The following is a 57,671-nucleotide window of genomic DNA, read 5'->3' on the forward strand; positions in this document are numbered from 1 at the left end:
CGGTGTAGCGCAACGCAGCGTCGTAGTCGTCCTCGATGACCCAGGACCCGGTGGCACGAGCCCATTCCACCAGTTCGAGACGACGTTGTAGCGGGAGAGATGCCCCGGAGGGATATTGGTGACTTGGCGTGACGATCACCGCGTCGAGGTTGTCGGGCAGCCGGGAGGTGACCAGCCCCTGCTGGTCTACCTCCAGCCCGGTCAGTTCAGCTCCGAAACGCGCCGCCAGGTGGTGTAGGGAGGCATACCCCGGGAATTCCACGCCGAGACGGGGCCGGTCTTCCAGGGCAGCCAAAACCAAAAGGAGACCTTCTCGAGCCCCACCACTGATGAACAAACGGTCAGGATCGACAACGGTGGCTCGAGACAACCGCAGATATTCCGCGAGCGCATGGCGCAATCCCGGATCTCCGTGCACGCCGACCGGTGCAGCGTGCGCTGCTTGTCGCCAGGCTTGTATCCAACTACGCCGGTGCGACAGCTCGCTGAGGGTCACGCCGGGAGTCAGCGGCAAGATGTGATGGTGCGTCGGCTGTGAAGGCTGGGTCCCGGCACCAACCTGCCGGGCCGGCATCGGTGGCAAATCCGGATGCACCACCGTGCCGGCCCCTTGCCTGCTCGCGCAGTAGCCTTCCGCAACGAGTTGTTCATAGGCGCTCACGACGCTTCCACGAGAGATGTTCAGATCCCCAGCCAGCTGTCGGGTCGAGGGCAATTTATCGGAGGCGCGAAGCACCCCGGACAGGATGAGATCACGCAGTTGCCGGGTGAGCTGAACTGGGATGGATTCAGCGGTATCGGACGCGATCTGCAGGCTCGGGAAGGCTGTCATCACCACCCAGTCTAAGCGCCTTCCCGCAAACTGGTCCGAAGAATTGACACAAAACTGGACCTACGATTGGTCCGGTAACGGTCCTACAGTAAGGAATCATGACTGACATTAACACCACACAGCACCATGCTCAGACCTTTTCGTCCGCCACTGTCCGCCGAGGCCTGGCTGACCAGTTCATCGGTGGCGTCATCATGGACGTCGTCACCCCCGAACAGGCCACCATCGCCGCCAACGCAGGAGCCAGCTCCGTCATGGCCTTGGAACGCGTCCCGGCCGATATTCGCGCCGAAGGTGGCGTAGCCCGCATGTCGGATCCCGACTTGATTACCGGCATCATCGAAGCCGTCGGCATCCCAGTGATGGCCAAGGCGCGTATCGGTCACCAGGTTGAGGCTCAGGTTCTGGAGTATTTAGGAATCGACTTCATTGACGAGTCCGAGGTCCTCAGCCCCGCTGACTACTCCCACCACATTGATAAACACCAGTTCAAGACCCCGTTCGTCTGCGGTGCCACCAACCTGGGTGAAGCCCTTCGTCGAATCGCTGAGGGAGCAGCGATGATCCGTTCGAAGGGGGAAGCCGGCACCGGTGATGTTTCCGAAGCCACCAAACACATCCGCAAGATCAGCGGAGAAATTGCCCAGGTGGCCGCCCTGCCTGAGGTAGAACTCTACGCGGCAGCCAAGGACCTGCAGGCTCCGTTGAACCTGGTCCAAGAAGTCGCCGCCACCGGAAAATTGCCGGTTCCGCTGTTGGTCGCCGGCGGGGTCTCCACTCCTGCCGATGCTGCCTTCATGATGCAGCTCGGCGCTGACGGCGTCTTCGTCGGATCCGGGATCTTCAAGTCCGGCAACCCTGAGGCTCGCGCCCAAGCGATCGTCAAGGCCGTTCAGAACTACAACGACCCTTCTGTGATTGCTGAAGTCTCTCGCGGACTGGGTGAAGCCATGGTCGGCATTAACGTCGCCGACCTGCCGGCTCCGCACCGTTTAGCCGAACGTGGCTGGTAAAACCCCCCACCACCATTGCACCCTGGCACTGCTCGCATCGGACCGGAGTCGCTAACGGCTCTCCGGTCCGATGTGGCGTGTCAGGTCATCTCACCCGGATCATCCCTGGTGGTGGTGTGGGTGTTCTATGGTGGAAGAACTGGTACCTGGTCAGAGTGAAACAACAACGAGGTGGTTTCACTCACTGAGCACGAGAGGTTGAAGTCTTTCATGGCTGAATCAGCTACATCAACAGCCCGTTCCATGGATGTCGCCGTTTTTGGGGCCGGTCTTATTGGCCTGTGCACCGCCTTTGAGCTCACCCGCGCGGGACATAAGGTCACACTTTTTGATCACGAGACGTTGGGCTCCGGCGCAGCCCGCGGTAACGCCGGTGAAGTCACGCCCCTGCAGGTGTTGCCCATGCCCGAGCCGAAGCAGTTAAAGGAGATCTTCCGGGGCGTGGCATCCAATAGGCACTATTTGTCGATTGACCCCACCGCTCTGCCGTGGTTGTCTGCTTTCGGTCTGGGCTTCATGTCCAACTGCACTCCGGCAGCAGTCCGACGGAACACCCGGGACTTGGACCAGCTGGTCAACGGCATGATCGCCGCGTTCGATTCTATGGCCACAGACGGTATCGACTTAGGCGGTGGTGGCACCGGCTTCCTCAACACCCACAACTCCGTCGACGCACTGCGTGATGCCCGGGATGCCCAGGCGGCACGGGCCCGCCATTTGGGCACGCCCGAGCCAGGCCCGATCATGCTCGATGACGAACTTCACGACTACGAGCCCTTCCTGAAAACCTCGGTGCGTGCCGGATTCGTGGCCGAAACAGAACGGTTCTTGGACCCGGATATCTTTGTCGACTCGTTGATCAACTGGTTGCGCAAGTCGTCGGTCACCATCCACGAACACGCCACCTTGACCACTATCTCGGACGGTACTGCCACCGTATCCTTCGGAGGTGATTCGGCAGGGTCTTCGTCTCAGCGGGAAGAAACCGTGGAGTTCGACCGTGCTGTGGTGGCCATCGGCGCCTGGTCTTCGCTCACCGAGATCCCCGGATTGGACGTCATGAAGTCCGCTCATGTGACCTCCGGTGTGGGCTACTCCTTCCGGGTCGACCCCGAGATCCTGCCGAAGAACCTCGTGTCTTCCCTGGACTACAAAACCATCGGTGTTCCCATGTCTGGCCACCTGCGCGTGGTGGGCTTGATGGATTTCTCCCGCAACACCGTTGAGCTCAAGAACTCGCGGATGAAGCACCTGCACCGAGAGGCCGCCGCCTTCATGCAAGGGGTGGGCAACCTGCCCCGCACCGAAGAGTGGTCCGGGCCTCGTCCGATGACACCGACCGGTCTGCCAATCATCTCAGCTCTGCCGGATGCCCCGCGCGTCATTGTGGCTACCGGCCACAATATGCACGGGTTGTCCCTCGGCCCGGTGACCGGTGAGGTCGTGTCTCAGATCATTGCCGGCCAAGCCCCTGAGGTCGCCGGCAAGACCCTGAATATGCGCCCCTTCGCGCTCTAAACACCTCCCTCGGCCCAGGCCGAACGCCCTCCCGCTCCGTAGATGTAGCAAACGCTGGTCTAAACTAAGGTCAGCGCACCACGCGCTGGAACAGTTGACAACGACACGATACACGAGCGGGAGGGCGATTTTTTCGTGGCCGAGGTGATCTCTGGGTTCACCGTCATTTGGGTGATTATCCTCGTCGGCTACCTGGTAGGGAAAACCAGGGTGCTCGGCCCCCAAGCCCAGCAGGTGCTGTCTCGCACCGCTTTCTTCGTCGCCAACCCCGCGTTGCTATTCAAAACCCTGTCGGAATCCGATATCTCGGTGATTCTCGGCCCCCAACTGTGGGTCGCCGCCATCTCGGCATTCACCATCCTGGTGATCTACCTGGTGATCTCCCGCTTCGTGATTCCCGCCGGCACCTGGTCAGAACGATTCATGGGGGGCATGTCATCCTCCATGGTCAATTCCGCCAACCTCGGCATCCCGATCTCGGCCTACGTGCTGGGCAACCCCGCCTGGTCTGCTCCGGTGATCCTGTTCCAGCTCGCCATCTACACCCCCATCTACGTGCTGGTACTGGACACACTCACTGACCGCGAACAGCGTACCGATCGGTCCTCCACAGCCCCACGCAAGGTACGCCCCACCGGATTTCTCACCGTCATGGCACGGATGCTCGTCAGCATCGTGAAAAACCCGATGATTATTGGTTCGGGCCTGGGTATCATCTCCGCTCTCACTGACATCCACTTCCCCGGCCCGATCGATGAATCCATCACGCTAATCGCCGGGGCCTCCATCCCAGCCATGCTGCTCGCCTTTGGCCTGTCCTTGGTGGGTTCCAAACCCCTCGAGAAAGATAGCCGTCGTCGCAGTGCCGTGTTGATCGGCTCTGCGCTGAAACTGGTGCTCCACCCGGCTTTGGCCTGGGTACTGGCCCAATTTGTCTTTGGCATGGATCCCGTCCACGTCTTCACCGCCGTGGTCCTAGCCTCCTTACCGACCGCCCAGAATGTTTTTGTCGCCGCCAGCCGGTACAACACCGGTATCGTGGTCTCCAGAGACACCGTTTTCATCACCACCATCGCAGCCATCCCGGCCACGATCCTGATTGCGGTGCTACTGGCCTAGTCCTGAACGAGCTTCCGGCCATTACAGCCAGAGACCACAACACCGGCACCTCTACACCTGTCACTTCCTGGAAAGACCATCACTCGTGAGCTCGCACTCCACCGCACCCACACCGTCTAGCCCTCACGCAGGCTACCGTCCTCATTCGAAGCCCTCCCGAGCCGGATGGTGGTGGTTAGCGGCTGCCGGAGCAGTGCTGGTCGCCGGGGCGGTAGCCGTTGTGGCGCTCAACGCCACCGTGTTCTCGGCAGCCCAACCCGTCAAGCAGTACCTGAAGGCGCTCGCCAATGGGGACGGGGCCACGGCAATGGAACTCTCACAGGCGTATCTCACCGATGAAGACGGGGAACCTGTTGATTCCGGAGATAATCCACGAGGTGTTTCCACCGCCCTGTTAGACGGCCAGCCCCTCATCGATACCCAAGCCGGTTTGGGTGAGCCCACCATCGAGGTGGATTCCGACGCCGAGATACCAGCCGAGTTTCGACGCGATGACCTCCACCAAACCGTGGTGCGGCTCAGCTACGACCAGCAACAGGACCCGACTCTTTTCGTCGTGGACCGCCACGGTCGTGACTGGCTGGTTTTTGACCGCTGGCAGATGCACCCGTTGCCCTTGCACGAGGTGCACGTGGCCAGTGACGGGTTCCCCGCTGGTTCCCGGATCGACCACCCCACCGGAACCATCAACTCCGCGGAGGTTCCGCTACTCGGTGAGGCCAGCGAACAGCACCTCTCCACCCCGGTCGCCACCTTCGTTCCGGCTCAGCTGACCGTGGACTATCACGGTACCTATGTGGCCGCTGACCAATCGGTCACCCACACTCTCACCGACAATACCCCGCCGTCTGCCGATCAGACTCAGACACTGGAACTAGATCTGGAACTCACCGAACAGGTCACCGAGAAAGTTCAAGAAGAAGTCTCTCAGGAACTTACCCACTGCACCGACCAACAGGTGCTCCAACCGAGCGGGTGCCCGTTCGGTTACAGCACGGTCAACCGGGTGGATCCGGACAGCATCGAGTGGTCTCTGCTGGAGAGCCCGGAGGTGATGTACACCGACGAACCGGGCTCACCCGGCATCGAGCGCATTGAAGCCATCGCCCAGCTGGAAGTGGATGAAACCGATGTGGGCACCGGCGAGCAGTCCCGGACCGAGTACCAGCAACCGTTCATGCTCGAGGCTAACCTCCGACTCACCCCCGAGCACATCGAGGTGACCCCGCACTGGCAATAACCTGGCTGACAGGTCAGCCTGTCGGTTTAGTTCGCTCCGCGGTTGCCGATGGTCTGGGCCCAGCGTTTGATGGCATCCCAGTCACGAAAGTCCCCGTATTCGGATTCGTCCACGTGTCGTTTTTCGGCCCCAGACAGCACCGAGGGGTCAATTTTGCCACGGAAGTAGCCGAGTTCGCGGGGCCGGTAGCTGGTGAGCACATCAGAGACGTCCTGGGGCAATTGCTCAGCGATGCCGACCGCGGCCACGAACAGCGACTTACGGGCCAGCTCGGCCTGATTGGCCAGGATCACACGGCTGGCAACCTCGGAGAACTTACCCTGGTAAATCGGGGCCAACACCACCAGCGCGTCGATGTTGTCAATGTTGTTGCCAACCTCGTCCAGCTCTGCGAAGACCGCGGCCGAGCCGTTGGTGGTACGCAACACTTCCACAATGTAGTCCGCTATCTCGCGAGTGGAGTGATGCCTGGAATCGCAGGTGACGATGGTGGCCATAGTGGGATACCTCCGGAGGGGATCAGGACTGTCGCTGACAGTCTAGTGAAATACGGGCAATTCGTGCAGGTTTGGTCAGTGCTGAGCAGGCAGGTCAGTGAATCCCGCGCAGGTCCAAATCCAGGCGACGGTGCACCGGTGTTGCGTCATTCTGCCCGGCTTTCTCAGTGCTCGCGACCTCAACGGGGATTCCCCAGTCCTGCTGGTAGAGATGACAGGCGGCCGCATCGGGGATCGGTTCGCCGGGCTGGCCATCACAGGCCGCAGCTCGGGCGGTAATGTGTAGCACCCCGGAGGTGATGTCCGGGTTGATCTGCACTTGTCGCCGTAGCCCGGTCTGGGAGCCGGCGCCCTCCACGAGCAACTCCTCCGGGGAGGAGGAGATCGTCAGCTGGGTGGGATCCCCCCACCGGTCATCGAGTTTCTGCCCGGCCGGGGCGGTGAAGCCCACGGTCAGCTCCAGCTCGCCGGCGGCAATCCGGGTGGTGGGTCGCTGGGTCGTCATCGCCCCCTCATCGACGCTGAGGTATTGTTCGGGCACGGCGATCCGGACCAGCTGGTGGGCGTTGGTCTCGACCACCACAATCGACACCGCCTGCCCCTGATCGTTATATTCCACGAGCACATCGGAGGGCTCGTGGAGATTGCGAGCCACCGTGGCGACCGTGGCCTCGGCGGTGGTTCCATCCGGGTTGGTGTGCTCCGGGGCGTAACGACGCACCGCGTGGTTGTAGGTATCGGCGATCAACACCGAGCCATCCGGTAGTCCGGCCACACCCAATGGGTGCTGTAGTCGAGCCTGACCAGGCGCACCGTCCCGGTACCCGAAGTCAAACAGGCCAAGACCGATGGGGCTAGACACGCTGATCTGGTCAGGGTCGCTGACGTGGAGTTCACGCAACGCCGAGGACTCTGAGTCGGCCACCCACACGGTGCCGGCTCGGCCGGTAGCCAGCCCGGAGGACTGGGCAAACCAAGCGGTACCGGCCGGACCATCGGTCAGACCCTCCAAACCGGTTCCGGCAAACAACCCCAGCACCGCCGTATCGGGGTCGAAGGAGAAGATCTGGTGGGTTCCCGCCATGGCGATCAGCACGGTGTTGAGCTCGTCCACCCACAGCACATCCCACGGCGAGGACAGTGAGGTCTCCGTAGCGTCGGTACTCAGCGCGCCCAGCTGGACGTGGTCGCTGGGCTGTTTGGCGCGTTCGGAGTCGATCAGACGCTGGATGCCGTTACCGGCCAGAGTGCCGACCTCGCCGGTGGTCAGATTCAGACTCCGCAATCGGTGGTTGACGGTATCAGCGACCACCACGTCATACCCCACCCGGGCGGCAAGTTCTGCTGGCAACAACGTGGTGCCACCGGGTTCACTGAACAGAGCGGTGGCCGCATCACCATCGGCGTCCCCGCGCTGGCCCATCAGGTCTCGGTCAGTGGCGTTCAATGGCAGGGGGTCACCGCTCCCGTTTCCACCGTAGACGGCCAGCACGGTGGTCAAATCCCCGGCGAGTTCGACCAGGCGGTGGTGTCCGGAGTCGGAGACCAGAAAAGAGCCCGGTTGGGACCCACGGGTCCCCAGCGCGGTCGCCTTGCCCGGGAACCGGAGCTGACGTGCGGCGGGGGCTGGTGCAACGAATGGACCGTCACCGCGGTGCAGGGTGCCTTTGGCGTCATGGATATCGACGAGTTCTTCCACCAGTGAAAAGAGTCCGTTCACTTGGCCTTCACCGGATAAGTGGCCGACAATATAGCCTTCGGGATCTACCACCACCAGGGTCGGCCAGGCGCGGGCCGAATAGGCTTGCCAGGTGTGTAGCGCCGGGTCGTTGACCACCGGATGGTTAATCTCGTAGCGCTCAATAGCCGCTGCCACCGCGGAGGTCTCCCCTTCGTAATCGAATTTCGGGGAGTGCACCCCGACGGTGACCAGCACGTCGGAGAATTTCTCTTCCAGGGGTCGGAGCTCGTCTAAGACGTGCAAGCAGTTGATACAACAGAAACTCCAGAAATCCAGCAACACAATCTTGCCACGCAGGCTGGCCACATCCAACGGTTCCCCACCGGTATTGAACCACGTTTCACCCATCAGCTCGGAGGCGCGAATGCGCGGGGCCGGAGCTGGTGTAGAACCTGATGCAGAAGCTGAGGTCTCGGGGTGGTCTGGTGTCTGTGAGAAAGAATCTGCCATAGATCTATTCTCCCTGATGACGGAGACGTTCAGCTCGGAGCATTTCACGCTTCGTTATCTCACATAGTGATCACCGGGTGGCGTGTTACTCAAGGCGGTGGCGGGGCCTGGCTACACTTGGGTCGTGACCCAGATAACCTCCGAGTCGAAGGAGTACCCATCCATGTCCGAGAAAGCACCGATGGTCCATTGGGACGGTGAGCTCAACAGTGAGGGCCTGGCGCTGATGCGGGCCGGCGGGAAGGCCATCGTCTCCCCCACCAAAGTTGGTTATATTGTGATGACCTCGGATCTTGGAGGGCTCGAGCGCAAATTCGACCTCAAACAGCGCAAGCGCAATAAGCCGGCCGTGGTGCTGTGCGGTTCGGTCGACCAGATCACGGAATTGGCCGAGCTCAACGACGAGGTGGAGGCCTTCTACCGCACGCACGAAGAACAAGATGTCCTGATGGGCTGCATTCTGCCCTGGAAGCACGAGGCCAAGCGTTATATTCCCGCCGGTGCTGAAGAGCTGGTCATCGACGGTCGTGGCACCTCGTGTTTTGTGATGGCCTTTGGCAAGCCCGGTGAGCAGATTGCCCGGGCCCGGTGGGAAGAAGACGGCGAGCTAGTCTTCGCGTCCTCGGCGAATCCTTCCGGCCAGGGTAACCGTGGCTTGGTGTCGGGGATCGGCGAACGCATCGAACAGGGTGTGGATCTGATCATTGAGGCCGATGATTACGTGGCCTCCATCCAGCCCGATGCCACCGTGGAGACCCGGTGGGAGCAGGGCGTGATGGTGTCCTTCGTCGATGATCAGGGAACCCTGGTGCCCGAGCAGAAGGGCGAGCGCGATGTCACTCCGGCTCCGATGCTCATTCGCAAAGGTGTCTACCTGGACCAGATTTTGCGTAACCTGTCGGATCATTTCCTGTCTTGGGACTTCCGCCAGGGCCATTACTACTAAAGCCGAGACTGGCATACTGAGTAGAAGCTGAGCTTCACGTCATAATTCGCTCACATTCTGCTCGGTCGCTAAGCTATCGGTGACTCATCATTCACAGCACGACGTTGGGCCGTCCGGATATTCCGGGCGGCCTGATGTATGTCTGGAAGGATTTCTAGGAGTTGACCTCACCGTCGATCCCCGACAGGGTCGCCTCCAGGATCTCATCGGCCATGGTGTGGAACTCCTCGGAGGACACCTCGCTGTCACCGGCGAAAGAGACCATCACCGCGTACCCATCGTGTTCGGTGGTCAGCACCAGGGCAGTGACTGCTTCACCGTGTTGTTGGGTTGCTGATCCCCGGGGAACGCGGGACCACAGCAGCCCGCTGCCCTGGTCTGGCTCCACGGCTTCAGAGCGCATCGTATAGGTCAGGGTGGTCTCCCCGGAGGGGATGTCCAAGTCAACCTCGGAGCAGTCCCCGGTGAGCTCCTCGACGGTGGCCTGGTAGGCGTCCAGTTGCTCCTGGGCCTGCGCGCCACCGCCCCGCTCGGCGTCTAGACCGGCGATTTCGATGGTCCCGGCCCCGTTGAAGGTCTCGGTCCCAAAATCCAGGCGGGTGATCTGTTCGGAGTCCGCCAGCAGTGGCGACCAGTCCATCTTCGCGACGGCTTGTTGACACGAGCTGGGACTGACTTGGGTGGCTTCGGCTTGATCTTGTCTCTCGTTGGCTTCGTCGCGGGCGGTGGAGATTTCGTCGTCGGTGGCCACGATTTGACGGTCGAAGCCGAAGGAGGCCGCACGTTGGGCCCCGGCACCGACCCCGTGCTGATCCGGGCGGGCCTGTGGATCCAGTAGCGCTTCCACACCCCTGTGAGCGTCGGTGGCTACTTCGGTTCCCGACGGGTCGGGGTCAGCTGGTTCTGAAGAGCACCCGGTAACGACCATCAGCCCGGCCAGACTAACACCCAGTAGCGTGGGAGCATTGGCATGAGCAATTGGTGTGGTGGCCATCTGGTGATCCCCTTCTCGTGGTCTGGTGAATGGTTTATCGGGCGTACGTGCCGCTATTGGTATCGTGACGAGCTGTCTGCGTAGTACTCATCCTCGGTCGCCATCTGCGCATACATCCGGTTCCAGGCCTGCAATTCAGCATCGCCGTCTCGGTCGGCACGACGATCCCGGCGGGCAGCCACAGCCAGATCATACCGACGCCACTGGACCACGGTAATAATAGCCATAATCACTGTGGGGAATTCACCGATGCCCCACATGATCGCGCCACCGATCTGTTGGTCTGCGATGGCCGAAGGACCCCAGTCGCGTCCAATCGCAGAAAACCATTCGGCTTCCAGCAAGGATTCCGATCCGGTCATCGCCACCCCGATGAAGGCGTGGAAGACCATGGTGGCCAACAGCAACACCAGTCGTAGCGGGTAGTTGGGGCGGTGTGGCAACGGATCAATCCCGACCATCACCGAGGCAAAAATGAACCCGGTGATCAAGAAGTGGAAGTTCATCAGTTCGTGGCCGATGTGCTGGTCCAACGCGAATCCGAAGAATGGCGTGTAGTAGAAGATCAGGATGGAACCGGCAAAGTTGATAGCAGCAAAGATCGGGTGGGTCACCAGCTTCGCCCACCAGGATTGCAACAGCCACAACATCCATTCTCGGGGCCCGCGGGTGCCATCAGCTCGAGCCGGTAGTGAGCGCATGGCTAGGGTGATGGGCGCACCCAACACCATGAAGAGTGGGGCGATCATGGTCAGGGTCATGTGGGCGACCATGTGGGCGGAGAACAAAATCATCCCGTACACTGCCGGGGCCCCGGAAGTGACCCACATCAGCACCACGAGTCCGGCCATGAAGGACACTAGCCGTAACACCGGCCAGTTATCGCCACGACGACGTAGCCGCAGGAAGGCCCTCAGGTACCACAGGGCCAAGAACACGATGATGGCCACCCACAACCAGTTCAGCCGCCATTCGGTGAACCAGCGGTCAAAGGTCAGCTCGGGCGGAAGCTCATAACCGGTCAGCAACCGCGCCGGGGAAGCTTCTGGGGGTTCTTCTTCGGGCTTGGGAGGCTCGGTCCGGGCCAGGATCACTGCCACGGTGGTTATCACGACCATCAGCACCACTTCGACCCCGATCAGTCGCCACAACAGTCGCTTGGCCCCGGGGCCGGGTTCAGCTGAACCGGTTTTCAACTGCGGAATCACGACCTGACGGTGGGCGAACCCAACCAGGGCGAGAAGCACCGTGATGAGGAACTTGGCCACGATCAGCACCCCGTAGGGTAGTGCCAACTCGTTGATGCTGTTCATCCGAATGTCGGCGTTGATCACCCCGGACAGGGCCACGGTCATGATCGACAGGGCGGCCAGCACGGAGAAGCGGGCCAGCACCACGTAGACCAGGGGCTGGTCGGCGACCCCGGAACCGGCGGTCTCGCGGGCGCGGTCCTGGCCGATCAGAGTGGTGGCGCTCAGACCGAGGACAAGTAGCCCTCCCACCCACAGCAACACGCCAAGCAAGTGTAGTCCGATCGAGTTCACGGCAGCGAAGTGGTCATCTCCGGAGGAAGAGTGCCCGATCAGCGCCATAGGGACGATACCGATCAGGGCCAGCACGGCGGTGAAGGCCATCGAGGTGGCACCTCGAAGTCCAAAAATCAGCGAGGTCACCACCGCTGCGATGAGGGTCATGGCGAACCAGGCCCGGCCCACCGCGATCGAGAGCACGAAGTCCACCAGGCCGATGGAGAACTCTGGTGAGGCGTTGAGCGGCATCCCGGCCATGTCGGAGTAGGTGAATACCAACTGGCTCAGCGCGCTCAAGGTCCAGATCACCGAAGAGATGGAGGCGATGAGCATCACGCGGGTATAGGTCGGATGCTCGTTGAGGTTTACTGTCTCTCCCCGGTGCACGGCCCGGCGGATTTGGTAGCTGGGGCCAGCCCAGCGTGGCAGGATGGCGCAGGCGAACACGAGCGCACCAACGGTGGTTGCCCAGGCCAGCGAGTGTATGACTTTGGTGATCGGCAGCCCCCAGCGGGTTAGGCCACCGGGGTCAGAGAGTTGTTGGACTCCGGTGACCCCAGCGGCGAGACCAGCTACCACCACGGTGAGTCCCCCGAGCACGATCGCAACCGGCCATACCCAAGCGGGCATACCGACGCTCGACTGCCGCACCGGGGCGGTGCTCGGAGTTTTCTCGATGGTCTTCACGGTAACCGGTCACTTTCTGCCCACTGGGGGCTGGATCAGCAAGGTGTTAGCGCTTGGTATCGGCCTCGGGCGAGTTGCCACGGCCGGCACGCATAATCAATGCCACGACAATGACAACCACCAAGACCACAGCCGCAACGATCGCCCAGAACACCCAGGAGGTAAAGATGGAGGCTTCCTCGGTGTTCTCGCCGGTTTGGGTGGCCGTGTTGGCTTCTGCCGTTTGGGTGCCTTCCTCGCTGACTTCGCTGGAGGCTTCCTCGGTGGGTTCCTCAGCCGCCCCATCGCAGTCTTTCGCGGGGTCGCCGGACTCCGGGGCGTTGGGATCAGCATTGGTGAAGCTCATGGTGTCTTCGCCGGTGTGCCCATCGGAGTAGATCACCCGGTAGCTGATCTCGTAGTCGCCGGCAGGTAGCCCGGGGCAGACATCGACGGCGATGTCATAGCCTTCGACCGAGACCTCACCGGTCTGCCATTCCTGACCGTCTGCATCCGAGACGGTGATCAGGTTAGCGAGGTTGGCCCCCTCAGTGGGTTGGCCAGAGAAGGTCAGGCGCACCTCATCGGGGGTGGTGCTGGTTTCTTCACCATCGGCCGGAGTGGTCTCGGTGAGGACGTCGTGGGCTTGGGCAGGCGCCGACAGGCTCAGTGCCATACCGAAGCTGAGAATGACGGCCATGAATAGGCCGGTGATCATGGTGGTCATGCGCACGCTATGGCGTGCAAGGGCAAGTGCGGTGTTCACGATACATCATCCTTGTCTGTACACGTTGTGACAACGTTGAAAATTAGTGATTCTGGCCACGCCAAAGAGCCGGCTCGGCCGGTGAGGTGGTTTAGAGACAAGGTTGAGTCGGTGGTCCGCGAGTGTGCCAGGAGAATAAGGCCTCGCAGGGATGGATCCACCAGCGCGGCGCGCTACGAGGTATCCGGGGCTGTAGCTGTGGCACCACGCCCAGCCCGGTATAGGAGAAGATTCGGCGGGGTACGACGACCACCGTGCGGTCGATCATGATCAGACAGATCCGCTGTCCGTGGACGATGAGCGCGGTGGTGAATAGCGCCGCCATCAGGTGGGCCATCAACATCGCGGAGCCCGCCGACGGCACGGCACCGGTCTCGGCGGAGTTGACGATAATACCGGTGACGTGGTGGTCAGGGTGTCCCGGGGCGACCACGCCAGTCACGGTGGTGCCCGCAGCTGCGGTGATCAGGGTGGAGGCGCCGTGAAAAATGATCTGGCCGAAGGTCAGGATCACCGCGGTCGCCCACCCGGAGATGCGCCGACCGGCCAGCAAGGTCGCAATTGGGGCGCAGAGTACGACGGTCAACAGCCAGACCGGTGAGATCAGCAACTGCATCAGGTCGGCGAGGATCCCGTAGCCGGTGGGCCCGTGCGCCAGTCCGTGCGCCATCACGTGGGCCACGGTGGCCACGCTGGCCGAGCCGGCTGCCACCAGCCAGCCACGTGCCAGGCGTGCCGGGCCGTGGTGTCGGGGTGCAGGCACACCACGAGAGCGGAACGGAGCTTCTCCGGTTCCGATCAGAGTGGTCGTGGCTGACACAGTGGGCCCTTACATGCTCGAAGTGTGGTGCGGTCTCTGCCTATTCTGCCACTCCTTGACCCAGAGGGCTGACATCGTGAACTCTAGGCCACCGCACACGATAATGCCCCCGCAGTCCACCACGGATTTGTGACGGCCTGCGGAGGCACCGCGACAGAGCCAGGCCCTGTCGCAACATGCTGAGGAGGATTACTCTCCGGAAGCAGCAGCCTTCAGCTTGGACCCAGCGGACAGCTTCACACCGTGGCCTGCCGGAATCTCGATGGCTTCGCCGGTGCGGGGGTTGCGTCCGGTGCGAGCAGCGCGGTCGGTGCGCTCAACAGAGAACCAGCCAGGGATGGTGATCTTTTCACCCTTGGAAACCTGCGAGGCGAAAACCTCGAAAACGGCGTCCAACACGCCGTTGACGGCGCTGGCAGAGTTTCCGGAACGCTCTGCAACAGCTGCAACGAGTTCACTACGATTCATAGCCATGTGTCCTCCTGGACGTTTGGTTGTTAGGTAAATCCGCCCAGCACCTGACTGGGCTCCCTGACGTGAAACTACCATCATTTCGGCTCCAACACGCAGTTTTCGTCGCGATTACTCGAGTTTCACGCCGAATTTTGCGCGATCTCTCAGCATGTGGACATTTTCTCCACGTGCGAAGTGTCTGCAACCGGTCTTGTACCTCCTTCGGCTATTTGGCCGGCTTGTGGGAAGCCGAACCCGGGGTGTCAGGGCTGAGATCTTGGTACTGGCTCACATCAATATCGGAGCTAGGGATGACCTCAGTGGGGTTATCGCGCGGGTCGATGCGTTTGATGCTGAATCCGGTGTAGGCATAGATCAAGTTGATCACCGGCACGAGCATCGCAAAGAACACGAAGGGAATGAATTCCAGCGGCGAGAGGCCGAAAACGTCGGCTGCAAAGACCGCGGGAACGGACCAGGGCACGAGGTTGATACCGACCGTTCCAGCAGCCTCGGCCACCCGGGTGAGATTGACCGGGGCCAACCCCATCTTCTGGTATGGGCCCAAGAAGGCGCGTGCGGGTAACAGGACGGAAACGTATTGTTCACCGGAGGAGATCGCCACGGTGAATCCGGCACCCATCGAGGTAGCGACCATGGAACCGGGGCGCTTGACTCGGCGCACCACTGTTCCCACCAGCGATTTGAAGGCTCCGGTTTTTTCCAAGATTCCGCCCAAGGCGGTAGCGACCACGACCAGGGCAATGGTGCTCAGCATCTGGGCGACACCACCCCGAGAGAGCAGAGAATCAATAAATTCCACACCAGTTTCGCTGGCGATACCAGCACTCATCGACTGCATGACCTCGGTCAGGGAGCTACCCTGCACGATTAACGCCGTGGCTGCCCCCAAAAGGGCCACCATCAGCAGGGTCAGGAGCGCCGGAACCCGAATTAGCATCAGCCCAATGGCGATCACGGGCACAATCAACAGCAAGGGGTGAATCACGAACTCGGCGTCTAAAGCCGTGAGAAGTTCTGTCACCTCGCCATCACCCACGCTCCCCTCGGCGCCCATCGGCCAGCCGATGAACGCGTAGATGGCCAGCGCAATCACCAGAGCGGGTATGGTATCCCACAGCATATGGCGGATGTGGTCGAAGAGTTTAACCCCGCCCATCGCGGCCGCCAAGTTAGTGGTGTCAGACAGCGGGGAGAGCTTATCGCCGAAGAAGGCCCCGGAGATCACGGCACCGGCCACCAGGGCTGGGTGAAAGCCCATTCCCTGCCCAATCGCGATAAAGGCGATGCCGACGGTAGCGATGGTGGTCAGGGAAGTCCCCAACACCAACGACACGATGGCCGGTACCAGGCATGCCAGCGGAAGGAAAACCACCGGCCAGATGGCCGTCAGACCGTAATAGATGATGGTCGGGATCAGACCACCCTCGATCCACGTACCGATAATCATACCGATGAGAAACAAGATGAACACGGCCGGCAGTGCTCGACTGACGCCGCGGACCATCGACTGCTCCAGCTCTCGCCAGGTATATCCCAGCGCTTTACCGATCACGACAGTGACGATCACGGCTGACATCAACGGGATCACCATGTCGATATCCCACACAGAAATCGACAGCAGGGCCATCACCACCAAAACCGCGATCGGCAGCAGGGCTACTGGCACCGCAGGAAGCTTATGTTCTGTCATCGGTCTCCTTAGACGGGTGGCCGGGGTGACGGCCAGAAATGTCAGGGCGCCAGTTCCTTGGGTCAGGAAACCCACGCTTTGTGTCTTGGCTCACATTAGCGCAGAGATCTACTCAGCACAATCATCCCCGTTATCGTTCTCTATCGAGATAGACAACTCGACAAAAGACAATGACCCGTATGCCACCCACGGGTGTGCATACGGGTCATCGTGCTGGCTGACTGCGAATGAGCGGAACAGCTCGCACTAGCAACTAGCTGGCATGAACTGATGTTTACCAGGAAGACTTGGTGATACCGGGCAACTCCCCTCGGTGTGCCATGTCCCGAAAACGAACGCGGGAGATACCGAACTTCTGGAGGGTACCGCGGGGACGGCCATCGATGGAGTCGCGGTTGCGAACCCGAACTGGCGAAGCATCACGGGGAAGCTTCTGCAGGCCGACGCGAGCTTCTTCACGAGCCTCATCGGAGGCGTTGGGGTCAACCAGTGTGGCTTTCAGCTGCTTGCGCTTCTCGTCGTAACGGGCGGCAATAACTTTACGCTGCTCGTTCTTGGCGATCTTGGATTTCTTAGCCAAACCTCAGCGCTCCTCTCGAAACTCTACGTGCTGACGGACAACGGGATCGTACTTCTTCAACGTAATCCGGTCAGGGTTATTCCGACGGTTCTTCCGGGTCACGTAAGTGAAGCCGGTGCCGGCAGTCGACTTGAGTTTAATAATGGGACGCAGGCCCTTATCTTTTGCCATCTTAGAGCTTCACTCCTTTGGCGATCAGATCGTTGACCACAGCATCGATACCGCGAGCGTCGATCACCTTGATGCCTTTGGTCGAGACATTCAGGGTTACCTTCCGGCCGAGCGAAGGCACGAAGTAGGTCTTTTTTTGGATATTTGGATTGAACCGGCGCTTGGTACGACGGTGCGAGTGGGACACGTGGTACCCAGTACCTGGCCCAGCTCCGGTTACCTGGCAATGTGCTGCCATGATCACTCCTCGATTTAAGTACTAGTAAAAGGACGGGCAGAACCCGAAAGAGGATCCCGCCACCAGTGTGTACACCGCACTCTTACTGCGACTTTCCGAAGGTAAACCAGGCTGGGTGAGAACCAACCGAAGTGCCCTTAATCGCTAGGGTGAAGACGGTGAGTCCCTGTTTTACCAGGGATCCAGTTTAGGGAACGACGCCGTTTTCCGGCACGAGGACACCATGACGCATCTCAACGTACATGATGCGGACTCGCACGACGCGTAACAAACTTCTATTGTAGGAGTTTCGCTACTTGCGGGCAAATTAACCACGGGACGAGCTGATCACATCGGGCGATCAGTCGTCTTCTTCATCCTCGTAGTCCAGCAACCAGTGATCGGGGTCAATTTCTTCCAGTAACTGAGAGAACAGGTCGTCAATCGTTTCCAGATCTTCGTCATCGAACACGGACAACACCCGGCGACGCACCGAATCAGCGTAACGACCCTGAACCTTCTCCACTTCCTTCTCACCCTGTGGAGTCAGCTCAGCCATGGTCACACGCTTATCGCTCGTGGCTGGGGTACGGATAATCACGTCGCGTTCTTCGAGCTTGCGGGCCACGTGAGACAGGCGCGACAACGAGGAATTGCACCGCTCGGCTAATTGCGACATGGTCAACGCACCGTCTGCATCATGCAGAGCAGACAACACTTGGAACTCAAAGAAGCTCAGAGAACCGGCTTTTTGAAGATCCGTCTCGATCATCGGGCCCACGGTCATAACAACCGCTACCGCGCGCCGCCAAATATCTGCTTCCTTCTGGGTCAGCTGCGCTTTTCGTCTTTGTGAGTGGTGTGGAGCCATCTTCCTTGTCTCTCTTGCCTTCCCGAAAGTTCGCCCTTGATGGGTATTTAAAGTGCGAACAAACAATTGTAAACGTAGAACACCTTGTGTTTCACCAATACCTTAGCCGACACTGGTTTTGGCATTGGTTCTGGTAATCTCCGGTCGACTAGGGGAATGAGTTTAGTCAGAGAAATAGTACACCACAGAAGTGGGAAGAAACGCCAGGGTTTCATCAATACTACCGTGAATTCTCTCAGGTACTTATCAGTAATTATTCAGTTCTTTTACTGCCTCGCCAGTCCACGATGGCGACGAACAAAGCAACGAGGCCGAAGACCACTAAAACGAGGATCGAGACATCGAATGCGTTGAGGTATTCTCGGGCAGTTTCTGGTCTGATCTCCTCAACGTCTTTTCCGGCATTCACCGGCAGGTGAGCGGTCATGCTATAAAACACCGCGGTGGCCACGGCCACACCGATGGCATTGCCGACCCGCTGGCCGACCTGATAAAAGGAGCCAGCAACGCCGGCTTGGGGCAACGGCACGTCAATCAAGCTCCTCATCTGGTTAGCTGACATGACGATACCGGGAGCGATACCAGCTACACCCATAATGATTGCCATAATCAGTGGTGTGTATTCAGCAGAGACTATGCGGGCACCCAGCGCCAGAGACAGCAACGCGATGATGAACAGGATGAGACCGGCGAAGACCAGCTGAGGAGCGTAGCGCAACGTATATCGCCCCACCCAGGCTGCGGCGATAGCCGATACCACGGCCCACGGCACGGTGATGAGCCCGACCACGAGCGCCGAGTGACCCAGACCTTGTTGGTTGTAGAGGGTCATCACCAGAAACAGCGGTGGCATCATAGCGAACCAGAGGCTGGTAATGATCACGCCGTAGCGATATGAGCTGTAGCGGAACAGCGCGAAATCGAGCACCGGTGATTTACCCTGGGCCTTATACCGAAACTCCCAGATGACGAATCCGGCACCGGCGATAACTCCGAGGACTAGCAACAACCATCGGGCCGGGATGTCTTGGTCGGTGCCACTGGTCAGCACGAAGGGCAACATCATGAATAACACAGTGGCTGCCAGAAGCCCGACGCCGACCAGGTCAAGTTGTCGGTCGCGCACATCGCGCGGCTGATCCTTGGGAAGTAGCCAGATAGCCAGTGGGAGCACAATGATCACCAGGGGAACATTCATTCCGAATGTCCAGCGCCACCCGAGTTCGGGCCCGAGCGCTCCAATAAATAGACCACCAACCGCTGGGCCAAAGGAGGTTCCCAAACCAATGCTGGCCCCAAAGAATCCGAGTGCTTTACCACGTTCTTGGCCTTGGAATAAGTTTTGAATGATGCCCAGGACCTGGGGCATCAAGGTGCCAGCTGCAATGCCCTGGACAATGCGAGCGGTAACCAGCATGGTCGATGAGATCGACAGCATGGCTACCAGCGAGGCGATGGTGAACGTCACCAGCCCGATCAAAAACATTGATTTGCGGTTCCAGGTGTCTCCCAGCCGTCCGGCGGGAACGAGGGCCACTCCGAAGGCCAACACATATCCGGCGACGATCAGCTGGTTATCGGTCGTGGTTGCGCCCAGGGTTTCTCGAATAGGTGTCAACACCACGTTGACCTTGACCAGATCGAGGATCGTCAAAATCGCGGTGACCGCGCAGACGGTAAAGGCTAACCAGGGGGATTGTCGCGGTGCGGTAGTGCCAGTGGCAGAGGCGGACACCGAAATACGCTCCTTCGTCTCAGGGGGTGTTCGTGACAGATCGTCGCCGATAATAGTGTGATAACCCGATTATCCTACGCCGATTGGATTCATCGTGACCGACGAGCCTACGCCTCCACAACCCGCTCTGCCCGCCTGCCTATGTGGCAGCTTGCGGGTGGCCGAGCAGTGCTGGATACCGTTGTTACGTGGCGAGCGGTATGCGCCCACGGCTGAAGCCTTGATGCGGTCTCGCTACACGGCTTTCGCCGTGGCAGACCGCGACTATGTGATGCGCACCCGGGCCAGTCAGTCTCGCCCCGAGCAGGTGGTTTTGGACCCTCGCCAGCGGTATACCGCATTGCGGATTCGTGACGTGGTTGCTGGTGGGTCTCAGGATGAGACCGGAATCGTGGAATTCATCGCTTTTTCCCGCGATACTCACGCAGGTCGCATCATCCAGCATGAGCGCTCACAATTTATCCGCCAAACTCTTGACGATACCCCCGGGTGTTGGGTGTATCTTGAGGGCGAAATTTTCGAACACTGAATCCCCGACCTTCAGCCAGCTGCGCAGACGAAAGGACCCGTTGTGCCAAGAGTTCATGTCATCGCCACCGGTGGGACCATCGCCTCCCGGACCGAGCACCACAGCATCGGCTCAGTGGCCTCCGATAGCGTCGAGGAGCTCCTGGGAGTCATCACATCCGGTGATCGCGAAGCCCACGAGGATTGGCCGGAGCATCAGGTCAGCGGTGAACAGCTCTTCTCGGTCAATAGTTTCCGACTGACCTTCGCTGATCTTCGCCAGATCGCGTTGGCGGTTGAGCAGGCAGTCGCCGATCCGGAGGTGGTTGGCGTGGTGATTACCCACGGCACCGACACCATCGAAGACACCGCCTTCTTCTTACACTGTGTCTACACCGGTACCGTTCCGGTGGTCATCACCGGGGCCCAGAAGCCTGCCGATGACCCAGCGGGGGATGGCCCGGGAAATTTGCGCGAGGCCATCCTGGCAGCCGGGCACCCGCACATGGCTGACACCGGGGTCACCATTAGCTTTGCCGGACGGATTCATTCGGCTCGCGCCACCCGCAAACACCACACCTTGGCTCCAGAGCCTTTCACCGGGGGCACCGAGATCGCGACGGTGACACACGGAAAACTGGTTCGCCAGGCCACGGCGGCCGCCGGGCCGGGGCTGCCGATGCCAACCGCCGAGATTGGCTCGGTGCAGATCCCGATTCTCGAAGCCGGCCTGGGCAGCTCGGCCCAGTTGGCCCGCCACCTGGTCGAGGACTCCGCCTCATGTGGAATAACCCTGGACGGGCTGGTATTGATGGGCACCGGAGCCGGTAATGCCGCCGACGGATTTGTGACGGTCGTCGACCTCGCCTGTCAGCACCACATCCCGGTCGTGTTGGCTACCCGCACCACATTCGGTCCGGTGGTGGCGATCTACGGTAACGGTGGGGGTGTGGACCTGGTCGCGGCCGGGGCGATGCTGGCCGGTTCGCTCAGCCCCTATCAGGCCCGGATTCTGCTGGCACTGCTGGTGTGCGCAGGTTTCGCAGCAGATCAGCTGGCTAATCGGTTTGCCGAGGTAGCCGGGTAGAGCGGGTTGTGGCCGGCAGTGACCTGCTCAGCAGGGCGCACCGGTTCGGGTGCGGTGCCATCCCCGAAAGGTGTACCGCCCAGTTCCTCACGACGGTGAGCGCTCAACCAGCCGGAGACATTGGGTCCGGCCGGCACGATCTGGGTGGGATTAATATCGGCGTGGACAATGTAGTAGTGCTGTTTGATCTGGACGAAGTCCACGGTGTCACCGAAACCGGGGGTTTGGAATAAGTCCCGGGCGTAACCCCACAGGGCCGGGAATTCGGTGAGTTTCTGGCGGTTGCACTTGAAGTGGCCGTGATATACCGGGTCAAAGCGCACCAAGGTGGTGAACAGGCGCACGTCGGCTTCGGTGATGTGCTCGCCCATGAGGTACCGGCGGGTGGACAGCCGGTCTTCTAACCAGTCCATGGCATCAAATAATCGCGTGTAAGCCCGGTCATAAGCCTGCTGCGACCCCGCGAATCCGGCCCGGTAGACCCCGTTATTCACCTCGGTGAAGATCCGGGTGACCACCTCGTGCATCTCCTCCAGCTGGTCCTCCGGTAACAGGTCAGGGGCTCCAGGCCGGTGAAAAGCACGCCACTGGGTAGAGAAGTCCAGAGTGATCTGCGGATAGTCATTGGTCACCACCGCGCCGGTCGGAATGTCGACGATGGCTGGGACGGTAATACCGCGCGGGTAGTCGGGAAACCTGGCGAGGTAGTTTTCCTGCAACCGGTGGGTGCCAAGCACCGGGTCGTGTTCTGTCTCATCGAGGTCAAAGACCCAGGAGCGTTCGTCATGGGTTGGGCCAGGGGTACCCAAGGAGATCGCGTCTTCCAGCCCCAACAGTCGTCGCACGATCATCGTCCGGTTCGCCCAGGGGCAGGCGCGGGCGGCCACCAGCCGGTAGCGTCCGGACTCCACGGGCCAAGCTTGCGCGTCGTCGGTTAAACCGGCCGAGAGGTCGGTGAGCTGGCCTACCTGGTCATAGGCCACCCGTTCAGCGGCCGTGATCGCTTCCGGGTCGGCGACGATCCGGTCGTTGATGTAATTTGTGTCGCGGTTATATTCTTGACCGCTTGTCACGTAGCCGGTTGCGCCCTGTAATTCCATACACTCAATACTATGGCAGTGGTACAACGCACAACAGCTCATACCGAAGTGGTCCGTTCTGATAATGCCTCGGGGATGACCCTGACCGGCACCAATACCTACCTGATCGCCGCCCCAGAGGCGCAGACGGTGGTGCTGGTGGATCCCGGCGAGGCCGCCTCACAGCGCGAGCACCTGGCGCGGGTACGTCAGGCCCTGCACGGTCGGAGCGTGGAACTGATCGTGATCACCCATCACCACCCGGATCACACCGGCGCGGTCGAATACTTTCACCAGCAGCTCCAGGCCCCGGTCACCGCATTCTCCTCCAGCTGGTGTCGCCATACCCAACCGGTGGCCGACGGAGGGCACATCACCGCGGCCGGTACCACCGTGCAGGTATTGCACTCCCCCGGCCATACCTCTGATTCGATCTGTCTGGTTTTACCGGAAGACCCTGCGGTGATCACTGGGGATACCGTGCTGGGCGCCGGGACCACCATGCTGGATCATCCCGATGGTCGACTGGTGGACTATCTGGCCACGATGGACCGCCTGATCGCCACTGCCGAGGGCCTGACTGATCATCCGGCCACCACCGTTCGTGGTCTGCCGGCCCACGGGGATCCGTTATCAGATCTGGCGCAGGTTGCCCGGCAGCTCTCCGCGCACCGCTTGCAACGCGTCGAACAGCTACGGCAAATGGTGGATCTTGCTGCCTTCCGGGGTCGTGATATCGAGGTCGCTGACCCCGTAGTGCAGTCTTTAGCCACCGAGGTCTACCCCGATGTTCCGCCTGAGGTGCGCGGTCCGGCCGTGCAAACCGTAGCTGCCACACTGCAGTATCTGATCGATCACCGCTGATCCCACGCCCCGTGCTGATTCGAAGGAGTTTCCCGTGAAAAACACGGATGACCGCTCATCGACCTCCTCCTACGAGCAGGCTTCCGACCACGCACCCGTGGCACTGATCACCGGCGCCTCCTCCCAGCTGGGGGCCGCTTTTGCCCGGCATTTGGCCGCTCAAGGGTATCGCTTGGTGTTGACCTCTCGCCACCTTGACGGGCTGGCGGCGGTGGCTGAGGACGTCGAGTCCCGCTACCGGGTGGTGACCGAAACGTTAGTGGCCGATCTGGCGGAGTTTGCCGGGCGCCAACGGGTGATCGACCGGTTGGTGAATCCGCGTTACCCGGTCCAAATGCTGGTTAATAATGCCGGTGTGGGGCTGGCCGAGGACTTTGCTGATAGCGACTGGGAGACTGAGGCCCGGATGATTGAGGTCAACTTCACGGCCCCGATGCATCTGATCCACGGCGCGCTACCAGCATTTCTGCGTCGCGGAGGTCGGATCGTGAATGTCTGCTCGATCGCCGGGTTGTTCCCGGACGGCTCCTATGGGGCCACCAAGGCCGGTCTGGTGGCTTTCTCTCGGTGGGCGCATGCTCGGTACCACGCTGACGGTGTTAATGTCACCGCACTGTGTCCGGGCCTGTTGGACACCGACTTCCATGTCAATTCCGGCGTCGACGTCTCCCATCGGCCCAAGTGGAGTTTCACCGAAGTGGATCAAGTGGCTCTGGAGGGGTTGGCCGCGGTGCATAAAGGCGAGCCGCTGTGCATTCCCGGCCGTGCTGCGAAGTTGCTGGCCCGCTCCGCCAAGGTGTTACCCAACCGACTGGTGGCCTCCATTGCTCGCAAACGGCCGCTAACCGGTAGCTCCGAGCAAGATTAGCCCAGAGACGATAAGCTCAGAAGTGTTCCCTCCGCCGGTTGTTACCGGTGGGATTTCGCCGGCGAAAGGACGACAACGACCATGACCATTCTTGTCGGGTATAAGCCCTCCGCTGAGTCGCGGGCCGCCTTGCGCACTGCCCTGCAGATCGCCGAACGTTCCGGAGAAAACGTCGTGGTCCTCAATGCTGGCCCTGGGGGCGAGCACCGCACTTCGTCGTCGATGACCGAAGAGACCCGGCGGGAGCTGAACTCCATCTTGGCAGCGTCCTCAGCCACCACCGAGTTCCGCGAGTATGCGCGTGGAAACACCACCATGGACGAGTTCAAAACCGTCGCGGCCGAGATTCGCCCCTCGATGATCGTCATCGGCATCCGCCACCGGTCCGGATTCGGCCGGTTGATGATGGGCTCGGTGGGCGATCAGATTCTGCAAGAAATGCACGAGCCGGTGCTGGCGGTCAAGGCCACCCAGGACCAGGACCTCACCTCACCGGATGCCACCCCGGAGATCACCGGGGATGCCGACCCGAAACAGGTGGAATCCTAGATGCTCACACCCCCATCGCCGAGTTCTGCACACGGGTACCCCATCGAGGTCATCACCGGTGATATCACCATCCTCGAGGTCGACGCGGTGGTCAATGCCGCCAATTCCTCCCTGCTCGGTGGTGGTGGCGTCGACGGAGCGATCCACCGCGCCGGCGGTCCCGCCATTCTGGAGGCCTGTCGTGCCCTACGGTCGGACAAGCTACCCGAGGGACTTCCCGCTGGCGAGGCCGTGGCCACCACGGCCGGGCATATGCCCGCTCGCTGGGTGATCCACACGGTCGGGCCGGTGTACTCCGTCAAACAGGACCGCACCGAAACCCTGAGATCCTGTTATCGGAAGTCTTTAGTGCTTGCCGATGAGCTCGGAGCCACTTCGGTGGCTTTCCCGGCGATCTCAGCCGGTGTCTACGGTTGGCCGATGGATGATGCCACCCGGATCGCCGCCCGAAGTTGCGCTGAGACTTTGGACGAGCTCGCTGCCCGCGAGGATGGGGCACCCACGGTGAAACAGGTGGTGTTGGTGGCCTATAACGACCAGGCCGAGGCCGGGTTCCGCGCGGGGGTTTCCAGCCTGGCTTAGTCCGCGTGCTGTGGCCGGTCAGTCTCCAGCCCGGCCAGCACCGTCCGCCACTTATCGGCCAAGGTGTCAACGTTCTCGTGGGCATTGAGCCCCGACGGTTGTGGCACCACCCATAATTGCACCTCATCAGGCCACTGCGCTAGCAACTCATAGGTGGCCCGGTCTGTCGCACTCAACCGCCCCAGCTGGGCCTGAGGTGCGTGATATGCGGTACGAAATGCTGTGATCCCGGCAATCGCCACAGCCACGGGGCGCAACTGCCCCACTCGCCGGATCAACCGTTGGCCACCTTCCCGGAGTTCTGCGGTGCTCAGCTGGTCAGCCCGGACAGTGGCACGTTGCACCAGATTCGTCATCCCGATTCCCGACGAGACCAGCTCATCGGCCAGCTCTGCACTCATTCCGGCACTGACATCGACCGGTTCCTGGAGCATCCCGGCACGGTACAGAGAGGGCCAGAACCGGTTTCCCGGGCGGGCGAACGGAGCGTTGACCGCCGCGGTCCACAACCCCGGGTTGATGCCACAGATCAACAGCCGCAACCGTTCTTCGGGATCGACCGGCAACACATCATCGGTGATCTCTGGATCGGTGGTATCCACCGCGTTCAAATCCTGGCGAGTGGGTTTGGCCCCACCCAGCGGAGATTCCCGTCGCGGCTGGGCCTTAACTCTGGGAACCGTCATCGGCCCCTCCATCAGATTCTTCGGCTTCTTCGGCGCGTTTGCGGGCCTGGTACTGTTTGAGTTCTTCGAGCTCTTCGGTGGTGAGGTTATCGATATCGACCGGCTCGCCGGTGTTCGGATCGATCTCCGGGATCGCCCCGGTGGATTCCGCAGTCCTTCGCGCCCGCTCTGCGTAGGCGTCTTCACCAGGTCCGGCCATATCCCGACCACGTTCCAGCCCAGCAATCGAGGAGGTAAAGACCGAGGAGGCATCCGAGGACCGGGTCAACGGCACCGAACCGGAATCCTGAGTCTCTGGGGTGGACTCAGCATCATCGCTATCGGAGTTCTGTGGCTTCGATGTGCCCGAGGATGCGGACTGTGCCGACTGATCTGCCCCGCGGACGGCCTCGTCCAGGGTCTCACCCGGACGGATCACCGGTAACTGCGAGATCACCGCGGGAGGTTCATTGGTGTCGTACCAGTTCTCCCAGCGGGACTGTTGTTGGTGCTGGTCTTGTGTTGCCTGCTGAGTCGTCTCGGACTCCGTGTTGGGCTTGGTCTGAGACGAGTCTGCACGATCGTTCTTACCCGGTGCCACGTGGGAGGACGATTCCGTCTGATTCAGCGGACCGCTGGGTTCCATGATGCGCATCCGGTAGATCACCTCGGGGTGCTCGGTGCGAATGAAGGTGGCGAGGTCTTCGCGCACCAGGCACCGCAGATCCCACAGTTCACCGTAGTTGCGGGCTGAAACCACGGCCCGAATATGCAACATGCCCGATGCCGCGTCGGTAACCTGCATCGAGGCGTCACGGCCGTCCCACAGGTCGGTGGAGGCAAGCAGGGCGCGCAACCGTTCACGCAGGTTGTCCATAGGCACCTGCCAGTCCACGTCGAATTCCACCACACCCGACAGTGCGGTGCCCACACGGGTGAAGTTTTCATACGGGGTGGTGGTGAAGTGGCTGGAAGGGAACAGAATCCGCCGACCGTCCCAAATCTTGAGCACCACATAGGACAGGGTGATATCTTCCACAGTGCCTTCGTAGTCGTCCATCGCCACCACGTCACCGACACGGATCGCATCGGTGAAGGCCAGCTGGATGCCGGCGAACACGTTGGTCAAGGTGGACTGGACTGCCAGGCCAGCAACCACCGAAATCAAGCCGGCCGAGGCAAGAAGACCTGCGCCCAACGCCCGCACCTGGGGAATCGCCAGCAGAATGGCCGACACCGCAATTACCACGATGACCGCAACCACGATGCGCCGGATGAGTTGCATCTGGGTTTGGATACGACGTTCACGCAAAGAACCAGTTCCGGCCACGTGATATTTATCGGCGATGCGCGACTCAATGAAGTTCACCACGCGCAACCCCAACCAGGCGAAGCTGGCTACCACACACACCAAAAGGATGAAGGCCAAACCCGAATACCAGGCCAAATCTCGGCCAGAGAGTCCCAACGCAATGCGGGCACCCAAAAAGACCAGGGCGAGAACCATCGGGGTATACAGGCGACGCAACTGAGCGTGGAAGGTCTTGCGCCGACGGAAGGCCATGGAGGTAACCACCACAATGATGCCAGCGACGACCAGGCCCACCAGGGCGCCGACAGCCAGATTAAGCACCACGCCCAGGACAGGCCCCAGCGATTCCACGTTGGAGGAGGCCGAATCTTGAACATTTTGGGGTAGCGCGTCTTCTACCTCGGCAAAGCCATCGGAGGTGGAGGGGCTCGGCTCTGCTGATTCAGGGGTCGAGGATGCTAAGAGGGTGAGTCCAGAAAGCATAATCTCCACTGTGCCATGCGGGTCTGAACTCAGGCTGAAAAGACCAAGGGGTTTCGTCACTCGAGAACGACGTAGACTAGCCAGTATGCTCAACATCACTGACCTGCGAGGCCGTCCCTTTGCTCCGGATCGTGATTTGCCCCGGGCAGAGGTCGATGTCACCGCCGCCGTGGAGAAAATTACCCCGATTCTGGCCGATGTGCGCCAACGTGGGGTCGCTGCGGTCTTAGCGGCTGGCGAGCGTTTCGACGGGGTGCGCCCCGACCAGCTACGGGTTCCCGCCAGCGTGCTTGCCCAGGCACTGATCGACTTGGACCCCTCGGTGCGGGTAGCACTGGAAGAATCCATTCGGCGGGCTCGTATGGTCCACCAGTCCCAGCGTGTCGAAGACACCGTGGTGCAACTGGCCGATGGCGCTCGCGTGGAGAACCACTGGGTCCCCATCCAGCGCGTGGGTCTGTACGTGCCCGGCGGGCGGGCTGTTTATCCCTCCTCGGTGGTGATGAACGTGGTCCCGGCCCAAGCGGCCGGAGTCGAGTCTCTGGCGGTGGCCACGCCCCCGCAACGAGAGTTCAACGGCCAGCCACATCCGGTGACCTTGGCCGCCTGTGCCCTGTTGGGCGTCGATGAGGTCTACGCTGCCGGTGGTGCTCAAGCCATTGCCATGTTTGCCTACGGCGTCCGAGAGGCTGAGCGTGCGGAGGACAATACCGCAGAAACCGGTCCGGCCGAGTCTGGGTGGGTGTGCCCGCCGGTGGATCTGATCACGGGGCCCGGAAACGTGTACGTCGCCGCTGCCAAGCGCGCCGTGATGGGAACCGTGGGCATTGATGCCGAGGCCGGTCCCTCCGAGATTGCCGTCATTGCCGATGAGACGGCAAACCCCGCCTGGGTTGCCGCCGATCTGATCAGCCAGTCCGAACATGACCCGATGGCTGCCTCAGTGCTGATCACCCATGCTGAGTCACTGGCCCAGGAGGTCAATGATCAGATCAATCAGCAGGTCCCCGGTTTGCCGTTGGAAGACCAAATCCGGGAGGCGCTAACCGGCCCGCAGTCGGGAATCTTAGTCGTCGAGGACCTGCCGGCTGCCATCACCGTGGCCAACGCTTATGCCACCGAGCACCTGGAGATTCATACTGCCGACCCTGAGGCGGTCGCCGAGCAGATTACCTCTGCCGGAGCAGTGTTTATCGGCGGGTACTCCCCGGTCCCGTTGGGAGACTATTCGGCCGGATCGAATCACGTGTTGCCGACCTCCGGCACGGCCCGACACTCCTCAGGGCTGAACACACTGAGCTTCATGCGCTTACAGCAACGCATCCGGTACTCAGCATCCGGACTGTCTGCAGTCACCCCCGGGATTGTGGCCCTGGCAGAATCGGAAGGCCTTCGCGCTCACGCCGAAGCTGTCTTAGCGCGCCAGCTCACCCCAGGCGCTCACCACAACTAACCCCAGACACCGGCCTCTGCCGGCCCAGAATCTCAGGCGCTGAGCCCGAGCTGACCAGTGACTTTATCGCGGTCTGAATGTTACGATCGCCTCATGACTGCAGAATCCGTGGGCTTTGCCATCGTGCTCCTGGCAGCCTTGTTGCTCTTGGGTAAATACCTTCGCGTGAAGGTCGGCCTCTTTCAGCGACTTTTCCTCCCCAGCGCCATTATCGCCGGCTTCCTCGGCCTGTTGATCGGTCCCGAAGTCCTGGGACGCCTGGGCGAGGCCCTGAACTGGTCTTGGTTGGAAAATGGTGGCCTGTTTACCGACGGAGCCTTTGAGGTGTGGGGCGAACTACCCGGACTGCTGATCTCCGTTGTTTTCGCAACCCTTTTCCTAGGCGAGACCATCCCCTCCCCCAAACGTGCTGCCAAATTAGTCGGGCCTCAACTGTCAATTGGTCTGGCCTACGGTTCTGGACAATACGTCGTCGGCATCCTGCTGGGGGTACTCGTGTTGGCCCCATTATTCGGTGTCGACCCCATTTTCGGTGCCCTCATCGAGGTCTCCTTTGAAGGTGGTCACGGCACGGCGGCCGGTATGCAACCGGCCTTCGAAGATATGGGCATCCCCGAAGCAACCGACCTTGCCTTAGCCATGGCGACCGTGGGTCTGGTGACAGGCATCATCATCGGTATTGCCGTGGTCAACTGGGGTGTGCGCACCGGTCGAACCCGGGTGATTAAGCAGGTCTCTGAGCAGTCTGCCTCCGAGCTGCGCGGTCTCTACAGCGATACCGAACACGTCCGTACCGGCGTGATGACCTCTCGCCCCAGTTCCATCGAGCCGCTCACCCTCCACGTAGCGATCGTGGGTTTGGCCATCATTATCGGCTGGGTATTGCTGGAAGGCCTCGTGTGGGTCGAAGACCAGCTGTGGGGCCAGCCCGACTCTGTCTGGCCCGGAGCTGACGGCGAAGGTCTCACTCTGCTGGGCTATGTCCCCCTGTTCCCTCTGGCGATGATCGGTGGCGTCATCATCCAGTTCGTGCTCGATCGCACCGGTAAGAGTTACCTGGTGGATCAAGAAACCATGAAACGCATTCAGGGTCTCGCCCTGGACATCTTGATCGTGGCCGCTCTGGCCACCATCTCGCTCGAGGTCATCGCGGATTACTGGCAGACCTTCTTAATTCTTTCTCTGGCCGGCGTATTGTTCGGCACGTTCATGTTGCTGTTCTTCACCCCGCGGATTATCCCCTCCTTTTGGCTCGAACGCGGTATCGCGGACTTCGGTCAGTCTATGGGTGTCACCGCCACCGGTCTGGTGCTGTTGCGGGTGGCCGACCCCGAGGACAAGTCTCCGGCCATGGAGGCCTTCGGCTATAAGCAGCTCTTCTTCGAACCCTTCTTCGGTGGCGGTCTGGTCACCGCACTGTCCATCCCGGTCATCTTCGCGACCGGCAACCCCTATTGGATTTTGGTCCCAATGGCGATCCTGTTCATCGTCTCCATCACCGCGGGCATGATCTACAACCGTGGGGTCAAGAAGGGCAGATGGACCGACCCTTCCGAACAGGCCGCCAGCGAAGGCGTCTAGTCGCGCCCCTTCGCACCGTCAATGCACAGGACCCGGTAGCAGGGAGCTCGCCGTACCTGTGATCCGCTGTAGCGCCTCAGGCGGGTGAGAAAAACAACAGCTTCGGCTTGGGGTTAGTCATATGGCGTTTACCTAGCGTTGTCTGGCGAATAACCCAGAGCCCCTAAATTTGTACGGCGTGATTGAGACAGCCCACGCCAAAGTCCCGACCCCACCGGGGGGTGGGACGGAGGTAATTCTCTCCGGGGTGTCTCGACTTTTCAGCGATGGTACGGGTCTCCACCCCGTCGACCTACACTTTCGCCCCGGAGAATTCGTCAGCATTCTCGGACCTTCGGGTTGTGGCAAATCCACACTTCTGCGTTGCCTAGCCGGACTCGAAATTCCCGATGACGGCGCGATCACATTCGGTCAACGCACCGTCTCGGCTCCGGGCCAGAAACCAATCCCGACTAATCGACGTCGGATTGGAATGGTGTTCCAGGACCTCGCTCTGTGGCCACACCTGTCCGTCACAGACAACGTTGCTTTCCCGCTCAGGGTCTCCGCGGCACCTAAGAAGACGATCGCGCCCCGTGTCAACGAAGCACTAGAACGAGTCGGCATGGAAGAGTTCGCTCGTAAAATGCCCCACCAGCTATCCGGAGGCCAGCAACAGCGCGTGGCGATCGCACGCGCTGTTATTTCAGCACCCGAGTTGCTCCTACTGGACGAGCCTTTCTCCGCTCTGGACGCGACATTACGCGCCCAACTCGGGATGGAACTGGTAGAACTCGCCTCTCGGCTGAACCTCACCACCCTTTATGTCACCCACGACCAGCAAGAAGCGATGTCCATGAGCCAGCGCATCGTGGTCATGCGTGCAGGCTCCCTGCAACAGTTCGATACCCCAGAGGCCCTCTACCAAAAACCAGCCAACGAATTCGTAGCCGGATTCGTGGGCAGGTTCAACCGCTTGCCACAGTACGAGTCCCAGATCGAAGGCCACGTTGTGGGCGTCCGCCCAGAGAACGTCACTGTCACCGGGCCCCTTGACCATGATCCGGTCACGGAACCGGTGCACGACTCTGCAGGACTAGATCTGGAGGCTACAACGGTGTCCTGTCTGTACACCGGTGGTGGCTACCTCATTCGTTGCGAGGTCCACGGTAGCGACCCCTGGCAGGTTGACTCCACCGATCCCTACGAGCCGGGCACACCCATTGGTCTCCGTGTCGACTCTGCCCATCTCTTGCACCTTACCTAGCCTCACGCACTATCCGAACATCAACCGAGAGGAGCACCCGTGCGAGTCAGCACTCATCACCCCACCAACCACCTTCACCTGCTTGGAGCCGTGAGCCTGATTGCCACCCTGGGCCTAGCTGGTTGTGGGTCAGTCGAGGACACTAACGGCGACGGAGCAGACAACGGAACGAACAACAACGGTACTACGACGTCCGATACAACTGACAGCGACATTGGCTGGGAAGCACCTGAAGATCTAGACGGTTCAGTTACCCTCTACGCTGCGAACCCTCAGGGGTTGAACGAAGAGCTGGCCGATGAGTTCACAAAAGCCACCGGCGTTGATGTCGAGATCTATGGCGATACCACGGGATCGATCACGGCTCGTTTGGATGCCGAGTGGGACAACCCTCAAGCCGATGTGGTCTACATCGCTTCCTGGGGCCCGGCAGCCGCCTACGCCAAAGATGGTCACGTGGCAGACTACACCCCTGAATTCGCCGACAGCATCCACGAGGACTGGAGGGGCGACGGCTTCTACGGCCGTGACGGTTCTGCCCTGGCACTAACTGTTAATACCAACGCTGCCCCCTCGATGCCTGGCGACTGGGAAGATCTCACCGGCCAAGAGTTCGAGAACCTCGTGTTGATGCCCGATCCCCGCGAATCCGGCACCGCTCGCGACCTCATTGCAGCCATGGTCTCTACATGGGGCAAGGACGAGACATGGGAGCTATTCGACGAACTTTTCGAGAACGGAATGGATGTTCAAGGGGCGAATGGTCCGGCGCTTGATGCGGTCACTGCTGGTTCCTACGCGGTGGTGCTTGGCGGAGTCGATTACTCCGCCTACTCGGCCATTGAAGAAGGCGAGTCGCTCGAAGTCGTGTTCGCCGATTCGGGGACCATGGTCTCCCCGCGCCCCTTCTTCATTTTGGAGGAAGCTCCGAACCGTGAAAATGCCGAAGCACTGGTCGATTTCTTCCTCTCCCACGAGGGCCAGACCATCTCCGCTGAGCACAATATGATCCCCGCACAGCCCGAGGTACCAGCGGAGCACGTGGACTACGACGATGTCGACCTGCTGGACTACGATCTCGACGCTCTTGAAGACGAAGGTGAAGAGTTGCTCGACGAGTTCGTCTCCCGCTACTTGAGCTAAGACGAATCCTTTAATGGCCTTATCTGCACCTGAACGCCACGCTAGGAATGTGGCCACACCACTGCTGATCTTGCTGATCATTGGTGTGGCCGCACCCCTAGTCATGGTGCTCATCCGCGCGCTAACCGGCTATGGTGATCAACCATCCGCGTTACCGGAGCTCACCAATCCCCACCACCTCCGCACCCTCGGCAACACCATCGTGCTAGGTGTCATGGTAGTCGCCATTGCGACCGCCATGGCCGCGCCACTAGCGTTCCTGATGTCCTGGACCCGGATGCGCTCTCACCGGTGGATCGACGTCGTGGTCATGTTGCCCTTTATGACCCCGCCTTATGTCTCCGCCATGGCGTGGATTGACCTTACCCGCTACAACGGACTCGGCGATCAGTTCTTCGGCGCGACTGGAGGTGATCTTCTTCGGTTTATAATCATGAGCCCCTTCGGGATGGCTTTGATCATGGCCAGCGAGGTCTTCACTTTCCTATATCTGATCCTGCGCAACTATCTTGATTCTGTCCCGGCCAGCTCCGATGAGGCCGCTGCAGTCGCTGGCGCGTCCGCCGGACAACGGTTCCGCCTTATCCTCTTGCCCCTGTGTACCCCCACCTACTCGCTTGGGGCACTGATCGTATTCATCCGGGCCGCCGGTGAATTCGGTACCCCGGTGACTCTAGGAAACCAAATCGGTTTCCCTGTGCTGGTATCTGAGATCTACCGCTCTGTGACGATTAATCCGCTCGATTTTCCCACCGCTGCAGCACTGTCCAGCGTGTTGCTGGCCTTGGGGTGTACCGTCTGGGTCATCCAACAGTGGGTCTCTCGGAAAGAACACCCGTTTGGGGGAAGAGCCCAACGCCGAACCACTGTGACGCTCAACCGCAGAACAGCAACAGCTGGTTGGTTCTGGTTTGGTCTCGTCGCTGTCGTGTCGGTGGTGATCCCCTACGTCGGGATCTTTCTGGGTGCCATGACGCTCTTGCGGTCACAACCGATCACCCTGGATAACCTCACCTTCGACTACTTCGGCTTGGTGCTGCAGTCCGCCGGTGGCCAACAGGCTTTGACGAACAGCACCCTACTAGCCCTGATTGCCACGACTCTGGCTACCATGGTCGGGATAGCGACCACGCTAGCTTCGACTCGTTTAAAACACCATCCCCTCGGACGTAGCATCGACTTGCTGGCAGTCGGGCCTGATACCGTGCCGACCATCGTGCTTGCCATCGGTCTTATCTTCTTATGGAACGCCCCGTGGCTACCGGCCACCCCATACAACTCACCCGCAATGCTCGTGCTGGGTTACACGCTGGTGCTTCTGCCGATGATAGTCCAAAACATTAAAACCTCCCGAAGCACGATCGACGAACGTTACCTGGAAGCTGCAATAACCTCCGGGGCGACCGGAGTACAAACGTTTTTCCGGATTACTTTGCCGTTACTGATGCCCGGCATTATTGCCGGGTGGTTGTTAGGGTTACTACTGGCCTTCCGCGAAGTCGTCATTTCATCGCTACTGCGCCCAGCCTCCTACGAATTGCTGTCCCCGTGGATAATGAGTCAATTTGATCAAGGCTTCCGGGCCGAAGCCATGGCTATGACGGTCATCGGCGTCTTGGGCTCCGCCGGTGTTCTCGTTCTGGTGGACACCATGCGTCGCCGGTACTTCGAGAAACGAGACTGACAAACCAATAAAAACTACTCACAGGTAGCTACTAATCACTGACAAATATGACCACACTCGCACTGATCTCAGACTTGCACATCGGGGCACCGGTCAAGGGGGTGGATCTCCCTGCCGAGCAAGCCCAGGCCGATGCTTATCAGGCCATCACCAACATGAAGGTCGCGGTGCTAAATTCTGGGGCGGATGCGGTGTTATGTGCCGGCGATATCTTTGACCGTCACAACCCCAGTCCACAGGCTCTGCAAACCGCTGAGGATCTCTTCGCTTCATTCGCCGACGCCCATCTACCGGCAGCACTCATCGGAGGCAATCACGATGCCGAGTCCCCGCTACCGGCCCGGTTGCGACTTCCAGGCTCGGCCCAATGGATCGGGCAGGGCGAGCTCGGACGGTCGGGGCCAGGGACCCTAGTCTGGGAACAGTTCGGGATAGCGATCCACGGCCAATCAGTCCGCCGGCGGAATGAGACTCAAGATCTCGCCAGCGGATATCCGCGCCCTGTAAAAGGGATGTGGAATTTGGGGCTCCTCCATACCTCATTGACCGGGTACTGGAGTCACCGGGACTGCGCGCCCACAACGTTGGAGACGTTGGAGGCGTCGTGTTACGACTGCTGGGTGTTGGGGCACGTACACCGCCCCATGGTCGTGGAAACCCACCCCTTAATTGCTTACCCGGGGAGCGTACATCTTCACCGGACAGGAGAACCAGGCGGCGAGGGCTTCGCTCTACTCCACCTCACCAACCAGGATGTCCCTCAGGTGGAGTTCTACCATGTGTGGACATCCGATACCTGAGGTGAAGTGAGTCGCGTCCCGGTTCACTCGCTGTCCGCCTTGCCGTGCCCCCGACACGCTCACACAGCGTCAGCGACCATGGCGAAGTCAGCGGACTGTGCACATCTCACCATTGACTGACTATCGGTTGTCCATAAAATTGCAAGTTTGACCTGATCTGGATAAGCTCGTGGTGCGCCGATCAAGGCCAAACACACTGTGTGACAGGGGACGATCATAGACAACGAGGCAGCAATGAGCAGGACGAGCCGTGGTGCTGTTCTAGCTGTCAGTGGCCCCCATCACCCCACGACACATTCCCCTTGCCTGTCCCTTCGGCCCCGCATAACCGGAAAAACCCCGCGCCCTGCTGACCAGCTCATCTGGATCGAGCCGGTCAGCGTCTCTGCGTGTGCCCGCTGTCTTGTTCCTAGCCTTTCTGATCGGCCACCCGCTGTCGGCGGGCCGACCAGCAACGTTATTCCTCCCCAGCACGGTACTGACAGACGATGCCAGGGAATCTCTGGGCCTCGACGGCTCTTCCCCATGCTGGACTCTCCCTAGCGGGGGGAGCAACGATGAGTCAACGCCAACGCACGCATCACTGCACAGCTAACGAGACGAGGAGAAGAGGGACATCACATGTATGACGCAGTCATTATTGGAGCCGGTTTCGGGGGACTCGGACAGGCAGCGACGTTGAAGCATCACGGGATCGACAATTTCGTCATTCTGGAACGGGCCGATGACGTCGGGGGCGTATGGAGGGATAACACCTACCCGGGAGTCGCCTGCGATACCCAATCTGTTATTTACTGCTTCAGCTACGACCTCCACCTCGAAGCGTCTTCGATGTATGCTCCCGGGCACGAGCTACACGCCTATCTCAAGAATTTCACGGGGAAGTTTGGCATCCTGCCACACCTGCGTACGCACGCTGACGTCACTCAGGCGCGCTGGGATTCCGCAACGCGCACCTGGACCGTCTCGCTGAGAAACGGCGAGTCTCTACAGACTCGAGCAGTGATCTCGGCATGTGGCCAACTGGGGACCCCGTATACGCCAAACTTTCCTGGCCTCGATACCTTCGAGGGCGAGCAGTTTCATGCCTCGCGTTGGCGCCACGACATCGATCTCGCGGGAAAACGGGTCGCTTCAATTGGTGCCGCGGCCACGGCTATCCAGTACGTGCCAGAGATTGCACCCGAGGTTGCCCACCTTGATGTCTTCCAGCGCTCGGCCAATTACATTCTTCCGCGAGAAGAACAGCTCTTTGACACCCAAACACGTGAAGCAATGCACACGGATCCGGAGGTCTTTCGCGACGTCCGGGAGTTTATCTATAACGATCGCGAAACCGGTTTCTACCGGACCCTGGAGGGAACCGCTGCTTCCGAAGAAGGCAAACGGCAGGCGCTGGGATTCCTCGAACGCGAAATCACCGACCCTGAGCTACTCGAGAAGTTGACTCCGGATTTCCCCTACGGGTGTAAGCGCACGCTCCGCAGCGACGCGTTCTACCCGACGCTACGTCGAGATAACGTGGACCTGGTGACCGAAGAGATTCGAGAGGTGACCCCGCAAGGAATCATCACTGCGGACGGAGAGCTGCACGAGCTCGATGTCATCATCTTTGCCACCGGTTTCCAGCGTCAGAAGTTCATCGATGATATTGACATCATCGGAACTGATGGCGTCGATCTCGCTCAGCGGTGGGGCATCAGCCCGGAAGCTTATTATGGCATCACAGTTGATGGCTACCCGAACCTCTTCCTCGTCTACGGACCGAACACAAATCTGAACCACAACTCGGTGGTGTCGATGCTGGAAATTCAGCACGACTACATCGCTGATTTCATTAAACGGATCTCCTCCGGTTCGATGCATGCTGTCGAGGTTGATGCCGATGCGCTAGCTCGCGTGAACGAAAAGATCCAGAAAGAGCTCGAGGCTTCGTCCTATTCCGCTGATTGTTCCTCCTGGTTCAAGAACTCCGAAGGGCGCGTCACGAACAATTGGAGTAGCACCGTCGAAGACTACCGGGTTGCCCTCAAGACTCCGCACTTCCAGGACTACACGGTGGTATAGCTATGGCTCACCACGACCGCTACAAAGCACGCTAGGTTTCATCCGAGGCTCGCAAGGTGCTGGGCCCGTTCCGGGAAGGCCGAGCTCAACCCTTTCACTTGCTCGCTATTCCTGAACTTCGTGAGACCTACGAAAAAAACTGTGCGGCCGTCGGTTTTGACCAAGTTCCCGTTGCATCGGTCGACGAATTCCAGGTCAACGGCATCACGGCCCGATACTACGAACCCCGCACCGATGCCTCGGCAGCGAGTCCGGTAGCGCTCTTCGCCCACGGCGGGGGCTGGGTCATGGGTAGCCTCGACACCCACGACGGCTTGCGCCGGCAACTGGCGGTCCGGACCGGTTACCCTGTCATCGCGGTGGATTACCGTCGGGCACCAGAGCACAAATTCCCGGCCGCGTTCAACGATGTGGTGACCGTCTGTGAGTGGGTCCGAGAGGCTGGAGCACTACCTTTTGACCCCGTGGCATCTTCACCGAAGGCCTCCCCCTGGTCGATGACACAATGGACTGGTTTGTCTCCCACTACATCAGCGACCCCGACATCACATCTCATCCACGGCTGAGCCCCCTGCACGCAGAGATTGGGCCCCACTGTTGCCCGGCAGTTATCGTTTCGACTGACTTGGACCCTCTCGTCGCCGATGGCGTCACCTACGCTCACTCTCTGGTCCAGGCTGGGGTCGATGTGCAATTCCGCACCTACACGGGGTCCCCCACGGGATCTTCACCTCCGGGAGCAAATATCCCGTGGCTGATGAAGTGCTGGACGACGCTTGCCTGTTTATCCAGCGGGTGACGCACCCGCTGGAGTGCCAGGAACCGAACCCCGACCACGCATGACATCACGTGACCTATCGAATTGACCCCACAGGCTTCAATGCCTAAGCTAAAGATCATTGAGACAACGTGAATCACGAGTTTCCATCGTTGACAGCCCTGGCTGATGGAACGGCAACCCTCTTCGCGAGTAGTGGGGTGCTCCAGGTGACGATTCGGTCCTGTGGATACCCCACAGTGGCAAGTACCGCGTCCGAGTTTAGCTCATCTTCGGGGAATTCGGGGCGCACACAAAACACAGAGAGTTTGTGATGACCGCGACCAGCTTTGACGTATTTTCGGAGTTACGTGCCGACCTCACTCAGGACATCTCACCTCACAATTTGCGTCACGCCCTGGAACAGTACCCCACCGGCGTCGTGGCGTTAGCCGGATACGCTCAAGGGGTTAAAGAAGGTTTGGTGGCCACCTCCTTCACCGTCGGTGTCTCCGTGGAACCGCCTCTGGTGTCTTTTGCCATTCAGAACCACTCCCGCACCTGGCCCCGGATGCGGGAAGCCGATCACATCGGTGTCTCCATCATGGGGTCACGCCAATCTCACATCTGCGCCCAGCTGGCTTCACGCAGTAAGGACCGGTTTGCCGGATTGGACTTGCGCTATTCCGAACGCGGTTCTATTTTCCTTCAGGGAGCCGCCCAGTGGTTGGACACCTCCGTCTACGCCGAATTGCCAGCTGGCGACCACCACATTGTCCTTCTCGAAGTCCACGGTCTGGCCTCCAGCACCGAGCAAACCTCACCGCTGGTGCGACACCGCCGAGCTTTCCGAGATCTGAAGACTGCCGAAGGCAATGAGTAACTCCACTGCCACTGGTCATCCCTCAGCGGTGCGCATCGACGTCTGGCTCTGGTCGGTGCGGATGTATAAAACTCGTTCGGCAGCCACCGCAGCATGCAAAGGCGGGCACGTGAAAATTGACGGTGAATCCGTCAAACCCTCCCAAAAAGTCCACGTCGGCGATACCGTGAGCTTCCGTCAACCCGGTCGCGAACGCATTCTCGAAGTCACCGGTTTGCTCTCCCGACGCGTTGGGGCCCCGGTGGCCGTCCAGCACTATGTTGACCACTCTCCAGAACCCATACCGCGACACTTACTTGCCGTACCCTATCGCGAACGCGGAACCGGGCGGCCGACCAAGAAAGAACGTCGCCAACTAGATAAGTTACGTGGCTATAGCTCCCGCTAATCACACCAATACTGGCTCACATTCTGGCTAGAATAGTCCCTGAATTGACGTCGTGCAGATCCGTGACGTCTGGAGACAACGCTGCGGCACGCAGCAGGGAGTGAGTACTCGGCCATGCCTCAAGGCACTGTTCGTTGGTTCAACGCCGAAAAGGGCTATGGTTTTATTACCTCCGACCAAAACGATGACGTGTTCGTACACTATAAATTTATTGACCATGAAGGATTCAAGAAACTTCTTGAAGGTCAACGCGTAGAATTTGATCTTGAACCCTCCGACCGAGGGCTTCAAGCACGACAAGTCCGCGCACTATCCGGAATGCCATAAGAACTTAGCCAGCAGACCTACCGGGTCACACCGATTCGAGAGCCCCCAAGGAGTGAGAATGCGCACGGTGAAATCGTCGTGGCGTCTCGTTGCGCTCACGCCACTCTGCCTCGCCTCCCTCGTTGCTCCCCTCACGCTCACGACGCTTCCAGCCACCTCTGCGCCCGCCGAGACACCCGGTGCCACACAGCAACCCAGCACCCCCAGTGGCGAGCCCCATCTGCAGCCCGGGACACGCTCGCCGACCACCGAGCTGGTCGATGACTCTGCCTCACCGACAGAGCAGTCCTCACCCAATGAGCCGTCCTCTCCCACGAGCGAGCAGAGCAGTCGCGACCCCACCGAATCATCCTCAGCTGATCCCGACGACAAGATCACGTGTCAGTCGACCTCGACCACTAAGGCCCCGGTCACGATTACCTTCACCGGACTGGCTAAGGGAGACGAGATCAGCCAAGCTCCACCCACTATCACCGGGACGGTACGGATCACTGAACCCCGTGTGGTCTACTGGCCCAAACGCGGTGACCTCCGCCAGGAAGAGCTCAATCTGCAGGTCACCCGCGACGACGAGGTTATCACCACGTGTTCGGTCACCGTGGGCCCCTTCGATCCGTCCGACAGTCAGTCGCCAAGTGCTACGTCGCCTCCCTCCCCCAGCCAGGACCCTTCCCCCACTTCCAGTCCCGGACCAGGAACCAGGCCGAGTGATTCTGGAGGACAGCAACCTGATGCTCCTAACACCCCGAGACCGGGCCAACCCGACCAACCGGAAGAACCCGCGCAACCGGAACAACCACCACAACCTGGAGAACCGCACCAACCAGGTCAACCCCAGCAACCGGGCGGGCCCCCTCAGCCCGGCGCCGAGCAACCAGACGGCTCGGGTGGGGCCCGCGACACGGGTGGCGGTGAGCCCGACATCAAGCAGACTCCGAGCCCCGAGGACGTCCCGGAGGGGAGGGGTTATGTCGCCTCCGGACCCACCGGAGTCATCCACGATGCCTTTGGCCTCGGATCGGATCAGGGCGCAGCCTTACGACGCCCGCCACAGGGCGCCTATGTCGAGCCCTCTGAGCAACGCTCGACAGCGCCGGCGATGTCCTGGGACGAGATTGAGAACTCCGTCGAAGAACGTGAACAAAAGCAATTGAACGAACAGGCTGAGCAGAGCGAAGAAACAGTCCCGCTGACCCGTCAGAACTCACAGACCTGGGTCTGGATCGTACTGACCCTGGGGCTACTGGTCGTGGCCTCAACGGTGGTCTACTTCGTGATAGCCTCCCGCCACCGCGACCACGGTCCCGGCAATGAAACCCAGGCTACGTAACAGCCTGGAGCACACTCGTTAGTTATTGCGGTCGCATTCATCGGGATCTGGTCCCCATCGCCTCAATCCCAGTCGTTCGGTAGCGGAGACCAGCAAGAGCGCACTGGCGCACCAGATCCCACCGGCCGGACCCCAGGGAGTCGCCACCAGCCCGGCCACCAGCGGGATGAGGACTTGTCCAACACGGTTACCCACCAGCCGCAGGGCCAGGGCCGGCGAGCGCCAGTTGAGTGGTACCGCCTGGGAGATCTGGGTCATGGTCAACGGTTGGCCCAAGCCCAAGAAGACCCCGCCGATACTGATCAGCACGCCCGCGGCTACAATGCCTACCGCAGTATCGTTCAGCACCACCGGCACTAAGGCTACGGCGATCCCGGAGATCCCCACCGCGCCAATCAGCACCGTATTGCGGTAGACGTGACGGGTGACGATGGGCAGGAACACTCGGGAGATCACCGAGGCTAGCCCCCGAGCTGACAACAGCGCCCCGATAACCAGCGGCGAGACGCCGAGGCTTTCGCCGACCAGTGGCATAAACGCCACGAGAATGTCGATCATCGCCAGCATGGCCAGGGCAGCGAACATGTTCGAGGCGATGCCTGGGACCCGAAGAATCCGTAGCGCCGTGGGTTTGGTGCCTGAGATCGGCAGGCTCCCAGTTTGGGTGCGCTGGTCGCCCTCGTTGCGGGGTCTGGCTACGGAGTCCTGGTCGGACGAGGAACCACGTAGGCCGAACAGTAGGGGAACGGCCCCGAAGCATAGCAGGGAGCCGACCCACAGAGCGGTGGTGATCTCGGAGGCTTCAGCCCGAGATCCCAGGATGAGCCCCGACAGGAACGGCCCGAGCATTTGCCCGGCCGAGAAAGCGGCGGTAAACAGTCCGAACCCTAAATCCATGACGGTGGCCGAGGATCGGCGCGAGACCACTGATTGGCCGGCGAGGGTGAACATCAGGTGGCCCACCCCCAGCAATACTGAGCCGGCGAAGACCCCGATCAACTCGGTGGCTGATCCCAGCACGGCCCCGCCGGCGCCCAGCAGCACCGTGCCACAGATCATGATCCAACGGATATCGCCGATAACGCTGGTGGCTCGGCCCAGTGGCATGGCGAGCACGAGGGGCAAGATGGCGTAGACGGCGGTGGTGGCCCCGATCTCGGTTTCACCGTATCCGAAAGAGAGCAGCTGATAGCTGGTCACCGGACGCAACAGTTGCACCCCGGTCTGGGTGAGCACCGCCGCAACGACCAACACCCACAACCAACCGGGAGCGGAGCGTGGCCGGTCAGCGGGGCGGGGGACGGAACGGGGCATGGTGTTTAGTCTAGGACGAAGACTCACAAGGCTCACCCTGTCCGGTGGTGGTGGGGTGAGCGATCATTTGGGTGGGCCTACCAGGACCGTGACGATCAGCGGTATCCACCAGCCGAGTGCGGCGGTTGCTACCACCAGAGCTCGTTCGGAGCCGAGGAAGATCAGCCTCATCTGGGCACAGCCGGACCAGCGGTGAGCCAGCTGTCCTAGATTCCAGCGCCCAGAGCGTAGAGATCCCGTCGTTGCAAAGTGGTGTGAGTTCAAACGCAACCGGGAGGATCGCCCCGTGGTCTTTTAGTCGTTCGATGTGCCGGGGACCGAGGTCGCTGCGGCAGCCTTCGTTTCCGTCGGTTGCGTGGGCGTGGGGCGCTCGGCGGGCGGGGTGGTGGGCCGGGATGTCGGGGTCGACCGGGAGGGCCGGGGAGACGGGGCCGAGGACGAACGACTCGGGGTGCTCTGTGGTCGGCTCGGCGATTGCGAGCGCGAGGGGGCCTGCGTCCGAGACGGTGCCTGTGAACGCGAGGATCCGCGCGAGGGTGCCGAAGACCGAGACGGCGCAGAAGAGCGAGACTCCCGGGGGGTCGAACTCGGTGCGGCGCTCGGTGACGGTGAAGCGGATTCCGATGGGGAGGCGGACTCGCTGGGTTCCTCCGACGGGGAGGCGGACTCAGTGGGTTCGTCCACCTCGTAGAGTCGGCGCAGTTCTTCTTCGGTCATCGCCCGTGGCTGGTTTGGCACGGCCGGCAGGTAGTCGGCCGGATCGACCCAGCGACCGTTGACGATGACTTCGAAGTGCACGTGGGGGCCGGTCGAGTTTCCGGTGGACCCGGCGGCTGCGATCAGTTCACCGCGGGAGACCCGATCGCCGACGCGCACGGCCAGCTGGGAGTTGTGCGAGTAGGCGGTGGCCACACCGTGACCGTGGTCGATTTCCACGCGCATCCCGCCGGTGGGGTGCCAGCCGGCGAAGCGCACCGTACCGTCCGCCGAGGCCCGTACCGGGGTGCCAGACGGCACCGGGTAGTCCTGGCCGATGTGGAATTGGAAGCCGGGGCCGGTGGGGTTCTTCCGCATGCCGAACGGTGAGGAGATGCGGGTGGAGGCCACCGGATGAGAGAGTTTGATATCGCCGGGTAAGGATTTGATGCCACCGGCTCCGGCCTGCTGGATATTGATGCCGGCAGCGCTGAGGGTGGCTTCATCGTAGGCCGGTCCGCCCAGTGGAGATAGCCCCAGTCGCATGGAGGCCAGAGTGGCCCCCATCTCGACCGAAACGTGGGTGGAGGCCAGTGGCAGAGCCGTATCGATCGTTGAGACGGTGCGTTGAGCATCGCCGTCGGCTTTGGCCGAGGTGGCCGGGGGATCGGCGATTACGCTGTAGCTGATCGCCACCGCTGAGGCGAGGGTTGCGGCCACCACCGCTACCGGCCGCGTCCAACGGTTCGTCGCTGCTACCCGTTGTTGACGACGGGCTTCTGCCCGTGTTGTTGGCGCATTTTCCACGACGGCGACCTCGCTGTTGCAATATTCAAAGGTGTGAGTAACCGGTGATGCCTAGCTCAACATACGAGGGTTAGCGTATGAATAACGTGAGGTGTCTTGCCGGTAACGTTGCTCCGTTGCGGTGCGGGTCGCGTCAGTTCTCCCGCACTTCACGACTGCTCAGAGACGATTTTTCGTGCACAAATGGCATCATTTCCAGCCGGGATGCACTCACGACAGGACGGTGCACCAGCGTCACCGGGGCTTCGGCACCGCGGGCGTGCAGGATTGCGCTGGCAAGCTGGTTTCCGTGGGCTTGGGCCTCGGGGGTGGAGTGATCGGTAATCAGGCGAATCCGGGGTTCGGCAGTGATCTGGGGAATCAAACGTCCGCTGGCGGTGGCCCGTTCGGGTGCGGGCTGTTTTTGGAGGCTACGCCGGAAGCTACTGGCGTCTTCGCACCGGTAGGTCACGGTGGAATCCAGGTCCAACAGCTGGCGCAACTGCTCGGGTAGGTCGTGGGGCACTGAGACGGTCATGGTGGCACCGATCGCTAACCCTGCAGCGACCACGCGGAGCAGGTGTTGCAGCGGTCCGGTTTCCCAGCGGATGGTCACCGGTGTGGGTTCGGCCCAGGCTTCGACGATGATCCTGCGCTGTCGTGGGAGCCCGGCCGGGGAGGCTACCTGGTGGGTGCCCAGCAGTGTTTTTAGCTCGCGGGCATCCGAGCGGGCTGCTTCACTGACCCAGTCGCTAGCCACACCATCGGCTTCGGCCGCGGCCAAGAGGCGTTGCACCGCGGTGGGTAGACCTGCCAGTGCGCTGACCAAAGCGGAGGGTTGAGATTGTGGGGTGGTGCGGGCAGCGTCGTGCCACGTCATGAACTGGTTGAGCCAGGAGCGGGCGCCCAGGGCCCCCAACATCCCGGAGGCGGAGTGCTTCACCCCAGTCAGCCCGAGGATTCCAGGGCGGATGCGGTTGATGGGCGCGTTGTAGAAGTGGATGGGAGCATGAATCTTCTCCCGAAAAACCCGTTGAGAGTGCTCATCGGCGGTGTGGATGCCAGCACTGAGACCGTAGGGAGTCATGTTGATGATCTCGATAGCGTCTTCCACAGTGTCGGCCTCCATAATTGACAGTACCGGACCACGGTATTCGCTGATGTGGGCATCCGAGCCCACCCGCACTCCGGCTCGCAGTCCCGGCGAGTAGAGCCGACCGGTGCTGTCCTGCTCGGCTGGGGCCAGCCACCAGGATTCTCCGGGCCCTAATTCGCGCAATCCGCGGTTGAGGGGTGTGGCCGGTGGTTCCACGAGTCGCCCGAGGTGAACCCGCGGATCGGTAGGGTATCCGATTTCGAGGGATTCGGTGGCATCGACCAGCTGGTTTTTGAATCGTGCGGAGCCGGTCATGGAACCAACCAGCACCACGAGCGAACACGACGCTGGAGTCTGTCCGGCGGTGGTGAAGGCCGAGGTGACCACATCGGCCACCGCCTGGTCAATATCGGCGGTGGGGGTAATGATCATGGCGTTTTTCGATGAGAACCCGGAGATCAAGGGCATATCGGGTTTCATGATCCGCAATCGGTGGGCTGCGGTATCGGGCCCGAAGTGCACGACCGTGGCCCACCGCGGGTCGGTACAGAGCACTCGACCCAAAAAGTCCTCGTCGCCGGCCCGGACCACCGCGAAATCGACGAGACGCTCGGCCAGGGTGCGCTGTAGGATGTCCACGCTCACCGCGGTGGTGCGAGCCGTGAGCGGGTCGGGCGAGATGACACAGCCTCCGCCGGTGAGATAGATTGCCGTCACCACGCCGAAGACTTCGACCAGCGGATGGGATCGGCCACTGAGAACCAAGGTCGGGGTGGCCGCAACAGGGCGGGCACCGCGTAGCGCGGGTAACTGTTGGGCAACCGTCTGGTTCCACCGGACCGCATCGATGGCGTCACCGTATTCTTCCACCGCGTCGGTCAGGGTTCGTCCGGTTTCCGAACATAGCACCTCCAGCAATTGATCGCGCTGGGTATCCATGGTCGCGATGAGCTCATCGACAACAGCCACTCGCTCCGAGAGATGGGAGAGGACATCCGGTTCGGGGTGCTGATCTTGCTGATCTGGTCGCTGTGCTGCAACAGCCCGATCCACGACGGCACGCACATCATCTGGCGTATTCAGCGTGTGTGCCGTTACCGATGGTGTCCCGAGCTGAGAGTCGGGCAGGCAGGCAAGGATCTGTCGTCCGGCGCGTAACTGCTGCAGAGAATCCTGATGGGGGTACACCGGCCGGGTCTGGAATCCGAAATAGGGCCCGTTCAAGGGCTGTTGGTCCAGGCCCGCAGCCACGTCACCGTGCAGGAGGCGGTGGTACAGGGCCCGGATAATCAGCCGGGTATCGGTCTGCCACACCAGCAGACCATAGCGCCGTACCCGGTGGTGTTCGGCCTGTAAGTGCTCGACCAGTTCAGCGGGTACACCTCGCATCAGCTCGGTAGTCACCGATCCACCGGGGTGCAGGCGTGCTTCGAGGTCGTAGAGTTCGGCCAGCCGGTGGAGTTGCTGGGTATCCCAGGGGTTGACCACCCGGATCCGCAGATCTGCCCGCTCCATGATCTCAGGGGTCATGACGTGCTGAATCCAAGCTGACCAGAGGGCATATGACTGCTGGGCGCCGCTCAGCGCGCGGTGGTCGGCGGTGTTGAGCCGGATGACTGCCCGGTGGCCGGTGGCGGTATAGACCCGCTGGAGGACCGTGGCGAAGCGCTGGTGTAGCTCGGTCAGCTGTGTCGAGCTGGTGGTATCAAAGGGCGTGGGCAGATCGAGGCCGAGCACTAGTCCGCGCAGCTCTTGGCGTTCGCACAGGTTCAGCACCAGGTGCTCGAGCACCGTGAGCTGAAAGTCGTGCTGGATCTTGAGGAAGACCGCCCGCGGTTCCCAGGTGTCGTCGGGGTGCTCTGAGGCCTCGGCCCGGTTCGTGCTGGCCAGTAACTCCAGCAGTGGTCCCAGCACCGTTTCCAGGTCGCGGATGGTTTCTTTGAACGCCCAGTGCGGGGCCGGAGCTAAGACCTCGGCCAACGGGACGGTAACCGAGCCCCACGCCGGTCGGTCCAGCAGCACCCGCAGACGTTCCACGCGTTTGGCAGCCTGCGACCGGCCGAGCACGCTAGCTTCCATAATCTGCAGGTCGGCACCGGGGGTCGGCTCGGTCTGCGGGGTATCAATGACAGCATCCAGTCCTTCGGCCATCACGTTGATGATCTGGTTGCGAGCATAGCCGGGTGCGCGCCGGGCAAAGCGGGCGGCTGTTTTCAGTGCCGCCTCGACGTTTTCGGGCCACCCCTGGCGTGGGCGAGACCTCAGTTCGGTGATGGCGTCGACGGTTTCACCCGGGTCATCGGGGCGGATCACACGATGGAGGAGTTCGCTAAAAACCTCGCGGTCGGTATCGGTGGCTAAGGTTTGCAGAATCGTCGGCAGGGGCTGTTGGGTGGTTTGCGCCAGGGACTGAGCCCAGGCCTGGACCGACTCGTCCGTGATGGGATCCTGTGATGGGCTCACCTGTGCACCGTCCCTTTCTCACCGTGTGTCTTGTTTCATTCTCAACAACTCCTCGGCAAACCTCAAGATCGCTCGGTACGGCTCAGCCGACGAATTCGATGACCGCGACACCGCTGAGCATCACCACTAAGGTCAACAGTTGTGCGGGCACGAAAGGCTTCTTGGCCGCGTGGAAGAGACCGAAGGAGTCGATGATCAGTGAGCCGATCAACATGCCGGTTTGCAAGAGAATCATCGTAGCCCCAGCACCGAGTAGCGGCACCAGCACCGCGGTGGTGTAGATATAGATGGCCCCGATCAGACCTCCGATCCAGATCCACCAGGGGTTGCCCTTGCCGGTGGGGTCGGTGAGTTGCAGTCGCGGGCGCAAAATGATCAGCAAGATCAACAACCCGACGAATCCGACGGTGAAAGAAATCAGCGCAGATTTCACCGGCGACCCCAGCACCTCACCCAAGGTGCCGTTAACCGCGGCCTGAAAAGCGTAGAGCAACCCGATGCCCAGACCGGCCAACAATAGCAACACCTGTCTGGTGCTCTGACCGGCCATCGGATCGTCATCGGCCATCCGTTGCAGGTTGCGTTGCAACCTCAGACTAGCCCGGTTGCCCAGATATACCGTGGCGATGGCGCCAACCAGTACCAGAACCATTCCCACCACGCGCAGCGGGGTCAGCCGGTGGTGGGGTGCGTTAAAGAGTTGAAAGTGATCAACGAGCGCGGCGGTGAGAATCTGACCCACCAACAGCGAAACCGTGGTGAGCATCGCCCCGAGGTGCGGGATCAACAACACGATAGACGTCATGCCCACCATGCCGAAGGCACCGCCCAGCCAGATCCACCACGGATGTTGAGTTGCTACCCCGACGAGATCGAATCCGATACCGCCATCGGCAATCAATGCCAGGATCGCGAGCCCGGCTGTCCCGACGCCAAAGGAGATCGTCGACATCACCCATGGCGATTGGACCGCAACGCGCAACCTGGCGTTGATGGCGGCCTGTGCTGGCATAATGCATCCCACGAGCAGGCCCAGCAGTATTGTCATTATTCCTCTCTTCTATTGTGACTTCTCTGGTGTTTTCTGTTGTGTGTGGTGTGCCTTATCTCTGGTGCGCGCTGTGAGGTCGAATGATCAGCAACGATTGAGCGTTGCACACTCACCAGGTGTACACGCAGTGAAAGTAGCCCGAGATGACTTAGATTAGCTAGTCTAGAACGGCCGGGTGTCGTGAGATTAGCCCCGAGGTCACGAGACGTGAAACAGCCCCGGCACGGGTGTGAATAAAACCCCGTATGATGGTGGACATCGGGCCATTTTTCGACGGCGACAAGGTGGGTGATGATGCAGTCCGCGCAGCGTACAAGCGCGTGGGAACTTGTTCCTGAATCAGATCCGGTTGAACGCGTCTGGATGGCTTTCCCACCCTTGAACTCCCTGAATGCCACCACCAGCTGGCAATTGTCGTCATCCCGTCGGCTCTGGTCCCGGGTCGCTGAGACAATTCACCGCACCGTTCCGGTGGCGATGTTGGTGGATCCCGCCGACGGGGAGACCGTTGATACGTATCTGCTGCGTGAGATTCCTCGCCTGCACGTGCCACTAAATAACGCACTTTTGGGTCGAACCGGCCCCAGTTTTGTGGTCTCCGATCCCCCCACTCCGCGCCGGTCCGGACGTCCCGGACGCAAACGGGTCACCATGATTGACTGGACCTTCAACGGCTTCGGTCGCGCCCCCGGGGTGGAATACCGGCTCGATGATATTGCTCCGGGCACTATGGCCGAAAAACTTGGACGCAGCGGGAAGAACTTCCCCCGTCAGCTGTCGCTAATGGTCGCCGAAGGTGGCTCCTGGGTTAGTGATGGCGCAGGTACCGCCATCGCCTCCGAACAACTGCTCACCGACCAGCGACGTAACCCCGGTTGGAATCACGACACCGTAGAACGCGAATTGCACCGGCTGGCCGGGATCAACAAAGTCATGTGGATCCCGCAGGGCCTCACCCGCGGTTCTGGCCGGGGGCGTACCGGCGGACATATTGACCACCTGGTGAACTTCATTGAGCCCGGCACCGTGGTGTTGCACCAGCAAAACGACCCCTCCCATCCCGACCACCGCATCAGTGCAGAGACCGAGGCCCTGCTGTCCCAGCAAACTGATGCCTCCGGCCGTCGGCTCTCGATTATCCCCATCTCGGCTCCACAGACCCATTCGGACGCCCTGGGGCCGGTGAACTGGTCTTACTTGGATTTCCGAGTGCTCAACGAGCTCTTGCTGGTTCCGCGTTTCATCGACCCTGCCGACCACGAAGCCTTCGAGATCCTCGGTGAGCTGTTCCCCGAGCGGGCGCTGACCCCGATCATGGCCCAAGAGCTCTTCGACCGACGGGCCAGCCTGCGTGCCATCACCCTCCCCCAGCCTCGGCCCGGCATCGCCCAGACCGTGCGCTAACCGTCGAGCCCCGTCCCCGGAATCCTGAGCAATACCGTGTCCTCAGCACCCTCAATGACGACCACCCAGAAACAACTTCTGGCGGTGGTGATGGTGCCAATGTTTATGTCTCTGCTGGCGGTCTCCAGCATCAACGTTGTCCTCCCCTCCCTGTCGACCACCCTGGATGCCACCACCTCCCAGATTCAGTGGGTACTCTCCGGCTACACGCTGGCCTTTGGTATCACCCTGGTCGCCGGCGGACGGGCCGGCGACATCTACGGACGGGGCAAACTCTTCGTCGCCGGAGTCTCCCTGTTCGGCGTCGGCTCTCTGCTCTCGGCCCTAGCACCGACCGGGCTGGTGCTAGACGCCGCCCGCGTGCTCACCGGAATCGGCTCCGGTCTGCTCAACCCCCAAACCATGGGCTTTATTCAGCAATACTTCCGTGGCCAACAACGCGCCCGAGCTTTTGCGATCTCCGGCAGTCTGATCTCGGTCTCGGTGGCCATTGGCCCGGTCCTGGGCGGCACCCTGATCAGCCTGGCCGGGCCCGAATGGGGCTGGCGCTGGACCTTCCTCGTCAATGTCCCTATCGCCATCTTTGCCGTGATCTTTGCCCGCTGGTGGTTTCCCGCCTCGGCCTGGCAACGGCCCGGCAGCACCGCAGATGTCGCCCCACGCGCCCACCCCGACCTTGACCCGGTCGGGATGATCACCCTAGCAGTTGCGGTGCTGTTGATCATGTTGGCCTTCATCGAACTCACCGAAGGCTGGTGGGTGGTGCTGATCCTGGTCGCCGGTCTGCTGGCCTTCATCGGCTGGCTGGGTTGGGAACACCATTACCGCCGGGCCGGCCATGACCCGATGGTCAACCTCGACCTGTTTCGCATCCGTGGCTATCGCAACGGCGCGTTACTGATCGGACTGTACTTCACCGGCTCCACCTCGATCTTCGTCAGCGTGGCGATGTACCTGCAGGCCGGGATGGATTTCTCCGCGCTGGCTGCCTCACTGATCGGTCTGCCGTCGGCACTGATCGGCGCCTTCTCGGCACAGCTGGGTGGCAAACTCGTGTTGAACGTCGGCCGCAAACTGGTCGCGATCGGGATGGGGATTGTCATGGTCTCGATGGCACTCACTGCCGGTGTGGTCGCCGGTCACCTGGTCTGGGGCCTGAGCCCGTGGTGGATGATGCTGGCGCTGACCATCAGCGGGATGGGACAAGGCCTGGTGGTCTCCCCCAATCAAACCCTGACCCTGATGGATGTGCCGGTCCAGAATTCTGGGGCGGCGGCCGGGGTGATGCAGACCGGCCAACGCATTGGCACCGCGATGGGTACTGCGCTGATCACCACCATCTTGTTTGAGCTCTCCTCAGCAGCCAACTGGGACGTGGCTTTTATGACCGCCCTGGCAGTGATTGTCTTCTGCATGGCCGGCGCCAGTATGGTCGCCCTGCTCGATCATCGCCGGGCACTGCAGGAAAGAGCCCCGGCCGACGACAGCCCCTCACCCCGGTAGCACGCCGAGCTGACAGGCGGTCTCGCTCACATTTTTTGGAGTCTGTCCACCGCACGACGTAGCCTAAAAATGCTGAACCGCTGGGGCATGCGTGCATGCCGTGATTGTCCTCGGAGATCGCTGTGAGCTCGAAGAAGAAAGACCTGAAGAAAAAACTCAAGGCTGCCGAACGCGAGCTGAAACAACAGAAGAAAGCCACCAAAGAATCCCAGCGCGAGCTGAAAGACCAGCTCGCACACGCTGAGGAGACCTCACAGCAGTTGGCACAGCGTCCCCGTGCACAGGCCAAGGTCAAGATCCCACAACGCCACCACCAGATGCGCGCTGAATCTATCACCCCGATCTCGGCGACCCTCATCTCCGTGGTGCTGACCCCGGCAACCGACGACATCCGGCCGGTCAGTGAAGATCTCGTCGAAGAGTACGTGCGTGTTCTCATCCCACCCCATGACGTGGACGGAAGCGTCAAGACCCCCAGCACGGTGCGGGAAACCGACAAGGGCGTCTTGCCGTTCTGGGATGAGGCCAAGCCGGCCTCCCGCAAGTACAGTGTGCGACGGTTTTGGCCCGAGACCGGCGCGATCGAGCTATACGTCACCCGCCACCAACGTGGGCCGGGTACCGAATGGGCCGAGGACCTCCAGCCCGGCGACACCGTGTGGATTCAGGGTGTGAAGTCCGGGCTGAAGATCTCCAACGACTACGACTTCTACCTGATGATCACCGATGACTCCGGGCTGGGCTCCACCTTGCGCTGGATCGATGTGCTCCCGCCCAACGCCCAGGGCGCGCTGTTTGTGCTCACCAGTGGCCCGGATGCAGTGTTCAAACTGGATTTGCCGACCGGTTTCTCCATCACCTGGGCCTACCCGACACACCCGGACGACGCGCTAGAAGCACCCGAAAACAATGAGGCGCTCAACGAGCTGGTCGATAAGGTCACCTCGCTACCCCGCCCACAGGGCTACGTGTTCGGCTGGTTGGTCGGTGAATCCTCACTGGTGCGACCGTTGCGGGAGTTCATCCGCTCCGGCTGGGAGCTGTCCAAGGCCGACAGCTACGTGCACGGATACTGGAAGGCCAAGGGCGAACCGCCTTACCGGCTGGTCGCCGACTACTCCAGGCTGTCCAAGGCGGAGCTCTATGTCTACGCCCAACAGCGTGACCTGCCGCAACGCTCAGCACTGAATAAGGCACAGCTGATCGAGGCGTTGCGGGCAGATCAACGCGGTCAGGATCCGACTGAGGTTCAGCAGGCCGATCCGTCGGATGCAGCCGTGGACGACCACGCGGTCAGTGGCAACTAGCCAATAAACAGATCCGCCAGCTGGTAGATCGCCAATCCGGTGACCACCAGCAAGGTAACAAAGCCCAGGATGTTGGCGACCACACCATTACGGTGAGTGCCCAATGCGCGGGCCTTATTCATGGTGTAAAGCAAGAAACCGGCAATAATCGGCAAGATCAGCCCATTGGCAGCTTGGGCCACAACAATCACCGTCACCGGATTGACCCCGGTGACTGCAATGATGATGCCGATCACGACCACGCCTAGCGCGATCAGCCGAAAGGGCCAGGAGCTCATGTCGGCTTTCCAGCCGACAATCCCGCAAATCGCGTAGGCAGCACCCAGTGGCCCGGCCAGCGCGGAGGTCAAACCGGCAGCGAAGAGCCCAACGACAAATACCCAGTGGGCAGCCGGCCCGAGGAGGGGCTCAAGCTGGGTGGCCATATCGGCAGCTGATTGGGCGCTGACACCGTGCACGAACAGCGTTCCGGCCGAGGTGGCCAGCACGGCCAAGGTGATCAAACCACCAATCGAGATCGACACGGCGTTATCAACTTTGGCTTCTTTCAGCGACTGCTCACGGTCGGGCTCATGACCCCACTTTTCCTGGACCAGTGAGGAGTGGAGGAAGACGTTATAAGGCACCACAGTGGTACCGATCAAGGCAATAGCGGTCAGCGCGGATCCGGCCGGCAAGCTGGGTGCGAAAACGCCCGACAGGAAGGCCCCAAAGTCTGGGCGCACCACGATCACGGTGAGGAAAAAGACCAGTGCCATGATGATCACCAGCACGGTCATCACCCGCTCAACTACCTTGTAGCTACCGGTCAGCAACAACAGGAGCAAGATGCCACCGACAATGGCCGCCAAGACCGGCATCGGGAGCGGAATCAGCTGGTCGATGGCCAGAGCAGTACCGGTGGTGTCCCCTCCGGCGTAGCTCGCCCCACCCACACCGATCGCCGCCACGACCAACACGATCATGAAGGTCTTGCTCAGCGGATGGGTAAAGGTCTCGCGCATGATTTCGGCAAGACCTTTATTGGTCATCACGCCCAAGCGGGCCGACATTTCCTGCAAGATGATGGTCGCCAGGATGGAGAACACCACGGCCCAGGCTAAGGCGAACCCGAAATCTGCACCGGCGACGGTGGCAGTAGTGACAGTCCCCGGGCCGATAAAGGAGGCACTGATCAACAGACCGGGACCAAACCAACTTCGGCGACGAGGTTTCTTTTCTGGCGACGGTGCGCTCTGCTCGTTGTGCATCAGGCCCTACCTTCCGCAGGTATAAATTATTGAGACCTGCGTAACTCTAGACAGTGATGCACCTCACGCACAAGTTGGCGAGCTCACACGGGGTTATCGGGTAGGAATACGGTCGTGATCGTCGGCGATCTCGGTATAGCCATGCGGAGCGGGCCGGCCGTCTTCTCCCAATGCCACGAACACCATCTGGTCGACCGACAGAATCAAGGTCCGGGTCTCGATATTCCGAACTTCGGCAGACAGGCTCATCGAGGTGCGCCCAAACCCGGTGACATTCAGCCCGAGCTCAATGAGGTCACCCTGCACGGCCGAGGAGATGAAGTTAATGTCGGAGATCAATTTGGTCACCACACGTTTATTGCCCATCTGCGAAATCGCGTAGATGGCGGCTTCTTCGTCGATCCAACGCACCAGGGCGCCACCGAAGAGGGTGCCGTGGGCATTGAGATCTTCTGGCTTAACCCATTTCCGGGTGTGGAAGTCGAATCCTGAGCCGGTGACAGCGGAATCGGGTGTGTTGGGATCGTGGGTCATATCCCCAGTCTAGAAGCCGACCCGGAGACCTAACGGGGTGGTACCCTGCGAGGTTTTTCACATCTTTTCCCAGTCAGCGACCTCACCGGGAACGACGCGAAACACCGGGTGGACTTCGGCAGACTCGGTTTGCCAGCGCCGGTAGTCGGCGGACGAACGCGTGGCAAGTTTAGCGCCTAAATGGTTCCACTCGTAGTCCACCTGCCCGTCGGTGACAGTGATCGGGGCTACCGAAGACCAATCGGAGACTGGACGCTGGATTAACTCTGGGTTGAAGCGATATCCGCGGTCGGTGGCCTGGTCGTGTACTCCGGTGAGGTAGGCCCCGATCGCTACCAATGGGGACTGTTGTTCCCAAAAGCGCACCAACTGTGGATGGTTGCGGTAGCCGACTGTTCCGCCGGCAAGCACCTTCTGCGCCAGCAATGCTTCGCGCCAACACGCGACAAGACCCTTGGCATCGAGATGATGCGGGTGTAATGACCACAACCTCACGGACCTCTCCTTCATCCCATGATCGTCTTTCTCCTGCACCATCGTCTTTCTCCTGCACCGACCCCACACCCGACGACGCAGGCCTCAGGAACTACACCAGGACACAGCAGAAGTGGGGATCCACGCGCTCTAACTCCTCGCCTGTTACTCAGCTTCCCTCCAAACCCGACGGAGAACTACTGCTCTTCCGTAGCAGAGCCTTCCTCGGGCTCAAAACTGTGCAGGACTTTTTCATCGGAGACGAAAACCGACAGGAACCTGACCGGTGCCTGCAGAATCTTCGTCGCCCCATGGATTCCTTCACCATCGAAGGTGATGCTGTCGCCGACCTGCATGTGGTAGGTGGTTTCTTGGTGCTGGTACTCCATCTCTCCTTCGAGTACATAGACGAACTCGGTTCCGGCGTGCTGGAACAGCGGAACGGTCTCCGAGTCCTCAGTCAGCGTGACCAGCAGTGGCTCGAGGTTGCTGTGGTGACCGGTTAATTTTCCCAGCAAGTGGTAGAGATGGCCCAAGTGGGAGCCGCGGCGAATGGTTTCTTGTCCGCCTCCATTTTTGACAAAGACTGCCTGGGTCTCATAGTCAGCACCTCGAAACAAGCTGGTCACGGGGACTTCCAGCCCCTGAGCCAGCGCATCCACCGTAGCCAAGGAGGCCGAGGTCTGCGCGTTTTCGATTTTCGACAGCATTTGACGTGAGATACCAACCCGCCCAGCCAGTTCCGCCAATGTGAGACGACGGGCTTTACGCATTTGTCGCGTTGATTCGGCGATCGCCTGCTCCAGCGTCTTTGGTCCACGAGCATCGGGTCGGTTATCCGGACTCTGGGTCGGTTTTAACATCTCCGGGGACAGGTCGGATTCGAAACTCACTCAAGCCCTCTATCTTCATCCTGTGATGATTACAGTGGCCTTCACCACCATGGCATGGTTTTCATCTTAGCGGTTCGCAGCAAGACCAGGGGGGGGAACAGTTCTCGAGCGTAGTAGCCACAGCCACCCACCACCCCTATACTTAACCGGGTGCTCGGGGCGGGGTTGACTCGCCCCGAGTTGTCCATTAACGACCATCACTTACCTCTTGGATCTTTATCAATGAACGACCAATTTTTCATTTACCTTGCGATAGGCATCTACTTCTTAGTGCTGATCGGCATCGGAGTTGCGGCCTATCTGCGGACCAGCGACCACGAAGGCTACATGCTGGCCAACCGGGGACTACCCGGCTGGGTGGCCGCGCTGTCGGCCGGTGCCTCCGATATGTCGGGCTGGCTGATCATGGGTTTGCCCGGCGCCATTTACGTTGCCGGACTCATTGAGGCCTGGACCGCAATCGGTCTGACCATCGGCGCATTCGTCAACTGGCTTATTGTTGCTCCACGTTTGCGCGCCTACTCTCAGGTTTCTCGCAACTCCATCACGCTACCGAGCTTCTTCGAAAACCGCACCCGCGACTCCTCCCGCGTGCTTCGAATTGTCTCCTCGGTCATCGTGCTGGTCTTCTTCACGCTCTACGTCTCCTCGGGGATGGTCGCTGGCGGTGTCTTCTTCGAATCGTCCTTCGAGGCTGACTACCTGACCGGTATGCTCATCGTCGCCGCCGTTACGTTGCTCTACACGCTCTTCGGTGGCTTCCTCGGTGCCTCGTTGACCGACGTGGTCCAGGGCCTGATGATGTTTATCGCGCTCATCATTGTCCCGATCTTTGCAGTGATCTCCGTGGGCGGCTGGGGCGAAGCCGTCTCACTGATCAACACGCTGGAGCCCAACCACCTGAGCTTCAGCGGCGGTGGACTGACCACTGCCTCCATCATCGTGATTGCCTCCGGTATTGGCTGGGGCCTGGGCTATTTCGGACAGCCACACATTGTGGTGCGCTTCATGGCACTGCGTGCACCCTCGGATGCTAAGCAGGCCCGTCGTGTGGGGCTGGCCTGGCAGGCCATCTCCATGGCCGGAACCGTTTTCGCCGGGCTCATCGGTGTGGCCTGGGTACACCAAAACAATGTTGATTTGGCCGATCCCGAGACCATCGTGCTGCTGATGTCCCAGGCACTGCTGCACCCGCTGTTCGCCGGTTTCGTGTTGGCCGCCGTGCTGGCTGCGATTATGTCGACCTTCTCCTCACAGCTGATCGTGTGCTCGTCGGCTCTGGTCGAGGACATTTACAAGGTGGTCCGCAAGGATCCACCCAGCGACCGCAGACTGGTACTGATGGGCCGTGGCGCGGTGCTGTTGGTGGCCAT

Annotated in this window: 53 protein-coding genes and 1 riboswitch (2 of these 54 running past the window's edge); of the genes, 28 read left to right on the forward strand and 25 right to left on the reverse strand. The window is 60.7% G+C overall.

Annotated elements, in window-relative coordinates; all coding sequences use genetic code 11:
* Window positions 1-832 carry the 5' portion of a PLP-dependent aminotransferase family protein gene (locus tag DCC25_RS04355; RefSeq protein ID WP_110100725.1) on the reverse strand. It extends 560 nt beyond the left edge of the window, so only the first 832 of its 1,392 coding nucleotides appear in the window; the start codon lies at window positions 830-832; its stop codon lies off the left edge, out of view.
* A 98-nt stretch (window positions 833-930) separates the two neighbouring features.
* Between DCC25_RS04355 and pdxS the strand changes: the two genes are divergently transcribed.
* The 4 genes from pdxS to DCC25_RS04375 all read left to right on the forward strand — a co-directional run bounded on the left by pdxS (window position 931) and on the right by DCC25_RS04375 (window position 5,722).
* On the forward strand, window positions 931-1,845 hold the full coding sequence (pdxS, locus tag DCC25_RS04360; protein ID WP_110100726.1) for a pyridoxal 5'-phosphate synthase lyase subunit PdxS: 915 nt from the start codon (window positions 931-933) through the stop codon (window positions 1,843-1,845).
* 210 nt (window positions 1,846-2,055) lie between these two features.
* Window positions 2,056-3,363, forward strand: coding sequence for an FAD-binding oxidoreductase (locus tag DCC25_RS04365; RefSeq protein WP_110100727.1), 1,308 nt, complete (start codon window positions 2,056-2,058; stop codon window positions 3,361-3,363).
* A 135-nt stretch (window positions 3,364-3,498) separates the two neighbouring features.
* The gene (locus DCC25_RS04370) at window positions 3,499-4,482 is read left to right on the forward strand and encodes an AEC family transporter (protein WP_110100728.1); all 984 of its coding nucleotides are present in this window, start codon (window positions 3,499-3,501) and stop codon (window positions 4,480-4,482) included.
* An 85-nt stretch (window positions 4,483-4,567) separates the two neighbouring features.
* Window positions 4,568-5,722: a hypothetical protein gene (locus DCC25_RS04375; protein ID WP_146206409.1), complete on the forward strand. Its 1,155-nt coding sequence runs from the start codon at window positions 4,568-4,570 to the stop codon at window positions 5,720-5,722.
* A gap of 26 nt (window positions 5,723-5,748) precedes the next feature.
* Here the strand turns inward: DCC25_RS04375 and DCC25_RS04380 are convergent, their stop codons facing one another.
* Window positions 5,749-6,219, reverse strand: a complete 471-nt coding sequence (locus DCC25_RS04380) for a flavodoxin domain-containing protein (protein WP_110098063.1) — start codon at window positions 6,217-6,219, stop codon at window positions 5,749-5,751.
* 94 nt (window positions 6,220-6,313) lie between these two features.
* Window positions 6,314-8,410: an NHL domain-containing thioredoxin family protein gene (locus DCC25_RS04385; RefSeq protein ID WP_110100730.1), complete on the reverse strand. Its 2,097-nt coding sequence runs from the start codon at window positions 8,408-8,410 to the stop codon at window positions 6,314-6,316.
* A 163-nt stretch (window positions 8,411-8,573) separates the two neighbouring features.
* On the opposite strand from DCC25_RS04385, the gene DCC25_RS04390 reads away from it, so the two are divergent.
* A complete protein-coding gene (locus DCC25_RS04390; protein WP_110098065.1) occupies window positions 8,574-9,356 on the forward strand; it encodes an L-threonylcarbamoyladenylate synthase in 783 nt (260 codons plus the stop codon).
* A gap of 154 nt (window positions 9,357-9,510) precedes the next feature.
* On the opposite strand, the gene DCC25_RS04395 is transcribed toward DCC25_RS04390, so the two are convergent.
* From DCC25_RS04395 to DCC25_RS04445, 11 genes are all read right to left on the reverse strand, one after another.
* Window positions 9,511-10,350: a hypothetical protein gene (locus DCC25_RS04395; RefSeq protein ID WP_110100731.1), complete on the reverse strand. Its 840-nt coding sequence runs from the start codon at window positions 10,348-10,350 to the stop codon at window positions 9,511-9,513.
* Between the two features lie 53 nt (window positions 10,351-10,403).
* Window positions 10,404-12,566: a cytochrome c oxidase assembly protein gene (locus DCC25_RS04400; RefSeq protein ID WP_233487904.1), complete on the reverse strand. Its 2,163-nt coding sequence runs from the start codon at window positions 12,564-12,566 to the stop codon at window positions 10,404-10,406.
* 46 nt (window positions 12,567-12,612) lie between these two features.
* Entirely contained in the window at window positions 12,613-13,311 is a 699-nt protein-coding gene (locus tag DCC25_RS04405) for a copper resistance CopC family protein (RefSeq protein WP_110098067.1), read from the reverse strand.
* Window positions 13,312-13,402: 91 nt separating this feature from the next.
* Window positions 13,403-14,131, reverse strand: a complete 729-nt coding sequence (locus DCC25_RS04410) for a hypothetical protein (RefSeq protein WP_110100732.1) — start codon at window positions 14,129-14,131, stop codon at window positions 13,403-13,405.
* Window positions 14,132-14,320: 189 nt separating this feature from the next.
* Entirely contained in the window at window positions 14,321-14,605 is a 285-nt protein-coding gene (locus DCC25_RS04415; RefSeq protein WP_110098069.1) for an HU family DNA-binding protein, read from the reverse strand.
* A gap of 205 nt (window positions 14,606-14,810) precedes the next feature.
* Entirely contained in the window at window positions 14,811-16,298 is a 1,488-nt protein-coding gene (nhaC, locus tag DCC25_RS04420; protein WP_110098070.1) for a Na+/H+ antiporter NhaC, read from the reverse strand.
* 274 nt (window positions 16,299-16,572) lie between these two features.
* Window positions 16,573-16,878: a 30S ribosomal protein S14 gene (rpsN, locus tag DCC25_RS04425; protein WP_110098071.1), complete on the reverse strand. Its 306-nt coding sequence runs from the start codon at window positions 16,876-16,878 to the stop codon at window positions 16,573-16,575.
* A 3-nt stretch (window positions 16,879-16,881) separates the two neighbouring features.
* On the reverse strand, window positions 16,882-17,049 hold the full coding sequence (gene rpmG, locus DCC25_RS04430; RefSeq protein ID WP_110100733.1) for a 50S ribosomal protein L33: 168 nt from the start codon (window positions 17,047-17,049) through the stop codon (window positions 16,882-16,884).
* Between the two features lies 1 nt (window position 17,050).
* Window positions 17,051-17,287, reverse strand: coding sequence for a 50S ribosomal protein L28 (rpmB, locus tag DCC25_RS04435; protein ID WP_110098073.1), 237 nt, complete (start codon window positions 17,285-17,287; stop codon window positions 17,051-17,053).
* A 340-nt stretch (window positions 17,288-17,627) separates the two neighbouring features.
* Window positions 17,628-18,053 carry a MarR family winged helix-turn-helix transcriptional regulator gene (locus DCC25_RS04440; protein WP_158524720.1) on the reverse strand — a complete coding sequence of 142 codons (426 nt, stop codon included), beginning with the start codon at window positions 18,051-18,053 and terminating at the stop codon, window positions 17,628-17,630.
* Window positions 18,054-18,390: 337 nt separating this feature from the next.
* Window positions 18,391-19,872, reverse strand: a complete 1,482-nt coding sequence (locus DCC25_RS04445) for an MFS transporter (protein WP_158524563.1) — start codon at window positions 19,870-19,872, stop codon at window positions 18,391-18,393.
* 94 nt (window positions 19,873-19,966) lie between these two features.
* Here DCC25_RS04445 and DCC25_RS04450 point away from each other — a divergent pair, with 94 nt between their 5' ends.
* On the forward strand, window positions 19,967-20,401 hold the full coding sequence (locus DCC25_RS04450; protein WP_199223060.1) for a YchJ family protein: 435 nt from the start codon (window positions 19,967-19,969) through the stop codon (window positions 20,399-20,401).
* A 42-nt stretch (window positions 20,402-20,443) separates the two neighbouring features.
* Window positions 20,444-21,466 carry an asparaginase gene (locus DCC25_RS04455; RefSeq protein ID WP_158278419.1) on the forward strand — a complete coding sequence of 341 codons (1,023 nt, stop codon included), beginning with the start codon at window positions 20,444-20,446 and terminating at the stop codon, window positions 21,464-21,466.
* On the opposite strand, the gene DCC25_RS04460 is transcribed toward DCC25_RS04455, so the two are convergent.
* Window positions 21,430-22,566, reverse strand: a complete 1,137-nt coding sequence (locus DCC25_RS04460) for a glutathione S-transferase family protein (RefSeq protein ID WP_233242801.1) — start codon at window positions 22,564-22,566, stop codon at window positions 21,430-21,432. The two genes, DCC25_RS04455 and DCC25_RS04460, sit on opposite strands and share 37 nt — an antisense overlap.
* A gap of 12 nt (window positions 22,567-22,578) precedes the next feature.
* Here DCC25_RS04460 and DCC25_RS04465 point away from each other — a divergent pair, with 12 nt between their 5' ends.
* From DCC25_RS04465 to DCC25_RS04480, 4 genes are all read left to right on the forward strand, one after another.
* Window positions 22,579-23,409, forward strand: coding sequence for an MBL fold metallo-hydrolase (locus tag DCC25_RS04465; protein WP_110098079.1), 831 nt, complete (start codon window positions 22,579-22,581; stop codon window positions 23,407-23,409).
* A 34-nt stretch (window positions 23,410-23,443) separates the two neighbouring features.
* A complete protein-coding gene (locus tag DCC25_RS04470; RefSeq protein ID WP_158278420.1) occupies window positions 23,444-24,277 on the forward strand; it encodes an SDR family oxidoreductase in 834 nt (277 codons plus the stop codon).
* An 81-nt stretch (window positions 24,278-24,358) separates the two neighbouring features.
* Entirely contained in the window at window positions 24,359-24,826 is a 468-nt protein-coding gene (locus DCC25_RS04475) for a universal stress protein (protein WP_110100737.1), read from the forward strand.
* Complete coding sequence (locus DCC25_RS04480; protein WP_110100738.1) at window positions 24,827-25,408, forward strand: O-acetyl-ADP-ribose deacetylase; 582 nt, start codon at window positions 24,827-24,829, stop codon at window positions 25,406-25,408. It begins immediately after the preceding gene.
* On the opposite strand, the gene DCC25_RS04485 is transcribed toward DCC25_RS04480, so the two are convergent.
* Entirely contained in the window at window positions 25,405-26,094 is a 690-nt protein-coding gene (locus DCC25_RS04485; protein ID WP_110100779.1) for a mismatch-specific DNA-glycosylase, read from the reverse strand. The genes DCC25_RS04480 and DCC25_RS04485 overlap by 4 nt on opposite strands.
* Window positions 26,075-27,868: a mechanosensitive ion channel domain-containing protein gene (locus tag DCC25_RS04490; RefSeq protein ID WP_158524721.1), complete on the reverse strand. Its 1,794-nt coding sequence runs from the start codon at window positions 27,866-27,868 to the stop codon at window positions 26,075-26,077. The genes DCC25_RS04485 and DCC25_RS04490 overlap by 20 nt, the downstream gene beginning before the upstream one ends.
* Window positions 27,869-27,953: 85 nt before the next feature.
* On the opposite strand from DCC25_RS04490, the gene hisD reads away from it, so the two are divergent.
* The 13 genes from hisD to DCC25_RS04555 all read left to right on the forward strand — a co-directional run bounded on the left by hisD (window position 27,954) and on the right by DCC25_RS04555 (window position 41,527).
* The gene (gene hisD / locus DCC25_RS04495; RefSeq protein ID WP_110100740.1) at window positions 27,954-29,321 is read left to right on the forward strand and encodes a histidinol dehydrogenase; all 1,368 of its coding nucleotides are present in this window, start codon (window positions 27,954-27,956) and stop codon (window positions 29,319-29,321) included.
* A 93-nt stretch (window positions 29,322-29,414) separates the two neighbouring features.
* Entirely contained in the window at window positions 29,415-30,902 is a 1,488-nt protein-coding gene (locus tag DCC25_RS04500) for a sodium/glutamate symporter (protein WP_110098086.1), read from the forward strand.
* Window positions 30,903-31,080: 178 nt separating this feature from the next.
* On the forward strand, window positions 31,081-32,148 hold the full coding sequence (locus DCC25_RS04505; RefSeq protein WP_199445864.1) for an ABC transporter ATP-binding protein: 1,068 nt from the start codon (window positions 31,081-31,083) through the stop codon (window positions 32,146-32,148).
* A 39-nt stretch (window positions 32,149-32,187) separates the two neighbouring features.
* The gene (locus tag DCC25_RS04510) at window positions 32,188-33,291 is read left to right on the forward strand and encodes an extracellular solute-binding protein (RefSeq protein ID WP_199445865.1); all 1,104 of its coding nucleotides are present in this window, start codon (window positions 32,188-32,190) and stop codon (window positions 33,289-33,291) included.
* Window positions 33,292-33,304: 13 nt separating this feature from the next.
* Window positions 33,305-34,975, forward strand: a complete 1,671-nt coding sequence (locus DCC25_RS04515; protein WP_110100741.1) for an iron ABC transporter permease — start codon at window positions 33,305-33,307, stop codon at window positions 34,973-34,975.
* 47 nt (window positions 34,976-35,022) lie between these two features.
* Window positions 35,023-35,775: a DNA repair exonuclease gene (locus DCC25_RS04520; RefSeq protein WP_110100742.1), complete on the forward strand. Its 753-nt coding sequence runs from the start codon at window positions 35,023-35,025 to the stop codon at window positions 35,773-35,775.
* Between the two features lie 621 nt (window positions 35,776-36,396).
* The gene (locus tag DCC25_RS04525) at window positions 36,397-37,842 is read left to right on the forward strand and encodes an NAD(P)/FAD-dependent oxidoreductase (protein ID WP_110100743.1); all 1,446 of its coding nucleotides are present in this window, start codon (window positions 36,397-36,399) and stop codon (window positions 37,840-37,842) included.
* Window positions 37,843-37,940: 98 nt separating this feature from the next.
* On the forward strand, window positions 37,941-38,408 hold the full coding sequence (locus DCC25_RS11730) for an alpha/beta hydrolase (RefSeq protein ID WP_146206244.1): 468 nt from the start codon (window positions 37,941-37,943) through the stop codon (window positions 38,406-38,408).
* Window positions 38,348-38,641, forward strand: a complete 294-nt coding sequence (locus tag DCC25_RS11860) for an alpha/beta hydrolase fold domain-containing protein (RefSeq protein WP_110100744.1) — start codon at window positions 38,348-38,350, stop codon at window positions 38,639-38,641. Before DCC25_RS11730 ends, DCC25_RS11860 begins: the two co-directional genes overlap by 61 nt.
* A 113-nt stretch (window positions 38,642-38,754) precedes the next feature.
* Window positions 38,755-38,875: riboswitch (SAM riboswitch) on the forward strand.
* A 58-nt stretch (window positions 38,876-38,933) separates the two neighbouring features.
* A complete protein-coding gene (locus DCC25_RS04540) occupies window positions 38,934-39,482 on the forward strand; it encodes a flavin reductase family protein (protein WP_110098092.1) in 549 nt (182 codons plus the stop codon).
* On the forward strand, window positions 39,475-39,870 hold the full coding sequence (locus DCC25_RS04545; protein WP_110098093.1) for an RNA-binding S4 domain-containing protein: 396 nt from the start codon (window positions 39,475-39,477) through the stop codon (window positions 39,868-39,870). The genes DCC25_RS04540 and DCC25_RS04545 overlap by 8 nt, the downstream gene beginning before the upstream one ends.
* A gap of 114 nt (window positions 39,871-39,984) precedes the next feature.
* The gene (locus tag DCC25_RS04550; RefSeq protein ID WP_110100745.1) at window positions 39,985-40,197 is read left to right on the forward strand and encodes a cold-shock protein; all 213 of its coding nucleotides are present in this window, start codon (window positions 39,985-39,987) and stop codon (window positions 40,195-40,197) included.
* 58 nt (window positions 40,198-40,255) lie between these two features.
* A complete protein-coding gene (locus tag DCC25_RS04555; RefSeq protein WP_110100746.1) occupies window positions 40,256-41,527 on the forward strand; it encodes a hypothetical protein in 1,272 nt (423 codons plus the stop codon).
* 18 nt (window positions 41,528-41,545) lie between these two features.
* On the opposite strand, the gene DCC25_RS04560 is transcribed toward DCC25_RS04555, so the two are convergent.
* The 4 genes from DCC25_RS04560 to DCC25_RS04575 form a co-directional block, all read right to left on the reverse strand.
* The gene (locus tag DCC25_RS04560; protein ID WP_110100747.1) at window positions 41,546-42,841 is read right to left on the reverse strand and encodes an MFS transporter; all 1,296 of its coding nucleotides are present in this window, start codon (window positions 42,839-42,841) and stop codon (window positions 41,546-41,548) included.
* Window positions 42,842-43,135: 294 nt separating this feature from the next.
* On the reverse strand, window positions 43,136-44,257 hold the full coding sequence (locus DCC25_RS04565) for a M23 family metallopeptidase (protein WP_146206410.1): 1,122 nt from the start codon (window positions 44,255-44,257) through the stop codon (window positions 43,136-43,138).
* 220 nt (window positions 44,258-44,477) lie between these two features.
* Window positions 44,478-47,882, reverse strand: a complete 3,405-nt coding sequence (locus DCC25_RS04570) for an aldehyde dehydrogenase family protein (RefSeq protein ID WP_110100749.1) — start codon at window positions 47,880-47,882, stop codon at window positions 44,478-44,480.
* 82 nt (window positions 47,883-47,964) lie between these two features.
* A complete protein-coding gene (locus DCC25_RS04575) occupies window positions 47,965-48,930 on the reverse strand; it encodes a DMT family transporter (RefSeq protein ID WP_110098100.1) in 966 nt (321 codons plus the stop codon).
* Window positions 48,931-49,227: 297 nt separating this feature from the next.
* Here DCC25_RS04575 and DCC25_RS04580 point away from each other — a divergent pair, with 297 nt between their 5' ends.
* The 3 genes from DCC25_RS04580 (at window position 49,228) to DCC25_RS04590 (ending at window position 53,147) form a co-directional block, all read left to right on the forward strand.
* Window positions 49,228-50,337, forward strand: a complete 1,110-nt coding sequence (locus DCC25_RS04580) for an agmatine/peptidylarginine deiminase (RefSeq protein WP_255410752.1) — start codon at window positions 49,228-49,230, stop codon at window positions 50,335-50,337.
* Window positions 50,338-50,391: 54 nt separating this feature from the next.
* The gene (locus DCC25_RS04585) at window positions 50,392-51,840 is read left to right on the forward strand and encodes an MFS transporter (protein ID WP_110098102.1); all 1,449 of its coding nucleotides are present in this window, start codon (window positions 50,392-50,394) and stop codon (window positions 51,838-51,840) included.
* Window positions 51,841-51,962: 122 nt separating this feature from the next.
* A complete protein-coding gene (locus tag DCC25_RS04590) occupies window positions 51,963-53,147 on the forward strand; it encodes a siderophore-interacting protein (protein ID WP_146206411.1) in 1,185 nt (394 codons plus the stop codon).
* Here the strand turns inward: DCC25_RS04590 and DCC25_RS04595 are convergent.
* From DCC25_RS04595 to DCC25_RS04610, 4 genes are all read right to left on the reverse strand, one after another.
* Entirely contained in the window at window positions 53,144-54,397 is a 1,254-nt protein-coding gene (locus DCC25_RS04595) for an Nramp family divalent metal transporter (RefSeq protein ID WP_110098104.1), read from the reverse strand. The two genes, DCC25_RS04590 and DCC25_RS04595, sit on opposite strands and share 4 nt — an antisense overlap.
* Before the next feature lie 93 nt (window positions 54,398-54,490).
* Window positions 54,491-54,931: an acyl-CoA thioesterase gene (locus tag DCC25_RS04600; protein WP_110100751.1), complete on the reverse strand. Its 441-nt coding sequence runs from the start codon at window positions 54,929-54,931 to the stop codon at window positions 54,491-54,493.
* 57 nt (window positions 54,932-54,988) lie between these two features.
* Window positions 54,989-55,426 (reverse strand): pyrimidine dimer DNA glycosylase/endonuclease V, encoded by a 438-nt coding sequence (locus tag DCC25_RS04605; RefSeq protein ID WP_110100782.1) that lies wholly within the window; start codon window positions 55,424-55,426, stop codon window positions 54,989-54,991.
* A 176-nt stretch (window positions 55,427-55,602) separates the two neighbouring features.
* The gene (locus tag DCC25_RS04610; protein WP_233242871.1) at window positions 55,603-56,298 is read right to left on the reverse strand and encodes an XRE family transcriptional regulator; all 696 of its coding nucleotides are present in this window, start codon (window positions 56,296-56,298) and stop codon (window positions 55,603-55,605) included.
* Window positions 56,299-56,520: 222 nt separating this feature from the next.
* On the opposite strand from DCC25_RS04610, the gene putP reads away from it, so the two are divergent.
* On the forward strand, window positions 56,521-57,671 hold the 5' portion of the coding sequence (gene putP / locus DCC25_RS04615) for a sodium/proline symporter PutP (protein WP_110100752.1). It continues 388 nt past the right edge of the window; the window shows 1,151 of its 1,539 coding nt (coding positions 1-1,151); it begins with the start codon at window positions 56,521-56,523; the stop codon falls past the right edge of the window.

The organism is Auritidibacter sp. NML120636 (assembly GCF_003185945.1).
GTDB lineage: Bacteria > Actinomycetota > Actinomycetes > Actinomycetales > Micrococcaceae > Auritidibacter > Auritidibacter ignavus.

Bases quoted from the DNA above. Each gene is read 5' to 3' on its own strand.
- pdxS (WP_110100726.1), top strand. From the start codon at position 931: ATGACTGACATTAACACCACACAGCACCATGCTCAGACCTTTTCGTCC.
- DCC25_RS04365 (WP_110100727.1), top strand. From the start codon at position 2,056: ATGGCTGAATCAGCTACATCAACAGCCCGTTCCATGGATGTCGCCGTT.
- DCC25_RS04380 (WP_110098063.1), bottom strand. From the start codon at position 6,219: ATGGCCACCATCGTCACCTGCGATTCCAGGCATCACTCCACTCGCGAG.
- DCC25_RS04385 (WP_110100730.1), bottom strand. From the start codon at position 8,410: ATGGCAGATTCTTTCTCACAGACACCAGACCACCCCGAGACCTCAGCT.
- DCC25_RS04390 (WP_110098065.1), top strand. From the start codon at position 8,574: ATGTCCGAGAAAGCACCGATGGTCCATTGGGACGGTGAGCTCAACAGT.
- DCC25_RS04395 (WP_110100731.1), bottom strand. From the start codon at position 10,350: ATGGCCACCACACCAATTGCTCATGCCAATGCTCCCACGCTACTGGGT.
- DCC25_RS04415 (WP_110098069.1), bottom strand. From the start codon at position 14,605: ATGGCTATGAATCGTAGTGAACTCGTTGCAGCTGTTGCAGAGCGTTCC.
- nhaC (WP_110098070.1), bottom strand. From the start codon at position 16,298: ATGACAGAACATAAGCTTCCTGCGGTGCCAGTAGCCCTGCTGCCGATC.
- rpmG (WP_110100733.1), bottom strand. From the start codon at position 17,049: ATGGCAAAAGATAAGGGCCTGCGTCCCATTATTAAACTCAAGTCGACT.
- rpmB (WP_110098073.1), bottom strand. From the start codon at position 17,287: ATGGCAGCACATTGCCAGGTAACCGGAGCTGGGCCAGGTACTGGGTAC.
- DCC25_RS04440 (WP_158524720.1), bottom strand. From the start codon at position 18,053: ATGACCGTGGGCCCGATGATCGAGACGGATCTTCAAAAAGCCGGTTCT.
- DCC25_RS04460 (WP_233242801.1), bottom strand. From the start codon at position 22,566: ATGGAATTACAGGGCGCAACCGGCTACGTGACAAGCGGTCAAGAATAT.
- DCC25_RS04465 (WP_110098079.1), top strand. From the start codon at position 22,579: ATGGCAGTGGTACAACGCACAACAGCTCATACCGAAGTGGTCCGTTCT.
- DCC25_RS04475 (WP_110100737.1), top strand. From the start codon at position 24,359: ATGACCATTCTTGTCGGGTATAAGCCCTCCGCTGAGTCGCGGGCCGCC.
- DCC25_RS04480 (WP_110100738.1), top strand. From the start codon at position 24,827: ATGCTCACACCCCCATCGCCGAGTTCTGCACACGGGTACCCCATCGAG.
- DCC25_RS04485 (WP_110100779.1), bottom strand. From the start codon at position 26,094: ATGACGGTTCCCAGAGTTAAGGCCCAGCCGCGACGGGAATCTCCGCTG.
- DCC25_RS04490 (WP_158524721.1), bottom strand. From the start codon at position 27,868: ATGCTTTCTGGACTCACCCTCTTAGCATCCTCGACCCCTGAATCAGCA.
- hisD (WP_110100740.1), top strand. From the start codon at position 27,954: ATGCTCAACATCACTGACCTGCGAGGCCGTCCCTTTGCTCCGGATCGT.
- DCC25_RS04500 (WP_110098086.1), top strand. From the start codon at position 29,415: ATGACTGCAGAATCCGTGGGCTTTGCCATCGTGCTCCTGGCAGCCTTG.
- DCC25_RS04515 (WP_110100741.1), top strand. From the start codon at position 33,305: ATGGCCTTATCTGCACCTGAACGCCACGCTAGGAATGTGGCCACACCA.
- DCC25_RS04520 (WP_110100742.1), top strand. From the start codon at position 35,023: ATGACCACACTCGCACTGATCTCAGACTTGCACATCGGGGCACCGGTC.
- DCC25_RS04525 (WP_110100743.1), top strand. From the start codon at position 36,397: ATGTATGACGCAGTCATTATTGGAGCCGGTTTCGGGGGACTCGGACAG.
- DCC25_RS11860 (WP_110100744.1), top strand. From the start codon at position 38,348: ATGGACTGGTTTGTCTCCCACTACATCAGCGACCCCGACATCACATCT.
- DCC25_RS04540 (WP_110098092.1), top strand. From the start codon at position 38,934: ATGACCGCGACCAGCTTTGACGTATTTTCGGAGTTACGTGCCGACCTC.
- DCC25_RS04545 (WP_110098093.1), top strand. From the start codon at position 39,475: ATGAGTAACTCCACTGCCACTGGTCATCCCTCAGCGGTGCGCATCGAC.
- DCC25_RS04550 (WP_110100745.1), top strand. From the start codon at position 39,985: ATGCCTCAAGGCACTGTTCGTTGGTTCAACGCCGAAAAGGGCTATGGT.
- DCC25_RS04555 (WP_110100746.1), top strand. From the start codon at position 40,256: ATGCGCACGGTGAAATCGTCGTGGCGTCTCGTTGCGCTCACGCCACTC.
- DCC25_RS04560 (WP_110100747.1), bottom strand. From the start codon at position 42,841: ATGCCCCGTTCCGTCCCCCGCCCCGCTGACCGGCCACGCTCCGCTCCC.
- DCC25_RS04575 (WP_110098100.1), bottom strand. From the start codon at position 48,930: ATGACAATACTGCTGGGCCTGCTCGTGGGATGCATTATGCCAGCACAG.
- DCC25_RS04580 (WP_255410752.1), top strand. From the start codon at position 49,228: ATGCAGTCCGCGCAGCGTACAAGCGCGTGGGAACTTGTTCCTGAATCA.
- DCC25_RS04585 (WP_110098102.1), top strand. From the start codon at position 50,392: ATGACGACCACCCAGAAACAACTTCTGGCGGTGGTGATGGTGCCAATG.
- DCC25_RS04595 (WP_110098104.1), bottom strand. From the start codon at position 54,397: ATGCACAACGAGCAGAGCGCACCGTCGCCAGAAAAGAAACCTCGTCGC.
- DCC25_RS04600 (WP_110100751.1), bottom strand. From the start codon at position 54,931: ATGACCCACGATCCCAACACACCCGATTCCGCTGTCACCGGCTCAGGA.